Below are 57671 nucleotides of genomic sequence, written 5' to 3'. Positions count from 1 at the left end.
CAGCAGTTATGATTAATTTTTCCATTAGAAGCGTTGTTTATCCTTCGGAACTATGCATGTACCTGATGCTTTTGCAACCAAAATTCTTTCCTCTAATACTTCAGCAGCACTATCACTTAAATCCGGTAATGCCTTTATTACTTTATATGCTTCAAACTCCATCTTTCTTGATGTATTGCCTTTTTTAGTAATCCAACCATATGCTTCTATGTAGTCCCCTGCATATAAAGGTGCAAGAAACTCTACATTATCATATGCTCTGAATAAACCTTCATCACCATCTGATCTAATTAGTAATTCTGTAGCTACATCTCCAAAGAGTTGTAGTGAGTAAGCGCCATCAACTAGCCCTCCACCATAATGTGCATTATGTGCACTAAGTCTTATTCTTATCATTACTTTTTCCATTTATATCACTCCAATACCATTTTCTTAGGATTATTGATAATCAATGTCGCTTCAGTAGCTTCAATGATTTCATTTATTGTGAATTCTGGGTTAAATTCAATTAAGTGTAACCCATCATCTTTAACATCGATAACTCCCATCTCTGTAACTATGAGATTAACTTGATTTCTAGCTGTTAAAGGCAATGTACACTCTTTTAGAATCTTAGGTTTTCCTCTATTAGTATGTGTCATTGCAAGAATTACTTTTCTTGCTCCTGTTACTAAGTCCATTGCACCACCCATGCCAGGGACCATCTTACCAGGGATAATCCAGTTAGCTAGACTACCTGCTTCATCAACTTGTAAACTTCCTAATACAGTAACATCAACATGTCCACCACGAATAATTCCAAATGAAGTGCAACTATCAAAGTACATACCACCAGGAAGCAACGTAACAGGCTGACCACCAGCATTAGTTATATCAGGATCTATGTTATCTTCAGTAGGAGCTGGACCAAGTCCAATTAAACCATTTTCTGACTGTAGAAATATGTGGATATCATTGGGTACAAAGTTACCGACAAGGGTAGGTAATCCAATACCTAAATTAATGACATCTCCATCATGAAATTCTCTTGCAACACGTTTAGCAATAAAGTTTTTTATCTCTTTTCTATCCATCATTGCACCTCCTCGATAATATTATCAATAAAAATATGAGGGGTCAGTACATGATCAGGGTTAATCTCATTAACCAGTTTGCGCGCTAGAACGATAACATGTTTTGTTGCAGTTGCCATAACTGGGTTAAAATTTCTTGTAGTTTTTGAATATACTGTATTTCCAAGATTATCCACTTCAGCTCCGTAAAGCAAAGCAAGGTCAGCCTTTAGCGCTGGTTCCAAAATATATCTTTTGCCCTCTAGAGAGATAATCTTTTTATCTTTTTCTACTATAGTACCGAGTCCAGTTGGAGTTAAAATTCCACCAAGTCCAGCACCACCCGCTCTTATCTGTTCTGCCATAGTTCCTTGGGGTCTAAGATCTACATCTAATTTACCTTCACTCATAAGTTGTCCAGCCATAGGGTTTAGACCTATATGAGAAGCGATTAATTTACTTACTTGACCATTAGAGATTAATTTACCTACTCCTTTGTCAACAAAACCAGCATCATTGCAGATAATTGTTAGGTCTTTCACGTTAATTTTCACTAGTTCATCCATTAAATTCTCAGGAGTACCTACAGCCATGAATCCACCAACCATTATACTCATTCCATCAAAGACAAAATCTTTCAATTGTTCTCTTTTAATAAGTTTACTCATAATTACACCTTTCTTGGAGGCATTATCTCAGCTTCACCAGTTATAACTATTTCATTATCTTGATTATAAGCAACACAATCAAAGTAAACTCTGTTACGGTCTATATTCAGTTCTTTAACTATAACTTCTGCTTTGATAACATCACCGAAATATACTGGTCTTTTAAATCTAAAGTTTTGTCCAATATAAATGGCACCTTCACCAGGCAGATCTTTAGCAAAGACCTTACTAAATAAAGATCCAACATACATACCATGACTTATTCGCTTTTTGAATATTGTCTTTGCAGCATAATCACTATCAAAGTGAATCGGATTAAAATCGTTAGTAATCTTTCCGAACGTTTCTACGTTTTCTTCTTTAATTTCTACCACTTGTGAGGCTTTATCGCCTACATTAATCTCATTAATTGTTTTCCCAATCATTGGAAACCTCCTTTATAAAAAATAAAAAGAGCTATTTATGAAAAAATTCATAAACAGCTCATCATTTTAAATGACAATGAATAAAGTGTGTCCTTATTCATCAAATAACACTATATGAACATAATGTCATTTTCGGCGATAGGTACATTCCTTAAAGGCTTCTGGGGTTCATCCCATTATCATACTTTAAGTACCAAACATATCGCTCCTCTGTATTTTCTAAAGTCCCTTAACGTAGTTATTATACTAGAATATGTAAGCGTTTGTCAATGCTTATTTATAGGTATTTACAAAAATAAAAAGAGTGTAAATCTACTCTCTTTATTTTACTTCAATTTCGATTATTTTGTCTTCAAAATTATTTGATGAGATAGTTACTTTTGCAGTACCTTTCTTACCAATAGTTTTTACATACAAACCAATACTACCACCCACTAAAGCTAAATTTGAAGGTCCGATTACCTTCAATGGTCCTTCAATACTAATATTAATTGCTTCATTAGAATATAATAGTGGTCGTAAATTTTGATCTAGATGTTTAATGATAATTCTTGTTGTTTCATAAGTTGAAGTCTCTTTAATAGTAAAGTGATCAGATTCAATATAAAGGTCATTTGAATGCGATGTACCAACTGTTTTGGTAATAACAACCAATTGGTCCTTTATTCCTTCAAACTTGTACTCAAGTGATTCTAAGCCCCATTTGCCGACATATTTGTCATACATCTTCAATACTTGATCATTTGATTGTTTATATTTGAATTGGATTATTCTCATTTTGATTTTTTTGAGTAATGGTAGTTTGGATCCAGTTCTCATAATGGTTAAAAGTATATCTTTAACAATATCAGCATCTTTATCTGTGAATTCTTCATTCTCATGAATCATGCTTCCGATAAAGTCATCAATTAGTATTGGTGGGTGAGGTAGATGTTTATACTCTTCACTAGGAAAGAACTCACCAACATATTCTTCATTGATATAAAATTTTATGCTATCTACATTAGTTAAGATAATTGCTTCTTTAGTTTCTGACGCTTCTCTGTCACCTATTTGAAGACTATTTACTACTTCTAAGAATATATATTCATCATCTTGAGACTTGTATACACCAGCAGCGGCTTTTGGAATTCTAAACATATCCATAACTCCGTGATAGGAAATTCTATCACCACTACCAAAATCCTTATGAGTATTATAATCAAACATACACCAACCAATTGCACCGCAGTTTTCTTCATACTTGAATGAGTCGTTTTGCACTTTTAAGTGACGCTTAACTTGATACTCACGGTGATATTCATCATCGAACTTCTTCGTTGGATACATATGTCCATTATATTCAGTAACAAGGTATGGTACTTTTTTCTTTGAGATACTCCTTGGTTTGGAAATACCGGCATTGTCTCCTCTATGAAGGAAATCATTATAGGTATAGACATCTTCTACAAGATGACTACCAGCAAAGTTTCTTACTCCTCCTGTGGGACGGGTCGTATCATAGAGTTTAGCTACTCTATTTGTTTCTTGGTAAAATTCGTCATTATCTTGTGATTCATTTATTCTAGTTCCCCATATAAAAACGCTAGGATGATTATAGTCTCTATAAATCATTTCTTTAATATTTTCAATAGCTACTTGTTGCCATTCTTTATCACCAATATGTTGCCATCCTGGAATCTCATTAAAAACAAGTAATCCAATCTCATCACATCGGTCTAAGAAGTATCTACTTGGTGGGTAATGACTACTTCTAACAGTATTGACCCCTAATTCGTACTTTAAGATGTCAGCATCTAATTTTTGTGCTGAGCTTGGCATTGCGTAACCAACATAAGGGTATGACTGATGTCTATTAAGTCCTATAAGTTTAAGATGTTTACCATTAAGGAAGAATCCTTTGGTTGTCATCTCAATTTTACGGTTCGCAAACTTAGATTTAAATGCTTTTTCATCACTCATTATGATCTCTAGTTCATAAAGATTTGGTTCATCTAATTCCCATAAATCTAGAAATACTTTTTCAACTACTAATACATTATTCTTTTTAAGATCATATTCTCTTTCAAAGAAATACACTAATTGATTCTCTTTATAGATATTAAATTTAAAGATTGTGTCTTTAATAGTATTTACATCTAAAAACATACGAATGTTTAATTCGTCGTTTTCTACATGAATAAAGGCATTGTCAACATAGTTCATTTCTTTTTCTTCTATATATACTTCTCTATAAATACCACCATAGGTCAGATAATCAACGACAAAACCATAAGGAGGAATATCTTTTCTCTCTGTACTATCCACCATAACAAACAAGGTGTTTTCTCCTTTGTTTAGCCTTCTAGTTATTTCCACTTTGAAAGGAGTATACCCACCTTTATGAGTAACTATTTGTTTACCATTTAAGTAAACCTCAGCATATTCCATCACTCCGTCAAAGTGAAGAATATACCTTTTCCTTGCCGTTTTTTCAAAAGTAAACGTCTTTTTATAACTAGAAACAAATTGATAATCTTTCTCACTAAAATTATTGTAAGGTAATTCAATGTTTGTATGTGGTAATTGTATTTTAGTGCTTTCTGGGAATTCGCTGATATAACTCTCGTTATAGTCAGGAATGTATTCCCAATCATGATTTAAATAAGTTGTATTAATCTGCAGTTTCCCCACTTAACCTCACCTCTTTTATAAAAGATTACTTTTGTTTAATCAAATATTTACTTGCCACTCAGGTATTTAGAAAGTGATTTACTTTTAGTTTAATAGGTATTGTGTGACTTATCAAGGTCCAAAAAGTTCTTAGATTGATATATTGCCTTATTTTTACTTCTTCATTCCATTTACTTATGGATTACTTCTCGACATTAAATTTATAAAGGGTTTTATGATAATAGTCTTCACCTTCGCGGAGAATACTACTAGCTAAACCTTCTATATTAACTCCGTTAGGAGGATTTTGTGTTTCAAAACATATTCCTAAATGTTTATCGTGTTTTCGGTTGAATAGTAAATCTAGCCCATCAGGAAAATTGTGAGTATAACATACTACACATGGATATGTTGTATAGACTTCCAATTTCCTTTTGCTGATTGGATCTTTAAGGGTTATTTGCGCTTTATTATAGTCAACGTTGTTCAAAAGATATGGATTGTCGATCCCTTTTTCAGGTCGTTTGTAGACATCTTCAGTAAAAACATCCTTTATCACTTTAGATTTATTAAAATCTAAATGAGTATTAAGTAATGACACAACTTTAACAGGCACGAATTTGCTGTCTAAAGATATTGTTTTATCAGCATTTATTGATAATTCATTATCTAGGACCTGTCTTTTTAAGTTACCAGAAAGATTGAAGTATAAATGACTTGATAAATTGAGTATTGTTGGTTCAGTTGTATCTCCCATAAACTCAATTTTAAGTTCAGTCTTTCTAACTGTGTAAGCAATCTGAATTAATTGGTTACCAGGGAAATTAGAACCTGATTCTAGATTATGATATTTAAAGATTACTTGTGTTTGCTCTTCTTCATCGATAATCTCAAAATCAAAGAACTTGTATCCAAGGCAATCATTACCTCCATGAAGATTTTCTGTTTCCATAAAGTTTTTTTCAATATGATATGGTGAATCATCGATATTGAATGTAGCATCTTTAATACGCCCACTTGTTGGTCCAATGATACAGTTTAGAAACATTTCCCCATCTATATATGAAGATAACTTGTCATAACCAAGTAATACTGTTTCTTTTTTACCGTCTTTATCTGGTACTAATATACTCATTACTGTCGCACCAAAGTCCATAAACGTTACTTCAATATCTTTTTGCTTTACTTCGATAAATGTGAATTCTTCGTCTCCTAGTTTATGCTTGTCAATTTTATACATAGCTTAACTCCTTCACAAACCTATTGAATTGCTTAATTCCTTCATCTGTTTGTTTAAAGACACCTGAATCTTCAATGCATTTCATAAACTTGATAGTAATTTGATCATTTATGAATATATCGATGTCTTCATTCTTATAGATTGATTTTAAGTACTTCAACCATTCTTGATGATGAGTATATTTTGTTAACTCTTTATTATTTAGTAAAGCTTCTTTTAGGGCTGGTATTTCATCGTTTAATCTAGCAGGTAATACAGCTAGACCCATTACTTCAATTAAGCCAATATTCTCTTTTTTAATATGATGATGCCCCGGATGTGGATGGAAGATTCCTAAAGGTAATTCTTCACTAGTTAAATTGTTTCTCAAAGTCATATCAACAATGTATAAATCATCCTCTTTACGGGCGATTGGCGTTATTGCATTATGGGGTACATCTTCAGTATAAGCATAAATCCCTGCTTCTTTGTCTGAGTAGTTTTCCCAGAACTTAAATAATTTATCAGCATGGTCTATTATTTGGTTTTTATCTTTTGATGAAAGTCTAATTACACTAAGAGGCCAGTAAAGTTGTTCATAAGTGACATTTTCTCTTATAAATGAATTCAGTACCTTAGCTCTTTCAATTGGGAAGGAATGTCTTCCACCTTGGTAATGTTCATGAGAAAGAATACTCCCCCCAACTATTGGTAATCCAGCGTTACTACCTAAGAAGTAATGTGGAAATTGATCTACAAAATCAAATAGTCTTTTAAAAGTATTGATTGTCACATTCATTGGTTCATGTTCTTTCTTTAAAACAATGCAATGTTCGTTGTAATAAACGTATGGACTATATTGTAAATAGAATTCTTCATTATTGATATTCAATGGAATAATTCTATGACTTGTTCTTCCAACGTTTGTTGACGCTCCGTTGTATCCAACGTTCTCTTTACAAAGCAAACATTGAGGGTGACTACTTTTTGTTTTATTGCCAGCAGCTATTATGTCGCGTGGATCCTTCTCAGGCTTGCTTAAATTAATCGTCATATCAAGGTTTCCATATTTTGTTTTTGATTTCCAAATAACGTTCTTTGAGGTCCTTGATGTTTTTATATAATTACTTTTAATTGATAGGTTATAATACCAATCTGTAGCCACTACAGTATCTTTGAATGAATTAAATTTATGATTTAATTCACTTGGTCTTGGTAATAGACAATCCATGATTTTTGCCTCAAATATATCTCTTCTTGTAATTGTATCTGGATTGATCAGATTTTTAGTATTAGCGCTATTTAAAAGAGGATCTAGTAAGGCACTTGGCTCACCGACCATTTTGAAATCACTAATATCGATTAGTTTAAAATTCTTCTCGTCTAATAAATCACAAATCTTATTGATTGCATAGATTTTATCTTCTTCTTTTAGTAGTCCATTATGTTGAGCATACTCAATTAATTTTAAAATATCCTCTGAAAGATTAATCATTAGAGAATCCCTCCTTATATTTTTGATGGAAGTACCCTATTGAAGATATAATATCTACGATGTTGTCGCATTTCGGGTTACATCCTTACTCTTATTCACTTTTAATATTGAATCTATTAGATGTACAAGATCGTCAATCCTTTTCATTATTATGTAGCACTAATAATTAAAGCACCTTTAATTACACTTTATGAAGTATTTAGGATCATTAAGACAATAATCTTCCTACCTTATTTTTAAAGAATATAACTCAAGAAGTTAGATTTAATATTGTACCGTTATTTTTAAGTATATTTATGTACTCAAATCGATTGCAGTTCGAAAGAAATATCCATCCAAATAATCAAAATTTATACGAGGCCAATTCAATTAGACTGCAAAAAGTAAATTTGAGGATTTTTTTTCTAGAATTTCAGGTTATAATGGTTAATTTCGACCAAAATCGACCTAATTCGTTTTACCCTAAGTAAATATTTACTAAAATGTACTTCTTTTTACTAACTTTGTTGGGATAATCTTTTTAATTGGAATTGATCTTCCCTCTATCTTTTCGTTTAAACTAAAGAGAGCCTGCTCACCCATAAACTCAGTATAAACTTTTACTGTTGATAAAGGTGGGTATGTAAACTCACTATTCGGGTTATCATTGAACCCTACTATAGCAATATCCTCTGGAATCTTTAATCTCTTCTCATGAATTGCTCTCATTGCTCCTAAAGCTATAGAATCATTAGCACAGAAATACGCTCTAGCGTATTCACTCTTCGATAATGCTTCTTTCATCATTAAATACCCCGATTCAGTAGAAAATGCTCCTATATGAATAAACCTAGTATCAAGCTTATTGCGCTCAAAAAGGAAATTTCTAAAGACTAATTCCTGTCTTTCACCTAGTTTAATGGACTTGCTAACATATTCCGTTCCACCTAAGTAGCCAATCGCGTTGTAGCCTTCCATAAGCAACTCTTGTAATAGTTCTTCAACCGCTTTAGTAAAATCAATAACTACACTATCATATACATTAATATCAGGTGAACTATCCACAAATACTATTGAAGTGGTCACTCGTCTGAACTGGTTAATTTGAGCCCTTGAGAACTTACCAATACAAATAAGCCCATCAAAATGTCCACTGTCTTTGAAATTGAAGGTATCACTTTTCTTATATATTAGAGTTGTTTCGATATTAGATTTGCTTGCAAGCTTCTCTATACCTCTTCTAATTTGAATATAATAAGGATCATCAATTTCTTCGTGGATATTATACCAATGAACTATTCCTACTCGTATTTTTTTACTAGTTTTAATTTTCGTTCTGTTTCTCGGTGTACGATAGTTCATACCAGAAGCAGTATCAATTATCTTCTTACGCATTTCTTCACTAACAGACAACGTTTTATCGTAGTTAAGAACACGAGAAACAGTCGTGATAGAAGTATTTGACTTTAGAGCTATTTCTTTCAGTGTTGCCATACAATCACCCCATAAAAAAATCTTCAGTAAAATTATACTACATTTTTACTAAAGATTAAAGTTTTTTTTACTTATAACTTGAGATATCCACATTCAACTTATTGTTTACCACCTGTTTAAATCCATAAAATATTTTCCTAGTTACTTCGGCATCTTCATATGCATTATGAGCTTGAATTTCATCAAAACTTTCATAAAGCTTAAGAGCGTTAAATAACCCTAGATCATTCTTTAGATTAAAGAAATTCTTATGTATTTTCAGTAGGTTAATATACCTTGTTTTTGAAGCCAACGAAGGCACATGATTGATATTATATGCTTGGTTTAGTGCTAGGAAATCATTTCTTCCCCACACTACGATACCTGGATTGTACTTATGTATAACATCTTTGAACTTGTCATAGAAAACGTCAAAAACGACTCCACTGTCCACTTCCTCTTGTGTCATACCCAAGAATTTAATGGTTCTTTTTGTTATTTTTTTGTGGATAGTTGGTCGTATATTCTGATTATAAGTTTCAATAACCTTATCGTTGTTATCCACAAGAATATATCCCACTTGAATTACTTCTTGAACAAAGTTTTTATCCACTTTATAAGGATGCATTGACATTTCTAGATCTAGAAACATTTTATATTCAAGGTCGTTAATTAGCGCTTTAGTGCCAACTTTGATGTTCTTTACATCATAATAAACTATATTTCTTCTGTATCTTATTTGCATTATCTTAATGATGTAGTCTACTGTAGATACTTTGTGTCTACGATAGAGTCTTTCTTCATCTGTAATAGCAAATTGAATGAATCTATTAATTTCAATATATTTTGCTATTCTATTTAGTAATGACCGTTGTATATAAAAGTATCTTATTTTATCTGATACATGTAGTGAAATCATACGATTTTCTTCATCGTATGATAGAATTCTTCCCGAAATTGTCTCTTTCATAATATCACCTGGCTATTCTTGCTTCAATTTATCGATCAAATTGATTGCTTGTTTATGATTTAAACCTAATTCTTTTAACTCTTCTAGTGTTGCTAGCTTAATAATGTTTACTGATTTATAGTGCTTTAGAAGTAAGTCCTTCGTTTTCTCTCCTATACCCTCTATGTTATCTAGTTGACTGTTGAAGAGCCCTTTAGAGCGAACTTTCTTGTGATAGTTAATTGCGAACCTATGTGCTTCATCTTGAATTCTAGTCAATAAGTGAAATACGTTTGATGTTCTATCTAATTCTACCTTCTCTAAAGATGAGGTCAATAGGTGTGAGGTGTTATGTTTTTCGTTTTTAACTAGTCCAGCTATAGGTATATCAACATTTAGACTTTGAAGTGTTTCTTTTGCTGCATTAATCTGTTGAAGTCCTCCATCAACTAGGAGTAATCCTGGTTGATCTAAATCATCCATTAGCACTTTATAGTACCTTCTATACAATACTTCTTTCATTGTATGATAATCCGATGCTTTATTGTCCATTGTTTTAACTTTATACTTACGATATTCTCTTCTTGCTGGTTTACCATTAATAAATACAACCATACTACTGACCGCATCTTCTCCAAATAGATTTGAATTATCGAAGCATTCAATTCGATAAGGTGCTGGTATCTGTAATATCTCACCGATTTGCTCTACAGAATTGATTGTTCTATCCAATTCTCTTCTTACTATTTCTGTTTTTTCTTTTAGACCTTGTTCAGCATTTAATATTGCTAAATTCAACAATTTGAATTTATCGCCTTTTAAAGGTTTAACAATTTTAGTATTCAAATAACTTACTAAAATTTCTGTTGATAAATCCTTTTGAACAAAGATTTCTTTAGGAATTGCTTCTTTTTGGTAGAACTGTGCGATGTAGTTTTCTACTGTTAAGACAGGATCATCATAATACTCAAATAATTTTTGATGTCTTGCACTGATTTTACCATTTCTAACAAAGAATATTTCAATTGATAATAGATACTCATTGAAATAGTAACCAATAATATCTCTGTCTTTCATATCATTTAGATTTATTTTTTGGTTGTTTGTGGTTGTTTTGATGCTTTCTATTGTTTTTTTATATTCATGAGCTCTTTCGAACTCAAGTTTTTCACTAGCATCATGCATATACGATTCTAGTTTTTTAACTGTTTGGGAAATATCTCCTTTTAAGAATTGCTTAATTGAATTCTTTATTTCTTTGTACTCTTCTTCTTTTACTTCTTTTATACAAGGGGCAAGACATTGTCCCATGTGATAATACAAGCACTCTTGTTTAGGAAGTTTTTCACATTTTCTTAAAGGGTATATTTTATTTAACAGTTTAACCGTATTCCTCGCTGCTTGAACATTTGGATAAGGTCCAAACAGTAGTCTTGATTTCTTTTTTATATTCCTAGTTACTATAAGTTTCGGATGTTTCTCGTTAGTGATTTCGATATATGGATAAGTCTTATCGTCTGTTAGCATTATGTTATATCGTGGATTATATTTTTTTATTAAGTTCAATTCCAATAATAATGCATCTAGCTCACTATTAGTAACAATATATTCAATATCAGTAATATTCATAACCAAACGTGATGTCTTAGTATCATGAGAACCCGTAAAATAAGATGAAATACGTTTTTTTAGGTCTTTTGCTTTCCCCACATAAATAACGATTCCATCTTTGTTTTTATATTGATATGATCCCGGTAAATTGGGAATACTTTTTATTTTTTCTTTTAAATCCATAATAACACCTATAAGTTTCTATCTTCAAATAATGCGATATATACGCTTCTAAATGCTCCTAAGTATATTTTCGCTAATCTTGTAGGAGTCTCTTCTTTACCTGTTTTGTGCCATCTAGATAAAAGTGTCCAACAACTCGAAGATACAATATCCATTGTGTATTCTTCAGTTTTCTTATTTGTTTTAACTAATTCATAAAAACGATCATTGTAATAAGAAATAATATTTTGGATACCTTCAATCATTAAATATTCTAGATTACTTTTAACCACTGTGTCAACTAATTTCTCTTCCTCGTCAATACGCTTAAAAAACTCCCCGATCAAATGTGTCTCATCGTGGGGTTGATTTATCGCATAAAACTGTAGCATAGTTTTATGAAAATCATTAAACATTCCTTTTACTTTTATGATTACGATATCTTCTTTAGAACTGAAGTTACGATAAAAAGTAGCACGTGAAATACCCGCTTTATCAATGATTTCCGATATTTTGATTTCGTTGAATGGTTTGATTAACAACAATTTATGTAATGCTTCAAAAGTCCACTCTCTCGTATACTTAATACGCATATCTACTTTCTCATTTTCAAACATAATGCCCCCTCTTGTCTCATAGAATATTAAACATTTGTTTCAATACAATATTTAGTATACCATATAACTAGATACGAAACAAATGTTGCTTATTTGAATGTTTGTTTTGAAGGGAGACACCATGAAAAGACTAATAGATTTAATATTCTCAAGACGAAATTTAGTAATAATGTTGTTTATAATTATTTTAGGATTCGGGGTATATAGTTACTTTGTTATCCCCAAACAAGAAATGCCTGAGATAGATACACCTTATATGACTTTAAGTATCACTGCTCCTGGAGTAAGCGCTACTTATATTGAAGCTGAAATCATTGAGGACATCGAGAAAGTCGTCTTAACTTTTAGTGATGTAACTGAAGTAAGAAGTTATGTTTTTGATAATTATGCAATATCATATATCTTGTACAACTATTCAGCTGACGACCCAGATCAGACGACACTTGATATTTTCAGTAAAGTTAACGAATTAGAGTTAGATGATAGTATCTCTAATCTTGAATTTGACAGTGGTTTCGATGATCCACATATCATTTTCAGTATTCATAGCGAAAACCTCTCACAAACCGAATTAGAGGCTTATGCTTTAGAATATAAGAATGATTTGATTACAATCGATGAGATAAGTACTGTTAGTATAGATAACGCCTTCTTAGAAGAAGTCGTTATTGAGTTAGATCTAACTACTTTGGCTCTTTATCAATTAACTATCACAGATATTTATCAAATACTATACGCAAACTCACTTAATATTCCTTTAGGAGGAATTAGTACTGCGTATGGAACAATTAGTATTAGTGGTAATATTACCTTTGATGAATTAAGTGATTTAGAGAACTTAATTATTATTCCAGAAATACCAACAGTCACCACTGAAGTGACTTTAGGTGATTTATCAATAATTACTTTGGAAGACACTTCTTTAAAAGAATACACATTCAATGATGAAAAGACCATTTTCCTAAGTGTGTTTTTTGAAGAAGACATTGATTTCACAAAAATGGGTGATGAAGTACTAGAACTTAAACAAGCCTTTTTAACTGAACAAGACGATAGTGAACTCGCTATCAGTGAAATGTTATTCTTACCTGATTACGTTAACGATCAGATAAACAATGTATTCTATAGTTTATTAAGCGCTATTGGAGTAGTTATGCTAGTTGTTTTAATTGGGATCGGCTTTAGAAATAGCTTACTTATAATTTCTACTATTCCGGTTATTATCTTTGGTACTATTGGAATTTTATATCTCGCAGATTATGAACTACATAAATTAACTATTGTAGGTTTAATCATTGCGATTGGTATATTAGTAGATAATAGTATCGTTATCACAGAAGGAATTAAAAGGAACATTGATAAAGGTATGGACAAAGTTGAAGGAGCTAAAAAGGCAATATATGACAACTTCGCACCAATCCTTAGTTCAACACTAACTACAATCGCTGCATTTATCGTATTAGTTCTCCTACCTGGATTCCTCGGGGAAGTAGTTAACAGTATGCCTTTAACAGTTATTATAACAATCACTTTAAGTTATATTGTTAGTATGGTATTAAGTCCTGTCATCGCAGTATTATTCTTAAAACCACGCAAAGTAAAAGATAGACCAAAAAGTGGTATTCATGAAAGACGTATTAAAAAAATGATTTCTACGACAATCCGTTTTCCAGCTTTGTGGATAGTAATAAGTATAGCAGGATTAATCGCTAGTGCTTATTTTACTTTCCAAAATCAACCATTGGATTTATATCCTAATGACGAACGTAGTATCATCTATATTGATTACGAAAATAATGTGCTAGGAGACTTCGAGTCAACTAAGTTACTTAGTACTGAAATCATTAAAACATTCAAAGACAACCCAGATGTTATAAGTTACGCTTCCAGTGTAGGAGGCGACTTACCTAACTTCCACTTTAGCGCTGAATTGATAAGTAATCTCAGTCATTTCGGTAGAATTTATTTGAACTGCGATCTAAATGAAGAAGAGTTGTTAGACTATGTTATTGAACTTGAAAATGAATTTCAAGATTTTACTGATGGTAAAATAACGGTCAACATATTGGAACTCAGTCCACCAATCGCCCCAGTTCGAGTAACTGTCAGTGGTGATAACATTACAAAAGTAGATGAGATTTCCGCAACACTCTTTACCGAAATCAGTGAACTTGATAACGTTAAAAGTTATAGTTCAACAGTTAACCAACAAGCTCCTAAGTTCAATATTGCATACGATCAAACAATTATGAGCAATATGTTTATAACTAAGGTCCAAATCGATCAAGTTATCGCTCTCAATTTAAATGGTTTTGACTTAAATGTATTTGAATACAATGAGGATACTATCAATATTAGTATTAATAGTGATATTGATCAAGTAACTGATTTATTAGCATTAACAGTCTATAGTGAGACACTAAATCAACATATACCTTTAAGTACTTTTATCACTATAACCGAGGTAGTAGATTATAGTGTTATCTATAGGTACAACAACGAAAATGTATCTTTTATCGATTTATATTTCACAAACGATTCAAGTATTCCTGAACTAGAAAAAGATGTTAAAGCTATTGTTGATAACACTAATACTACAGGAGTAACTATTACTTATGGTGGAGAAAACGAATTATTCACAGAGATAAGCGGTGATTTAATTAGAGCTAGTATCATAGCTATTGTCTTAATTTATATAATAATGTATATCCAATTCAACAACTTTATAAAACCATTGATTGTCTTTGTTACAATCCCATTAAGTTTTACTGGTAGTTTCTTGTTCATGTTGATATTTGATACTCCAATAACAGCAACTGGTTTAGTGGGGATGGTTAGTTTACTAGGGGTGACAGTTAATACAGGTATTCTCCTAGTTGAGTACATAACAAGGCATCACAAAAATGGTGAGGATGTTAAGGATGCTTGTGTTGAAGCAGTATTTCTAAGATTTAGACCAATCATGTTAACTAGTTTTACAACTATACTTGGTTTAATTCCTTTATTCTTAACTGGTGGTAATTTCTTTAGACCATTAGCTATTACGTTTATGGGAGGAATGGTAACATCAACACTTATTACTATCTTCTTAGTTCCTAGTATTTACTCATTAATCTATAGTAAAAAAAGAAAAAGCGCATAATTGCGCTTTTTTTAAAAACTCTATAAGTAAATACTCCTGGTTTATAATCACTCAGAAATATAATTATACTATTGATACAGTAATATATATTCTAATTTCAAATATTGTTTACATTCAAACCATTAATGATATAATTGTTTTGAAGTAGGTGTAATCATATGAATAATGACGACAAAAGAAGGTATTTAATTTTGAAAGATCCCAATATAGCCAAGGGATTATTCATCTTGTCTTTACCAATAATGTTAAACAACTTTATTAGAACTTTTCATGATTTAATTGATATGTTCTTTGTTGGAAAAATTGCTGGATATGGTGAGCAATCAATTGCGGCAATCCAGATAACATTCCCGATTACATTTATGTATATAGCTCTTGCAATGGGATTAAGTATTGCAGGTACTGCTTTAATATCCCAGTTATACGGAAATGGACAAACCGAACAAGCTAAAAGATATGCTGGGCAATTAGTGTTTATTAGTCTAGCAGTTGGTATTATCTTAAATATATTTGCTTACTTTGCCGCTGAACCCATTATGGGTTTAATGGGTGCTGAAGGTTATACTTTAGCTGAAAGTGCTAAATACCTACGAATAAGATCATTTGAATTACCTTTTTTATTCCTCTTCTTTGCTTTTACATCTATTAGACAAGCTAGTGGCGACACAGTTACTCCTGTTATCTTGGGAGTTGTTGCTACAGTTTTAAATATTGCTTTAACCCCTGTATTAGTACTGATTGCTGGATGGGGTGTTGGTGGTGCAGCTTACGCTACACTATTTGCTAATGTTGCAATCATGCCATTTGGAATTAGATTACTATTTACCGCAAAAACAGGGATTACAATATCATTAAAATATATCAGTTATAATGCTAAAATATTGAAAGACTTAGTTAAAACAGCAATTCCTGCATCTATGGGACAAGCAATCACTGCAATTGGATTTGCTGTATTAAATGCATTCATCTTATCATATGGTGATTCTACTGTTGCTGCATTCGGTGTTGGTAATAGGATATCAAGTATCTTCCTACACCCTGTTATGGCAATTGGTGGAGTTATGGCTGCTTATATCGGCCAAAACATTGGTAACTTGAATCCCGAACGAGCTAAGAAAACATTTAAAGTTGGATTACTATTATCAATGGGAATAATGACTTTGGGTAGCATTGTTGGTTTATTAGTAAGACAACCTGTCGCAGCACTATTCTTAAATCCAAATGATGTAACAGAAGTTGTGGCTTATAACTTGAGTGTCACATACATGTTCTATCTATTTATTGGGTTACCTTTGATGGCTATCTTCCAAGCTTATATAGGAGTATTTAACGGTACCGGTAAAACAATATTTACTTTCTTATTGGGGGTAACAAGGTTATGGCTCATAAGAATACCACTAATTATTATTATGAGAGAATTTACTGATTTAGGAAGTAGTGGTATTTGGTACGCTATGCTAGCTAGTAACTTCATCATTGCCCTTGTTGGAATAGTCTTCTTGACTCGAATAGAGTATAAACCTAAAATTGAAATAGAACCAATCCTATCATAAAATAAAAGCGCTCAATTGAGCGCTTTTTCATTTATTCCACGTAGTCATCATAGAATCCTTTTTCAATTCGAGATTGTTCAAGGAATAGATTAATTAATTCAAAGATTTCTAAATCATCGTTACCTATAAATAATCTTAAATCAATATAATTGTCTCCTTTTATATAGGTTAAACTATCAGAACCATTATTTACAACCAAAGTGTCATATGCAATATCTATAGAACCATCAAAGTCTTTATAAAACCAATTGTAATTATATTTGTTAACTGATTCAAAAGTAAATCCTATTTCATTAAGTCCTAAAAGCATATACTGAATCGGATCATAATATTCAGCATTTGGAAGTTCTACAATAGTATTATTGTGTCCATTGAAGGAATATTCAACTTCAATTACTTCTTCCCCGTCTTCTATACTAGTTACTTTTATGTAATCAATATAGTTCCTAGAGTTAACTCTAACTTTCATTTCATATTCAATAAATGTAGATGTGAAGACATAAAAGTTATCCTCGATTGAATAATCTGTTAGATTTCTTGTGTGTCCTTGAATAAGTCTATATGCATTTTTATCAGGACTAACATTTAAAGCATAGATTGAGTTTATAGTTGGGTATTTAATGAACTCTCCATTAATCATCTCATAAGCTAAATAGGATACATTATGATAATCATTTGTATATGAATATACATTCTCATATGAGTTAAAATTCTTCAATCCATCGATTTTTATGTTCGATTTTCTTTTTAGATCTTCATCGTAATCAATTATCGTACACTCAATCGAAGTTATTGTTAGTTCATTTTCTAGTGCTATCTCAATACTAGTATCTTCAATATTGTATGCAAGCCCGTACTCATCTATATCATTAATACAAGATGCTAATGAAAATGTTGAAATTGCTGTAATTGTTATAAGTAAAAATTTTCTCATAATTATCCCCTTATTTATATTATATTACCTTTTATATCCTTCTCTAGCAAATCCCTTGCAGATTCCAAAGTATTAACTCTGTCTCTACTCAATTCTAGTTTCTTTAGTCTACCATAATATGTATCAGGCTCCATAAGCATTCTTTTAGAGTTCTCAGTTTGCTTTGTTAATTCATTCCGCTGATATAAGCAAAAAGAAACCAATGATTCAAGACCTTGTTTCTTATCTTTTTGTATTTCTTGAATAATTTTACTAATCCTATTATTGTATTCATTATCTCTTTTACCTAATATGAAGTGATAAACAGAAAACGCTATAGAAGCAAATAAAGCTAAAACTCCATAAATATTAAGTGAGGAAGGGATATTAATAAAGAAAATAGCAAATACTGTAATTATGCAAAATACAGAAAGAAAATAATTGTAACTCTTAATTTTTGTACTTAATATCATAGTAATTGCTTTACTCATAGAAAAACCCCCTCTTTTCATATGAATATTATATCATATTCTAAGTAGTTATTTAAATCGCTATTAAGTAAAAAAAAAACACTCATTGAGTGTTTTTTTATTCATCTTCTGTTAATACTTTTTTTAATCCTTCAGTAATCAAATTACCATGATCTAATGATTCATCATATTTGAATAGTAAATTAGGTACTTTACGCATTTTAACAGTTTGTGCTAATCTTGAACGGACGAATCTACTTGAACGTTCTAATGCTTTACCTGCTGCTGCACGTTTGTTGTCTGCACCTAATATTGTGTAGTAAATAGTTAAATAACTATAATCATTTGTTAATCTTACTTCTGTGATTGTCATAAAACCAATCGCATCATCTTTAACGTCACGACGATAAATATTAGTTAGAGCTCTTAAGATACTTGTTTGTAAGTGATCTATTCTACTCAAGTTCTTTTAATTTCCTTTTCAATTGAAGCTTCGATGATATCTCCTTCTTTGATATCATTGAATCTTTCAATCATAATACCACATTCAAATCCTTCTCTAACTTCTTTAACATCGTCTTTGAAACGTTTTAATGTTGCCATTTTTCCTTCAAATGCTACTACACCATCACGTAAAACACGTACTAGTGAATTTCTTTCGATAGTACCATCTGTAACATAACATCCACCGATAGTACCAACTTTAGAAATTTTAAATGTTTGACGAACTGTTGCTTGTCCTGTTACTACTTCTTCAAATACTGGGTCTAACATACCAGTTAATGCTGCTTCTATTTCTTCAAGTGCTTTATAGATAATGTTATATAATCTAATATCTACACCTTTTTCTTTTGCAGTTTCCCTTACTTTAGATGTTGGACGAACATTGAATCCCAAAACAATTGCGTTAGAAGCAAGTGCTAAAGTAACATCTGTTTCTGTGATTGTTCCTACACTTGAACGGATAATATCAATTTTAGTTCCTTCAACATCAATTTTTTCTAATGATGCTTTTAAAGCTTCTATCGAACCATGAGTGTCACCTTTTACGATGATTCTTAATTCTTTTAGAGTTCCTTCAGTAACTTGTGCAAATAAATCCTCTAGCGAAACAGCTTTACCAACACCGCGTTCTTCACGCCATACTCTGTGAGCTCTTTCTTCACTGATTATTCGAGCTTTTCTTTCATCGTCAAATACCATGAATGAATCTCCAGCTTGTGGTACATCGTTTAATCCAGTTACTTCAACAGCTTTTGATGGTAATGCATTTTGTAATCTTATGTTAGTATCATCAACCATTGCTCTTACTCTACCAAATGTTGTTCCAGCTACTAATACATCACCAATTTTTAAAGTACCGTTAGCTACTAATAAAGTAGCAATTGGTCCTCTTCCTTTATCTAGTTTCGATTCAATAACATTTCCACTAGCTAAACGGTTTGGATTAGCTTTATATTCATTGATTTCAGCAGTTAACTGAATCATTTCTAGTAAGTTGTCTACACCTTCACCAGTTAATGCACTTAAATTACAGAAGATAGTTTCTCCACCCCAAGCTTCAGGTAGTAATTCTAATTCTGATAATTCTTGCATAACACGGTCGGGATTTGCACCAACTTTATCAATTTTGTTTACAGCAACAATAATTGGTACACCTGCTGCTTTAGCATGATCAATTGCTTCTTTAGTTTGAGGCATAACCCCATCATCAGCAGCAACTACTAAGATTGTAATATCGGTAACTTGTGCCCCTCTAGCGCGCATTTCTGTAAATGCAGCATGTCCAGGAGTATCAATGAATGTGATTAAACTACCGTTTTTACGAACTTGATAAGCTCCGATATGTTGAGTAATTCCTCCAGCTTCACCTTCTGTTACACGACTATTTCTAATAGTATCTAATAATGTAGTTTTCCCATGATCTACGTGTCCCATTATTGTAACTACAGGAGGACGTTCGATTAGGTCTTCTTCATTGTCGACTATTTCCATGTCTTCAAATCTTGATAAATCAGTTACTTGAGCATCTTGTAATTCATATCCAAAATCTAGGGCAACTAATTCTATAGTTTCACGATCAACACTTTGCGTTTGTGAAGCCATAATTCCAATCATCATAAGTTTCTTAATAACTTGTGAAGCTGATTGGTTTAATCCTTCTGCTACATCTCCTACAGTCATATTAGGAGTGTAGTATAAGATACCTTCACTTTTTTCTTGAGTTTTAACAGGCACATTGGAAATACGTGTGTCTATTTGTTTTTTTGATTTTTTAGCCATAAAAAATCACCTCTTTCTTAGGAATTTAAGTATTCTCTAAACTTCTTGTTAAATCCCTTATCATTAACTAAAACTAATCTTCTATTTTCTTTACCCATTGCTTTTGATATTTCTTCAGCAGTAAACTGAGTAATTAAAGTAAAATCATATATCTTAGTTTTGTCATTTATTTTCTTCTTGATATTATCACCTGAATCTGAAGCTAGAAACACTACTGTATTAGGCGTTCTTGCAAGTTCTTTTAGAACGAATTCTTGACCTAGTACAACTTTTCTTGCGCGATAAGCCAAACCTAATAAGTTAAGTATCTTTTTATTCAACAGTCTTTAACAACTCTTCATAAATAGTTTCAGGGATAGTTGTTTCAAGGTGTCTATCAAGTTTTCTTGTTTTAATTGCTTTTTTTATTACATTTAAATCTTTCTTTAGGTAAGCACCACGTCCATTTAACTTTCCAGTTAAATCAACATTAACATTACCTTCTTTATCTTTAACAACACGAATCAATTCTTGTTTGGGAAATCGTTCATTTGTTATTATGCATTTACGCATTGGTACTTTTTTTGGGTTCATTAGTCTTTTTCGATTCTTCGGTATCTTATTCCTTGTTCTTTAGCTACTGAAACTGACATAATTTCGATTTTCCAACCAATTGCTTGTGATGCTAATTTAGCATTTTGTCCTTTAACCCCAATTGCGCTTGTTAAATCTTTATCATTTACAATACATAAAGCTTCGTGTTTCTTTTTATTTGGATTAACCGCTACTACTTTAGCTGGCGCTAAAGCATTAAGTACTAAGTTAGTAGGATTTGTATCAAATTCGAAGACATCAATTTTTTCACCTTGTAAGGCTTCTAATACTTCTTTAATACGAGTTCCCTTATACCCAACAACTGCTCCAATTGGATCTACATTTTCATCATGTGATAAAACAGAGATTTTACAGCGATCTCCAGGATCTCTACTGATACCCATAATTTCTACTGTACCATCTTGAATCTCTGGACATACTTGTTCTATCAAACGTTTTACTAAGTTTCTATCTGTACGAGAAACAAATACTTTAGGTCCTTTTGTAGTCATATCTACTTTAGTTATATAAACTCTTAAACGAGAACCTTCATATATCTCATCACTTTTTAATAACTCTTTACGAGGTAGCGATGTTTCCATATTATGTCCTAAGTCTAAAGTTACAAAATCACGGTTAAACGATACAATCTCAGTTGTGATCATTTCATTTTCACGTTCTTTAAAATCATCATAAGCTTTTTCACGTTCTAATTGTTTTAACCCTTGAGTTAAGATTTGCTTAGCACTAGATACAGCGATACGTCCAAATTCCTTTGGTGATTCTTTGATAATAATTGTATCACCAATTTTAATCGTTTTACGACGTTTTCTAGCTACTTCTAAAGCAACTTCTCCGGGATTTTCTACAGTTTCTACTACAACATACTCTGCAAACAGAATAATTTCATTTTTAACTGTATTAAACTCGATTCTTGCATTATCACTAATCGCATGATCTTTTTTATAGGCGTTTAAGATTCCACGTCCCATAACGTCTAAGATTTTTTCTTTGGAAATTCCTTTATCTTCAGCTAATAATTCTAAAGCTCTAAAAAAGTCCTTACTGATCATTTGTTTATCCTCCTAGAATTTGATTGCTAATCTAATAAGATTAACATCAATTTCGTTTATTTTACTTGTTCTTTTATTGGAATGTTTTAGTTCTAAGAAACCTTCTTTATAACTTAGCAGATCACCGGATACTTTTTGTTCCATTGTTTCAATGTAAACATATTTTCCAACAGCACGCTTTATTTGTTTTTCTGTTTTAAGTTCGCGTTCTGCTCCAGCGCTTGTTACTTCAAGATTATAAGGTTCAGTAAATGGATCATCTTGATCTAAATGTGCACTAATCTTTTTACTTGCTTTAATGCAATCATCAATATTAATCACTGTTTCATTTTCAATCATAACTCGTAAAATATATTCATTATGTTCTTGAACATATTCAATATCATAGACGTCATAATTCAGTTCATTTACTAGCTTAGTTATTACATTTTTTAATTTTTCCATACTACCACTCCTTTATATCAAACAAAAGAGCGGGTTTTGACCCACTCTCTAACTCATATGCATTAGTATTTTATCATATTATATTTGTAAAATCAAGCACTAAACTTAACCTTATCTTATATGGACTTCATACTTAAAATGATGTTCCTCTAGAAGTTTTAAGATTCTTTAATCACGATTGATTCCAGCACCCATACTAAAGCGAAATATGCCGTTTCTAGATCCTCCTTGTATATAATGTATGATTCGGTGTTCTACACATTCTTAACAAGGACTGAAATTGTCATATAATGATTACCTCAAATCGAGTAATCGTCAAATACAACGAACACTGATTCATCCTTCAAAGTGGTTTTGTTGATGAACTTAAAACTTATTTCTACTAAAAAAACAAGCAGATACTATTTTTCTCATTGCTTTTTTTTGGAATACACAATGATATTTATTACTATAAAAAATGCAAACAGTATTATTCCAATTATTAAGTTTCCTAAATCATTCTCTACAACAAAATCCAATCCTTTAAGTATATAGTTTCTATAAACTTCCGCTAACAAAACAAATCCAATCATTCCAGATAAAAATGAGGATATAGCATAAAATATTATTTTCAACAAAAATATCAACGCTCCTTTTTTAGTTAGTAATGTAATGCATTATTATACTTCCAGCTACACCTACATTTAAACTTTCAGTTTCTGCCATTTCGATAGTAAAATTAGCAGTTGTGTGGCTTAAGACCATTTCACTAACACCACTACCTTCATTACCTAATATAATTGCTATTTTACCCTCTTTATTAATATTACTTATTGGTTGACCATAAAGTTTAGTACCATAGAATTTGTAATCTTTATTTCGCTTAATAAATTCAAGGGTGTTTTCATGAATTATATTCAATTTAAAGATAGCTCCTTGTGTACTTCTTAGAACTTTATCATTATAAATATCAACGGTGTTGTCTAATACTATTGTTTTAAATCCAAATGCCAAAGCACTTCTCATTAGAGTACCCAGATTACCGGGGTCTTGGATTTGCTCTAAGATAAGAATTTTGTCGCTTAATTCTTCATTTGCTATTTTAGTACAAACAGCTAAAACTGGTTGCGGGGTTTTGGTTTGTGCAAGTTTTTCTAATACTTGATCAGAAACATAAATAACCTTGTCCCCTTTTATTGCTTCATCTGTTGTGAAAATGGTAATTATATTACCTACTTTACTCGCTTCTTCAAACAAGTGATATCCTTCTACTAAAAACTGATTAGAAATATCACGGTATTTTTTTTGATGAAGTTTTGCGGTATCTTTAATTATTTTGTTGTTTATACTAGTTATTTTCATACTAACACCTCTATATTATTATACACTAAATAAATAAAAAACGGAGTAATAATTACTCCGTTTCACCTGTCCAACCTTGAATACCATCTGTTAAGTTATAGACTTCTGTGAATCCTTCTTCAAAGAAGATATTAGAAGCATCAACACTTCTATTTCCACTGTTACACATGATTACTACTGGTTTATCTTTGTCTAAATCATAAACATCTAAAATAGAGTAATCATCTTCGAGGATATAGAAATCGATATACGTAGAGAAACCACGAATATGTTCCTCAAAGTATTCATCTTTAGTTCTTACATCAATAAATTGATAATCATCTTTATTATCTAACATCACTTGCAGCTCTTCATTACTGATATTTGTGAAGTTTTGTTCCTTGCAAGCTGATAGGGTAAATATACTGGCTAATAACATAATTATAAGTACTACTTTCTTCATTTAATATCACCTCTATAAGTATTATATCAAATAATAGTTCGTTTACATACAAATTGTTCTATTTTGTTAATTTAAGGAATAAATCGATATCCTCTTTAATAACTTCTAAAGAAGTTTTCCAAAATTCTTTTTTAGTTACATCAATACCCGCCATTAAAGCAACATCTTCAACATCCATGTTGACAGTAGCTTTTAATAACTCATCATATTTTTCAGTGAATTCAGGTCCTTCTTGTTGATATACTCCATATAATCCTTTAGCAAATAAAAGACCAAAAGCGTAAGGGAAGTTATAGAAAGATAATCCTGTTGAATAGTAATGAGGTTTCCATAACCACATGTATGGGTGTAAGTAATCAGGATCTAAACCATCACCATATGTTTGTTTTTGTGCATCTAACATTAATTCTTTTAGTTTATTTTCATCTAAGAAGTTTGTTTTCTGTTCATCAAAAACATTTGATTCAAAGATATATCTGCTCATGATATCTACGATTACTGCAGTAGTACCTTGTAAATCAGATTCTAAGATTGATAATTTTTCATCACCTTTTGCATCTTTTAAAGCTGCTTTTTTAACGATTGTTTCGCAGAAAGTTGAAGCAGTTTCTGCTAAAGGCATTGTATAACTACCTAGTGGGTTTTCGGTAAAGATATTATCACCATGATATGCATGTCCTAGTTCGTGAGCTAATGTAATTACATCACCAAACCCACCTGTAAAGTTTGATAGGATTCTTGATTCATTGATTGGTCTTAAGTTAGCACAAAATGCGCCACCACGTTTACCTTTATAAGGTTTATAATCTATCCAATTACCGGTAAATGCACGTTCAGCAACACTTCTTAAGTGTTCACTAAATGTAGAGAAATTCTTTAAGATATAATCTTGTGCTTCAGGAATTGTAAATTCTTTACTTGATTCTCCTATTGGAGCATAAAGATCATACCAAGGTAAACCATTTTTATGACCTAGATATTCTCCTTTACGTTTTAAGTATTTTCTGAATTCAGGTAAGTAATCTTTCATAGCGCTAATCATTGCGTTTAAAGTTTCTTCTTTCATTCTTGAATTAATCAATGTTCTTTCAAGGGCTCCAGAATAACCTCTTTTTTCACTTAAAGTATTTACTTGTCCTTTGATCCCGTTCATTGCAAAAGCAACAGCCTTGTCAATTTTCTTATATGCTGCTAATTCTGCCTCGTAAGCAGCTTTTCTTACTTTGGGGTCCGATGTTTCCTGTTTGTTGATTATCTCTGGTAAAGTTAAAATTTCACCATTAAATTCAACTTCAAGTGTCGAAGTTAAAACACCTTGCATTTTAGACCATAGGCTACCACTTGATTGTCCTAATTTGGAAAGTAAAGTTTCCATTTCTTTATCAAGATTAAATTTATTAGATTTTACAGTATTCTTTAGATTATAAGCGTGTTCTTTTAAGAAATCGCTTGAATCTAATACATTATCTAATTCAGGTACACTTGATATATAATCACTCCACATTGTGTATACTTCTGTAAGTTCAGTTTGTTTTCTCATTAGTCCCATCATGTATTTACTACTTACTGGGTCTGTTGTATTTGTTGCTTGTGATAAAGAGATAAATGAAGCTAATCTTCTTACTAACATTGATAATTCTACTTGATTTAATAAGAAGTTAGTGATTACTAATTGATAATCATCACTTTTAAAACGTTCTTTAAAGGCATTTGTTTTATCTACTGCTTGATCAAACTTTTTTAAATCGTTTTGAAATTCATCTGATTCATAAGATGGATAAAGTTTCGTTAAATCCCAATTTTCCATTTATTTTTCTCCTTCTTTTATTATTTCATCTATTACTTCACTAACGGTGAAACCTAAACTAGGTAAATGAGGAGTTTTTCCTACTTCAACGTTAATAAATCTTGTGTTTTCGATAGTTCTTTCAACAAGTTCAGTGAAATCAAAATGTCTTTCATACTGTTCACATTTATCCAAACGAGGAGATGTTGTTGGTTTTTTTGGTACATAAACTGTACAACAATCTTCAAAAGGCATAATTGAAATATTGAAACAATCGATTTTTTTACTAATGTCAATTATATCTAATTTATCATATGTCGATAATGGTCTAATAATAGGTATTTTAACAACATCATTTATTACAACCATACTCTGTAATGTTTGCGAAGCAACTTGGCCAATGCTGTCACCACAAAGTAATACTTTACATTGGTATTTCTTTCCAACACCCTCAGCAATACGGTACATCATTCTTCTCATGATAGTAATATTGTAGCTTTCAGGGATATTGTCTAATAATGCTTCATGTATTTCTTTAAATGGTACCATATGCAATCTTATTTTATTACGAGGGGCATATTTAGCCATTTTCTCTGTTAAATCCACAACTTTTTGAGCTGACTCAATACTAGTTAACGGTGTTGATTCGAAATGGATACAATCAATTTCAACACCTTGTTTCATAGCTAAGAAACCAGCAACTGGAGAATCGATTCCTCCACTTAACATAAGCATTCCTCTACCGGCAACACCGACAGGAAATCCACCCATACCTTTTATTTTCTTACAATATACAAAAGCGGCATCCGGTCTAATTTCAACATGTAGTGTTAATTCTGGATTATGGACATCTACTTTTAACATATCAGTATTTTTCAATACATATCCTGCTACTTGTTGAGTAATCTCAGGACTTTTTATCGGATAATTCTTATCACTTCGTTTTGATTCTACTTTAAATGTAACTACTTTATCTTTTAATTCGCCCTTTACCACTTCAATAGATTTAGCTAATATACTATCCATATCTCGCTCTGTTTTAGAAACTAGACTGTAGCTTCTTAACCCTGAGACTAAGTTTAAACCGTTTATTACTTCTTCGTGATTCTCTCCGTTTAAAAGAATGTATAAACGATCATGGTTCTTCTCGTATTTTACATTAGGATTATTAACTTTTTGAACTATTAAATCATTTACTCTTTTGATAAATACTTTTTTGTTTTTTCCTTTAAGGGTTAAATCCCCATATCTTACTAAAATTCTTTCATACATATAACTCACTCCTAATCAAAAATATAATAACATAATTGTTTGCATTTAACTATGATTTTGTATAATATTTTAGTAGGTGATATTATGTTTATTCAAGTCAAAAAAAGTAATGATAAAACGAAAAACTATCTGATAATGTTAGATAGTTTAGAGCACTTTCTTTATGAGAAGGATACTGAAGTTACAGCCCTTAGTAATCTAAGTGCATTTTTAAACTATTTCCTGGATGATATCAACTGGGTTGGGTTCTATTTATACAACAATGATAAACTTGTACTAGGTCCTTTTCAAGGCTTACCTGCTTGTACTGAAATCAAGTTAGGAAATGGTGTTTGTGGAAACAGTGCAAAAGAGAGAATTACATATATTGTAAATGATGTAAATACATTCCCCGGACACATCGCATGCGACTCTAACAGTAGTAGTGAAATCGTTATACCTATTGTTGTAAATAATCAGTTGTACGGGGTATTAGATATTGATTCACCTATAAAAAACAGATTTGATCAAATTGATAAGGAATATCTAGAGAAAGTAATCGACAAATTAGTTGACATCGTTCTCTAAAGTATATATAATATACATTGCGCAAGTGTAATAATGGCAGCTAAATAATGACTTTCATTAACTGCTGAATGTAGCTTATAAGTGTTGTAAGTAATCTTTGCTGACAAGGTGAAAACATTAATACATTCTGATTAATAAATCATTGTTACTCTCGTAAAAAAAATAATAGGAGGAACACACAATGGCAAGATACACAGGACCAAGTTGGAAAAAAGCTCGTCGTTTAAAATACTCAATCAGTGAAACTGGTAAAGAGTTAGGTAAAAGACCTTATCCACCTGGACAACATGGACAAAGACGTACTAAGATTTCTGAGTACGGATTACAATTACAAGAAAAACAAAAAGTAAGATTTACTTACGGTGTAAATGAAAAACAATTCAAGAAAACTTTTAACGAAGCTAAAAAAATGCAAGGTAGACAAGGGGAAAACTTCTTATTCTTATTAGAATCAAGATTAGATAACTTAGTTTACAGAGTTGGTTTAGCTAAAACTAGACGTCAAGCACGTCAATTAGTAAATCATGGACATATTTATGTTGATGGACGTCGTACTGACATCCCATCTTACAGAGTAATTCCTGGACAAGTTGTCGCAGTTAGCGATAAAGCTCAAAAATTCCAAATTGTTAAAGATAGTTTAGAATCAAAAGTTATGCGTCCAGAATTTGTAAGTTTCGATGATAACAAATTTGAAGCTACATACATCAGATTACCTGAAAGACAAGAAATCTTATCAGAGATTAAAGAAAACTTAATCGTAGAATTCTACAACAGATAATTAAAAAGCATCCGATGGATGCTTTTTTTATTTCTTCATATGAGTTTATTATCTTTCAATTTTAGTATTACAAAGTGAATAGAGAAGTAAAAAACAAAAGGTGAGATTATATTCTCACCTTTTGTTTTTTGTTAACATTGCAATCAACTGAGAAATATACATTAATAATACAATTCCTGATATTACTGTAGTATACCTAAGCATAAACTCTCCTTCATAAACTGGTCTATAATAATTCATTAAGCTCATCATTGAGTTCAAAAGAACGTAATTATGCATAAACAGAACACCTACCACCATTAGACAGATAGTAACTTTCATTACAGCGCTTGTATACTTAGTTACTATAACAAATACTGCATATAGAATTAATGATAATCCTAAATACTTTATAAGAACTTCAATGATTTGAGTGTATCTATAAAAGAGTAAATACTGTGTTTGGAGATACCCAACAAAAACAGTATCAACTACTGATAAAATTAATAAACTATAAATTCCTCCAATGAGGAATTTGTGTAGAGGTATTTTCTTTATTATCTCTTTCATATTGAAAAAGAAATATGAGAATAAAGCCACTTTAATAATACTGACAATAACCTTATTTAATTCAAGACTAACGATTGTTACTAATCTAAATCCATAACGATGAGGAAAACTCAAACCATCATAGGAAATCAAAAATGTAATAGTTAAAGCAAATACAAAATATATTATTGGATAAACCTTTTTCATTATCTTATCCCCCTTTACTTTGATACTCTAATTGTAAATCTACAATTATTAAAAATCTAGTATTAATTATTTTGTATTATTTTTTAGTTTACATTAATTGTTCTTTGAACAGTTGAGATATTACCACTATCATCTGTGGCGGTGTATGTTATTAGATATACCCCAATAGTATTTAAATCAGGTGTTATATCTTGAGTTACTATAATTGTTTGTAAATCTGATGTTGTTACGTGAGGATCTGTCCATGAATCACCAACAGTTAAATTAATAACGGCATCTCCGTTCAAAGTGATAACTGGGTCTGTTGTATCTACAACGTTTACTGTTCGTTGTACTGTTGCAGTGTTATCACTAGCATCAGTTGCTGTATAAGTTATAAGATAAATCCCAACTAAATTAGAATCTGGTGTTATGTCTTCAGTCACGATAACTGTTTGTAAGTCTGAAGTAGTAGTTCCTGGTTCTGTCCAAGTTGAACCTAACTCGATATCAATGATTGCATCACCAACAAGATTAATTACTGGTGCTGTTGTATCTACAACATTTACTATTCTATTGACTGTTGCAACATTTCCACTTGGATCTGTTGCTGAATATATGACAATATATTCTCCTACAGTATTTAAGTCAGGAGAAATGTTTTGGTCAATAGTTACATTCTCTTGTACATCAGTTGCATTAACACTTGGATCTACCCAAATTCCAGCTATTTCTATGTTAATAACTGCATCCCCAACAAGTTCTATATAAGGAGCTGTTGTATCAACTACTTCAATAGTTATTTCAACAGATTTGCTGTTTTCTAATCCATCTGTTCCTGATATAGTATAAGTTAATTCACTATCTAATTGGTCAGTAGGAACCAACTCCGGTAAAGTCACTGTGCAGGTCTCTGATATAGACGACATACAAGTAACTACTGGTAATAAATAAGGCATTCCTAGTTCCGTTGTAGTTAAGTAAGTTCCAATCTCTAGAGTAATATATGTGCTTCTATCGATTGCTGTTATTGTTACTGTTTCAGTTGCAATATTTCCTGCTTTGTCAGTCGCTGTAAAAGTTACAGTGTGTGTCCCATGAACTGTTAAGTCTGGATAATTAGGAGTACGCACTAAACAAGTTTCGTCTTCGTCATCAGTACATGTTGCACTAATGATTGGTGTTGTCCCTCCTAAATAGAACTCTTCTTCATAAGGGTTAATAGTTATAACTGGCGCTTCTTTATCAATTCTTGTGTATTGCGATGTACACGATGATAGTAATAATATAAGAACTATTACTATACTTACTATTGTTTTTTTCATAATGATTACTCCTTTAATCAGTAAAAATCTTTTTTAGATTGAATCTTTCTATGATTATATCTGCGGTTATCTTCGCATCAATATTTGTATTCTCGATTCTAATGTAATTCGAGAAAGGCACTTCTTCGTCAAATGACTGGGTACGGTGGTTTTTGTATGTCTCCAGCATTCTTAATTCACTTGCTTCAATATCCAGTTTAGTCCATTTCTTTTCTAAACGGTTATGTGTTTGATTGCGATCTAATCTTGTCTCTATTCCACTATTTAACTCAATGTAACAAACGTTATGATCTCTAAAGATATTAGAGATATGATCAATATAGTCCCAATCAGTTAACATATCAAATGCCCAAACATAGGTGAAGATTAATCCAGGTTGGTTTGATTTAGCCATTTTCTTGAGGATTTTTTGACGGAAATCATAAATTAGATCTTTTCCTTCTTCCCATGTGAAAAACTGTAAGACAAGATCAATTGTCATATGATTGTGAAAAAGCTTATAACCAGTTTTTTTGGCTAACTCTTCTCCCACTGTCATTTTCCCAACAGCTTGTGGTCCAAAGATAATAATGAAATCCATAAATCCACCTCCTTAAGATAAATATTAACTATCTCTTACTTAGATTATAACAAAAAAAGAGGATTTCTCCTCTTTTATTTTTTTACTGCAGCGTTAACTAATGCTAAGAAGCTTTCAGCGTCTAAACTAGCTCCACCAACTAAAGCTCCATCAATGTCACTCATTGATAATAATTCATCAATATTAGCAGGTTTTACACTTCCACCATATTGAATTCTCATTGCTTCAGCAGTTTCATCGTTGTATAAACCTTTTACAACGCCTCTTATTGCTCTAATAGTATCGTTTGCCATTTCTGAAGTAGCTGTTTTACCAGTACCGATTGCCCAGATTGGTTCATAAGCGATTACTAATGCTTTGATTTGTTCTGTTCCCAAACCTTTTAAAGCAGCTACTACTTGATCTTTAATGTAAGGATCAGTAGTTCCAGCTTCTCTAATTTCTAGAGATTCTCCAACACAAAGGATAGGTGTTAATCCATAGCGGAATGCTTGATGGATTTTCTTGTTTACATCAGTATCTGTTTCATTGTAGTAAGCTCTTCTTTCACTATGTCCTAATACAACATATGTAACACCGATTGATTCAAGTAATGGTGCACTTATTTCTCCAGTAAAAGCTCCATTGTCTAAGTAATGCATAGTTTGTGCTCCCACTCTTAAGCTGTCCCCTTGTCTTTTAACAAGATCTCTTAAGATAGGTGATTGAGCACATACAACACTGTCCACAAATTCACTTGATGGTACTTTCATGTTTACGTTATAGATGAATTGTAAAGCTTCATCTCTACTTTTATTCATTTTCCAGTTACCAGCAATTATTGGTTTTCTCATTTTTTTCTCTTCCTTAACTTAATATTTTTTTTATATCCTTTAGGGCTTTTTCAGCATCTTTACCTGAGCAAACAACTTTAACGTCGCGTCCTTGTGGTACAGCTAAGCTGATTAATCCTAATATGTTTTTAGCATTTACTATGTCATTTTCGTATTGCACAAATACATCTGCTTCATACTTCCCTGAAACTTGTACAATCTTAGAAGCAAGAGCAGCGTGCAGACCAGCAGTGCTATTGATAGTTATTTCTGATTTCATTAAAAATACTCCTTTAACAGTTTGAAACTGTTATCTCTTTTTTAGGTTTGCTTATATTATTATAATTCGTCTACTGCAGCTACACCAGGTAATGTTTTACCTTCTAAGTATTCTAATGAAGCTCCTCCACCAGTAGAAATGTGAGTAAATTTAGGAGCAAATCCTAAACCAATTGCAGCAGCTGCACTGTCTCCACCACCGATAATAGTAGTAGCGTCTAAATCTGCTAAGATTTTACAGATTCCAACAGTTCCGTGTTCGTAATTTGAGAATTCAAATACTCCCGCAGGACCATTCCATACAACTGTTTTTGCATCTTTTAATATTTTACTGTATTTTTCTAATGTTTTAGGACCAATGTCTAATCCCATTTCATTAGCTTTAATATCATCAAATGAAGCGATTCTAGCAGGTGAATCATTGCTAAATTCTGTTGTTACTTTGATATCTAATGGTAATTCAATTTTACCATCAGCTTGCGCTAATATTTCTCTAGCTAAATCTAATTTATCGTTTTCACAGATTGAAGTTCCGATTTCATAACCTTGAACTTTAAGGAAGTTATAACTCATTCCTCCGACAATTAAAATTTTATCTGCTTTTTTAAGTAAGTTAGTAATAACACCAATTTTATCTCCGACTTTAGCTCCACCTAAGATAGCAACCATTGGTCTTTGAGGATCATCTACAGCTCCACCGATAAATTTGATTTCTTTTTCTAGTAAATATCCAGCAGCTACTTCTTCAATATTTGCAGCTATACCAACATTTGAAGCATGACTTCTATGCGCAGTACCAAATGCATCATTAACAAATACATCTCCTAAACTTGCCCAATATTTCCCAAGTTCTGGATCATTTTTAGATTCTTTTTTACCATCAATATCTTCAAAACGTGTGTTTTCAAACATTAGGATTTCACCTTCGTTTAAATTAGCGATAGCTTTTTCTAATTCAGGTCCTCTAGTAAATGGAACAAATATAACTTCTTGTCCTAATTTTTCTGCTAATATAGCAGCAACAGGAGCTAAACTTTTTCCAGCTTTGTCTTCTTCTGTTTTTACACGTCCTAAGTGAGAAAATAAAACTACTTTAGCTTTTCTAGCTACAACATCTTTAATTGTAGGTAAAGCTTGAACGATACGGTTATCATCAGTGATAACTCCATCTTTCATTGGTACGTTGAAGTCTACTCTCATTAAGACAGTTTTACCTTCAACTTTTAAATCTCTAACAATTTTTTTAGCCATTATTTTTACTCCTTTAATTTGATTTCATACATATTATACTAGAAATAGTAAATAATATCCATTAATAACCATGTAATGAAAACATTTTCTTTCACGTTTTCAATAAGCATTTTTCAACTCAAAAATTGTTTGTGCTCTAAGTAATTGCCTTTTAATTTTAACTAGTGAGGCATCTACCTCAATCTCTGTTAAATCACTAAATATTATTTTAGTGAAGCCGTTTAAAGATTCTCTAAATGACAGCACTTTATGATAATTGACGTAAATACAGTCATAATTTCTCATGGATTTTGTGGGAAACAAGATGATTTCGTCATTAACATAGATGGGTAAATTGCTTTTCAAGTTAAGAATAATTCTTGCAGCTTGCTCTCTTCCTTCAAAAGTAGAGAGGTTTTTTATACATTGATCGTTGATGTATTGCTTCAAACCTTTTGTTAAATACTTTGCTTTTTTATCTAAAACTAAGATTCCTTCTGTTGCTCTTTTTACGTATTTCATGTTTTATCACCCAATAAGTAAGTACCGATAGAATTGTAATTTTACTTATGAAAAAAGCAAAAAAAAGTGTACCTAAGTACACTAATCTAATTTCTTGTATAATAGATATCCAACTTCATATCCACTTGCAGTTGGCATTTCTTCATGCATATATAAGTCTTTCTTTGTATGACGTAACTTCCACATATAATAGAAATCACCAGTACTACCACTTAGGTACATAATAGACGCTATTCCAAGTGCAACATCTTTTAAAACAAAAGCAATTATAAGCATTGGGATGCAAACAATATAAACTGGCATCATTAAAGATACTCTCCCAGCATTAACTTTCACAGGTACTTTTGAGATACAATATGCCATACCACTCTTTAGGACTAAGCCAAATTTTATTTGATTCCAACTTGTTTTATTCCAAATCATAAAAGCCATGCCATGGAGTAATTCATGAACGATAACGTATATTAAAAAACTAAATAGTAATATTGATAATTCAATTAAATTAACCGTAAAATCCTTAGGCATAAAGACTATGACTATGATTATCCCAACAACTGTCATCAATAATGTGTACAAGTTTAATTTCATTATAAACTTCATTTTTTCCTTTTCCGGTATTATATTATTTTCAACTACTTCAAAGTTTCCTGTCTCAAAAGCTCTTACCGTTCCTATCTCTCTCATGTCATTGCTCCTCATCTTTTTTTACGTTTGGAGTAAACTGCTTTACTCCACTTCTAAGTATAATTATAACAAAAAAATATCCTCTTTCGAGGATATTTTATTAGTTATTTGATTTTAATCTTAATTCTGATTCTGGATTGAAGAAATGAACACTATGCATATCGAATGCTAACATAATTTCATCACCAATATGAATATCAGTACGAGCGCTAACTTTAGCGGTTAATGTATGATTTCCTACTCGTGCATGAATGTTTGTTTCAGCACCTAATAGTTCAGCTACGTCTACTGTTAGTTTTACCATAGAATCTTTAAACCCAGATAAATCTTTACCATCATCATGGATATGTTCAGGACGAATTCCTAAAACGATATCTTCATTTAATAATTTGTTTTCTTTGATTAATGCAATTTTTTCTTCTGGCACAGCAACTTTAACACCTTCACCAATAAAGAATCCTTTTATTACTTTACCATGAATAAAGTTCATTGGTGGAGTTCCGATAAATCCTCCAACAAACATGTTTGCTGGGTTATCATAAATATCTTTAGGTGCTCCAACTTGTTGGATATATCCATCTTTCATAACAACAATTCTAGAAGCCATAGTCATCGCTTCTATTTGATCATGTGTTACATAGATAGTTGTTGTTCCAATTCTTTCATGTAATTTAATAATCTCAGCACGCATTTGAACACGTAATTTAGCATCTAAGTTAGACAGTGGCTCATCCATTAAGAATACTTTTGCATCACGGACAATTGCACGTCCTAAAGCAACACGTTGTCTTTGTCCACCTGATAATGCTTTAGGTTTTCTATCTAAATAGGCAGTTAATCCTAAAGTGTCAGCAGCATTTTTAACGCGACGTTCAATTTCGTCTTTTGCCATTTTTCTCAGTTTTAACCCAAATGCCATATTATCATATACACTCATATGAGGATATAATGCATAACTTTGGAATACCATTGCGATGTTTCTATCTTTTGGTGCAACATCATTTACTAATACGTCATCTATAAAAAGATCTCCAGCAGTAATTTCTTCTAATCCGGCTACCATTCTAAGTGTAGTTGATTTACCACAACCAGAAGGTCCTACAAATACGATAAATTCTTTATCTCTTACTTTTAATGAAAAGTCGAATACAGCTTGTACACCGTTATCATAAACTTTATCCAAATTGTTAAATCTTAGTTCAGCCATAATGTTCTCCTTTAGCTAATTATATTTTTTTCTCACTGTAATCATTATATAAAAAAGAGAGTGTTTTAGAAATGTGCAAAATGCACAAAACACTCTCTTATACTCTAATAAACTGTAAATAGATCAATAAAACTAGAATAACTACTCCAATAATTCTTATTGTTGTCCTTCTCATCCCGTTATACTCTATTCTAATTCTAAAAATATTTAGAAACATTCTTGGAGAAACCACCATGATAGTAGCTAATAGAATAAATAGATAAACTAAGATATCATACAAGATATCCATTAGTATTTATATAACATATATACTGCGTTGGCACCTTTAAAGGTTTTAACGTTTATATGTGTACTTTCAATAAAGTTATCAACACGGTAATTCAAGGTATTTCTATGCATAAATAGTTTCTTTGCGCTAACACTAGAATTCATACTGTTTTCGATAAACTCTCTTACGGTATAAAGGACATCGTTATTTACTTTAGAAGTAATAAACTCTCTTAATTTTGTTTTTAGTTCTTGATTATCTTTTAATACAATATAGGTAATTATATCTTCAAAGTAGTAAACATTATGAGGTAATTCTTTGATGAAACTTTTAATTGAAGTTCCTAATTTGAACAGTGTATCTACATATGGTTCAATAAATATCGTAACTTCACTATCAAAATCTTCAACTAAAAGCATATGATAACTTTCAAGATCAATTGGTTCTTCGTTATAATAATCAGAATCTATTAGAGTTATAATATCATCTTTTATTGATTCAATGATTATATTGTTATTTAGTTCTTTGAAGAATAAAATTAGTTCCTCATTTAAGTTCTTTTGAAAAATGTAGATTTTTCTTCTCATAATATCACCTAGAATTATTATATCACAAAGAGATATAGGATTGTGAAGAGAATATGAAAAAAGAGCCATACAGGCTCTTTTTATTATTCTACCAAATCTACAATTTCTTGGAGATTTTCTTCATAGGTATTTGTGAATCCGATTGAACTCATTATTCCCAAGTATTGTTCTATCATATATACTTCTTTTTCACTGAAGTATGATTGATTGTATTTTGCTTCTAAATTAAAGATACTTAATGATAGTACCTCATTAGGTGCTCTTTCGGTTAAATCTTCATATTCGAAGTAAACGAACTCTCCATTATTGAATTCGACATTTGCTCTCAATCCAGGTAGTAAATCATCCCCATAAAACACATCGTAAAAACTACTAATTGTATCTTTAACAAGGCGATCCCAGCCTTCAATTTCCGACAGATTTACCCAGTAGTATTTTCCAAAATCAGAGTATTGTACTAATTTCTTATCGTTGGAATATTCAATATAAGTAAAATTTGTAAACATGTCTACCACTGAATCAGTTTGTTGTGTAAGTCTATAGTACTCTTTCGCTTCACCACTAAAATAACTATATACATTACTCGATGAGCTTTGTTTTAGCTGATAAAAATCATTTGTTGCAATATTGTAATAAGAACTTGCTATATGGATTTCGTTCTCGGCATCTACTGCCACTAACTCGTATGAATGTGACTCTTCGTATTCACCTTCAAGATACTTGGTATTAGATATTTTACTATATTCATTTGTGTCAGTATTCAGTTCCTTGTACGTCAGTTCTAATCCAAGTCTGTTACCTACCTTATAAAAGTAAAACTCCACATTAATCTCAATTCCACTTCTCTTATGTGAGAACACAAATAAAATATCAGACCCTTCTTTTTGAAACTCCAACTTATAATCCTCAACATAAAGACTTGTGCAAGTCTCACCCTCAGTTAAATCATAACAATCTCTTAGTCCAAAACTATAAGCTTGCTCTAGTTCTGTTGTAACATACCATAAATCAGAGAATCTTAAGTAATCCCTTTGCTCTGTCAAATTATAGTTTATTAGTTCATGTCTAAGATACTCACGTTTGTATTTGTTAACTACATAGTAATTTTCATCATCAATAATATCGTAATCACTATTGAAGCTAGGATAAGTTTCATCAAGATATTCTGCAATTTCTTTTCCATAACTTTTAAATAGATCTAATGCGTCATCATGTGGATCTATTGTTGTATTCTCAAAATAATCGTTCTTAGGTAATTTAGTACAACCTGTTAAAGGTATGATCATAATTAATAGTAATGAAATTAGTAATTTCTTCATCGCATCCTCCAAATAAAACAGCCCTAGTAGGGGCTAGTATTTTCTCCCTTACTTACATGAATATTATATCACGATTACACTGTAAGATAAATTTTAAAAAAAAGAGCCTAAAAATAGGCTCTTATAGCGATTTGTATAAGTTTGCAACTGTGTCAACATCGAATCCAAAGAATTTAATAGCTTCGTTACCAGGTGCACTTACACCGAATGTTTCAATACCTTTAACGTTTGAAGCAAATTGGTACCACATATCAGGAGCACCCATTTCTAAAGCTAAACGTTTAGTACAAGAAGCTGGTAATATAGTTTCTTTGTATTCTTTTGATTGTGCTTTGAATAATTCCATAGAAGGCATCGATACAACACGTACATTGATTCCTTCTTTAGCAAGTTTTGTTTGTGTATCGATTGCTAGCCCTACTTCAGAACCAGTAGCGATTAAGATACCTTCAAAATCTTGTGCGTCACTAATTACATAAGCACCTTTTTTAAAGTCTTCGTAAGTAGTTTCTTTTTTAACTTCTAAGTTTTGTCTTGAAAGAACGATAACACTTGGGTTCTTTTTACTTTCTAGAGCGCTTCTGAATGCATAGTTAGTTTCATTAGCATCTCCAGGACGGTAAACATTTAAGTTAGGAGTAGTTCTTAACATACTTAATTGTTCGATTGGTTCATGTGTTGGACCATCTTCTCCTACAGCTACACTATCATGAGTGAAGATATAGATTGAAGGGATATTCATGATAGCTGCCATTCTCATTGCAGGTTTCATGTAATCACTAAAGACGAAGAACCCACCACTAAATGCTTTTAAACCGTGTAATGTTAAACCATTAACGATTGCCGCCATAGCGTGTTCACGAACACCAAAACTAATATTTCTACCTAAAGGATTTTTACTTGAGAAATCTCCGTTAACTCCTTTAGCTTTTGTTGATTTTGTTAAGTCAGCAGACCCACCAATTAAGTTAATTAATGCTTCACTTAATGTACCAATTGCTTTTCCTCCACTAACACGTGATGCTTCATTAGTTCCTAATTCAGCTTTAGCTAGTACACCTTCTAAATCAACAGGTAATTCACCATTGATGATTTTTTCTAATTGTGCTGCTTCTGCTTTATAAGATTTTTTATATTCTTTGAATAATTTATTCCAAGCTTCTAATGCTTTATTTCCTCTTTCAACCGTGTTAACTTTGAAATCTTCATAAGCACTTTCAGGAGCTTCAAATTCTGCGTAATCGTAGTTCATTCTTTTTCTCATTGCATCTGTTTCTTCTTTACCAAGAGGTGCACCGTGTGTAGCACTTTCTCCGGCTAAGCTTGAACCAAATCCAATAATAGATTTAACTTCGATAATTGATGGTTGATCTTTAACCCCTTTAGCAACATTAATTGCTTCATTTAATTCATCAAGATCATTAGCATCTCTTACTTTCATATAATGCCAATTCATCGCTTTATATTTATCTTCTACATTTTCAGTATTAGCCCATTTTAATGGTCCATCTAATTGGATATCATTTGAATCGTATAAAACGATTAATTTTCCTAATCCTAAATGTCCAGCTAAACTGATTGCTTCTTGTGTTACACCTTCTTGTAAATCTCCGTCCCCACAAAGAGCGTAAGTGTAATGATCAACAACATTTAATCCTTCTTTATTAAAAGTAGCTGCTAAATAACTTTCCCCGATTGCCATACCTGCTGCCATTGCAATACCTTGTCCTAAAGGACCACTTGTTGCGTCAATTCCTTCTGTATGTAAATACTCTGGATGTCCTGGAGTTAAACTGTTTAATTGTCTAAATTGTTTTAAGTCTTCCATAGTTACTTTATATCCAGCTAAATGTAATGTAGGATATAACATTCCTGTTGCATGTCCTGCTGCTAAAACAAAACGGTCTCTATTAAACCAAAGAGGACTCTTTGGTGTAAGGTTCATTTGTTTTGTATATAGCGAATAAATCATTGGTGCCGCCCCTAATACGATACCAGGGTGTCCACTATTTGCCTTGTTAATTGCATCCATTCCTAAGAAACGAATGGCATTAATACTTTTATCCATTTATATATTCTCCTTTTATCTAATTCTTTTACTTGTACATTATATATGATTACTGAAATAAAATAAACAATTGTACTAACTTTTGAACTTTTGCTCACTATGAAAGGGTTTTTACTGTATTATCATGATTATTACAATTTATTTTTCTAAAGTGTTATAATATCTATTGAAGGTGGTGCTTTTTATGAGAAGAGGTACAAGTAGTTTAGATTTATTATTTGGAGTAATTGGGTTGATTGCAGAAGTTGTTGAATCAAGTTCTCGTAGTTCTAACAGACGAGGAATTAGTTCTTATACACAGAGTGCAAACAAAGGTCCAGCTAATGCCTTATCTAGATTACAGCAAATGGAGCAAGACCATAAAACTGGTGGAGGTCCTGTTTATGATCCAATGAAAAACAAACCTGTTAAAACTGTAAGTAAAGAAGATAGAATGGCAGCATTTGCTGCTCTAAAAAGTGGCAATACATCTCGTGAAATCAAAAAATCTGAGGAGCAAATATCTACAGAAACTTCTACTCCTTACATTGTAAACTCGATAGCAAGACAGGTAAAACTAGAAGTTTTACTACTTAGTTATATGTTTGAAGAGGATGATGGGAGAATCTCTAGGAAAGAGAAAAAAGCTATCCAAAAACACTATAAAACATATGCTAGTAGTTTAGATAAAGACGATTTTGAATATATTAAAGATATTAAGGAATCAGACAATTCTTTAATTAACATAAGAGCTTATATCTCACAACAAAATGTCACGGATTCAGAGATTACTGGTTCTATAAGAACATTAAAAGAGTGTAGTAAAAGTGGAAAACAATATTATCCTATAATCGAGAGAATTGAAAAAACTCTTTTAGAAAGTATGGGGTATTGATGGAAAAAGGTAAAAATCCAAATCAAAAACCAACAAACTACATTGATAGACAAACTGGTGGTATGTCAGCAGGACTTTTTGGTGTAATGAAATCTATATCAAGTGAGATAAAAGCGGAAAGAGAAGCTGTTAGACATCAAAAAATGATGGAGTTAGAAGAAAAAAGAATCGCCTTTGAAAATCCAGGAGCTCATAAAGAGACTCCTAGAAGCTTTTTAGAAGAGACGAAAAAACGAATGGACTATAGAGCAAAACTAGGTAGACTAGAAACACTACTACTTGCTTACGTATTTAATGCAGATGATGGCAAAATATCATTTAAAGAAAAACGTTCTCTTAAGAAGTTTTTTCTTACACTCAATAAAAGAATAACGATTAGTGCTATGGATGAGATAATCGAACTATCCAAAACAACAAGCACTCTAAGTGATATTTCATTGTTCATAAACCAACAACAGTACTCTATTGAGGAACTTGATCATGTGATCAATTCACTTCGAAAAATTTGTATTAAAAATAAAGAATACAATCAAATAATAGATCGTTTAGAAAGATCATTATCTGATAGAATGGGGTATTAAAAATGGCTGAAGGTCCAAGAATATCTGAAATACTATCCTATGCTCAAGGAAAAACAAATCGTGGAAAAGATACCGATATTTCTATGAGAAAAATTGATTCACAGTATATGGGAAACTTAAGAATAAGTAAGGAAGATACCTCAAGAGTATCTAATACTAGTACGAGAATCTCTGAATACAATAATAATGAACCCAAAAGAAACTATCTCGATGAAGCAAGAGAAAGAATGCGCAATAGAGCAAAATTAGCTAGACTAGAAGTTCAACTATTAGTTTATGTTTTTAACACAGATGATGGTAAGATTTCATTCAAAGAAAGACAATCAATAAAGAAATACTCTGTGTCTCTTAATAAACTAATTACTTCAAAAGATATGAATGATATTATTAGAATGTCTAAAACACCTAAATCACTTAATGAAATTCTTAATTTTATTACTACACAAGATGTAAGCAATGAACAGATTAGTAAGGCCCTTCACCTTTTGGAAAAAATTTGCAAACGAAATTCAAGATACAATAAGATAATACTAAATCTTAGAAGCAACCTAGAAAATCTTAAAATGGAGGGTAAAAATGGGGAAATTTAGTGCAAAGCATTTGGCTGCTTCGGCTGCTTATTCAAAAGCATTACGAAGAGCATCAAGCCGTGAAGATGCAAAGTATGTTCGTGAAAAAAATAAGCGAGTATCGGAACAACTTGGTGTTTTTGATAGACGTGGTGTAAAAGAAGAGGATTTAGACCAGGGTCCAGATAGAGATTATTTAAATGATGCTAAAAAAAGAATGATTCAAACTGGAAAGTTAGCAAAGTTAGAAGTATTATTACTAAACTATATATTTCATGAAGATGATGGTAGAATTTCCTTTAGAGAAAAACGAGCAATTGGTAAACACTTTTCAGGATACTATAAAAGAATAACTCTTGCAGACTCAGATTACATCAAAAATCTCTCAAGAACAGATAATTCTTTTTCAGATATTAAATCCTTCATTTTTCATGATGGTGTTGATGATGACACAATAAAAAAAGCAATTCATACTTTAGAAAAAACGTGTAGAAAGACAAAAAACTACAACTCTCTAATTCAATATATCAAGACAAATTTATTAGAGTATAAGATGTATTAATAAAAAAAAGGACCCAATGAAATGGTCCTTTTTTATAGAATTCATCTTCTTATTGCAGTTGTTTCTCCATCTAGTGAAAATACATCCACAGTAATTGTTTCTTTTAGTTGACGATGTTCTTTATCATTTATCATTTGGATTATTTGATTTGCAGCTATTTGACCAATTTTATATGTATCTTGTTTAATAGTTGAAAGTCGTGGTGAGATTAATTGAGCTAAGTCTATACCATCAAAACCAACTATACTAAAGTCTTTAGGTACACTTAACCCTTCATCATTAATAGCTTGAATCGCTCCAATAGCTAACATATCTGAAGCACAGAATATAGCCGTTGGTTTGTCATCTAACTCTAATAGATGATTCATTGCATTATATCCTTCTTCTATACTAAAATGATCTCCTGAGATTAAATAATCGGCTTTCACTACAAGATTGGACTTAATCATCGCTTTTTCAAAATACTCTTTCCTTTTTCTACCTATTTCTTGATTTAAATCGCCATAAATATGAGCGATTTTCTTATGGCCTAGATTTGTTAGTTTCTTGATTACTAGATTTACTCCTTTTTTATTATTAGAAGTCACTGATGAAATCATCGAAGACTCATGATCTATAACACAAACAGGTATCTCCGATTCTAACAGTTTCTTTAAATCATTACTTTCAAAATCAGCACATAAAACAAATACAGCTTCAACCTGTTTCTTTTGTGAATGTTGCAAGTAAGAACCTTGTTTAGATATAAACATAACATCGTAACCTTGAGATTCAACCCTTAGCTTAAAGCTTTCAAGTATTTTCGAGTAAAGAGGATGTTGTAACCCAACACCTGTTACTTCATCAAAGATTACACCAATGGTATATGATTTCTTACTAATTAGACTTCTTGCTGAAGAATTTGGAACATAACCCAATTCTTTACAAAGTTTTAAAATGTGTTTCTTTGTTTTGTCACTAATATCCGAATAATCATTTAAAGCTTTTGAAACTGTTGTGATACTATAACCACTTTTCTTAGCCACATCTTTAATAGTTACCATTACTTCACCTCAATCATTTAGATTTTTGAACAGCCTTAGAAGTAATTGTCACGATTTACGAAACATTTCGAAATCGTTTTCGTATTAATTATAACTCTATATTTTTCTCGAGACAAGAAGTTTCAATATAAAAAAAAGAGAAATCAATTTGATTTCTCTTTAGATGTTATCCGATTGAACCTTCCATTTCGAGTTTAATTAATTGGTTTAATTCAACTGCGTATTCCATAGGTAATTCTTTAGCGAATGGTTCAATGAAGCCCATTATAATCATTTCTGTTGCTTGTTCTTCTGTTAACCCTCTACTCATTAAGTAGAATAATTGTTCTTCAGAAACTTTAGAAACGGTAGCTTCATGTTGAACTTGAGCTTGATTATTAGAAACGATGTTATAAGGTAGTGTATCTGAAACACTTATATCATCAAGGATGATTGTGTCACATTCTACATTACTTTTTGCACCGATTGCATTTTTACCATGTTTGATCATTCCGCGGTAATTAACTCTACCACCTTTTGCTGCCATTGATTTTGAGATGATTTTTGAAGTTGTGTCTTTTCCAATATGGATCATTTTAGCTCCAGTATCTTGGTTCATTCCCTCACCTGCAAAAGCAATAGAGATTGTTGTACCTTTAGCTCTGTCTCCTTTTAGGATGCAAGTTGGATACTTCATATTAATTTTAGATCCGATGTTACCATCGATCCATTCCATATGTCCATCTTCTTCTACTAAAGTACGTTTAGTAACAAGGTTAATTATATTATTGGCCCAGTTTTGAACTGTTGAATAACGACAATATCCACCTTTTTTAACAAATATTTCAACGATTGCAGCATGCAAACTGTATTTAGTATATACAGGAGCTGTACAACCTTCTACATAGTTAATACTTGCCCCTTCATCTACAATTATTAATGTTCTTTCGAATTGTCCCATTTGTTCTGAGTTAATTCTAAAATATGATTGTAATGGTTTATCTACATGAACACCAGGTGGTACGTATATGAAACTTCCACCACTCCATACGGCACTATTTAAAGCAGCGTATTTATTGTCTGTTGAGGGTACTACTTTACTGAAATATTCTTTAAACAGTTCAGGATGTTCTCTTAGCGCTGTATCGGTATCAGTGAAGATTACACCTTGATCTTCTAACTCTTTGATTGTTGAATGATATACTACTTCACTCTCAAACTGAGTTGAAACACCAGCTAAGAACTTCTGTTCTGCTTCAGGGATTCCTAGTTTTTCAAATGTATCTTTAATTTCTTCAGGTACATCGTCCCATGAATCTTCTGATTTATCTGATGGTTTGATATAATATGTTATTTCATCAAAATCAATCACACTCAAATCAGGACCCCAAGTTGGTTGTGGTTTAGCTAAAAACTGTTTATAGCTTTTTAGTCTAAAGTCTAACATCCATTTCGGTTCACCTTTTACTCTTGATATTTCTCTGATGACTTCTTCATTTAAACCCTTACCGGTGTTTAATACACTTGTAGTTTCAGTTTTAAAACCGAACTTATAATCACCAATTATATCCTTTATTTCGTTTTTCGTTTTCTCACTCACAAGTAATCACTCGCTTTCTTCTACTGTTCCTTCAAAGGCTTTCCAAGCGATTGAGGCACATTTAATTCTTGCTGGAAACTTTCTTACTCCACTGTAAACAACAGCGTCTTCTAACTCAACAGTTTCATCATAATTTTGATTAGCTAACATGTTAAGATAGTTTTCAGCAATAACCATTGCCTCGTCTTTTGTTTTACCAATTAGAACTTCAGTCATAACACTAGCACTACTGCAACAAATACTACAACCAGTACCGTCATGTCTAACGTCCTTTACTATTCCATTTTCAACTTTTGATTGAATAGTTATATCATCACCACATGTTGGGTTCTTAATATGAACTGTTTTGTATTCTGGGTCTTGTTTTAATCCTTTATTACGAGGATTTTTATAATGATCCATAATTACTTGGCGGTATAAATTTTCCATGTTATTCATAAATATTCACCTCTTAGAATCCCATTTTCTTAAAGAAGTCTCGTGCGTTTTTAAGAGATTCTACAAACTTATCACAATCTTCTTTTGTATTATATAAATATATTGAAACACGCAAAGTAGCAACTACTTCTAGCCATTTAATGACTAATTGTGCGCAATGATGTCCTGCTCTCATACAAATATTATCTCCATCAAAGAAGGTAATAGCATCATGAGGATGAACACCTTTTATATTGAAACTAATAATTCCGGTTTCACTTGTTGGATTATAGATTTCAATATCTCCGATTTGTTTCATTTTTTCTACAGTGTAATCTTTTAATTCTTTTTCATGTTTTGCTATTTCGTTAAGCCCGATATTTGTTATGTAATCAATCGCAGCTCCAAGTCCAATTGCCTCTGCGATTGGTGGAGTACCTGTTTCAAACTTATATGGTGTGTCTTTCCACGATGCAGCAAATTTTTCCACATTGTCATTCATGTCCCCACCGAATTCAATTGGTGGCATACCTTGTAGTAAATCTTTCTTACCATATAAAACGCCAATACCGGTTGGACCTAACATTTTATGTCCACTAAAGGCTAAGAAGTCACAATCTAAATCTTTAACGTCTATTTTGGTATGTGGAGCTGATTGTGCAGCGTCAATGCTCACCTTTGCCCCTTTTTCGTGGGCTAGAGCGATTATTTCCTTAATCGGAGCAATATATCCCATTACGTTAGAAACGTGATTTAAGGCTACAAATTTTGTTTTATTTGATAATACTTTTTTGAAGTTTTCAATGGTGATGCGGCCTTCTTTATTTAAAGGTACATAAATAAGTTTAGCACCAGTTATATTACTCACGTTTTGCCAAGGCAATACGTGAGAATGGTGTTCTAACTCTGAGACGATGATCTCATCATCTTTGGTTAGATTGTTTAATCCATAACTTGAAGCAACTAAGTTAAGGGCACTTGAAGCACCTCTTGTGAAAACAACTTCATCAAATCGTGAATTGATGAATGTTGCTACTTTATTTCTTGATGCCTCGTATTTCTCAGTAGCAATAAAAGATATATTATATACCCCTCTATGAACGTTAACACCATACTTTTTATAGTATTCGTCCATTGTGTCTAAAACGATGTTTGGTTTTAAACTTGAAGCGGCAGTATCTAAATATGTTAAAGTTATATCTTCTAATACTGGGAAATCTTTTTTGATTTCATATGGATTCATATTATTCACCTAGTTTGTTTTATTTTCGACACTTAAGATAAATTCTTGTTTTAGTTTATCGGTTGTTAAAACTTTTAGTACTGGACTTAAGAATCCACTGATGATTAATCTTTCAGCAACTGGCAAACTTAGTCCTCGACTCATTAAGTAATATAATTGCTCATCATCAATTTTTCCAATTGCAGCACCATGTGATGCTACGACATCGAACTCATCAATTAAAAGTAAAGGGTTAGCGTCTAATCGTGAATTAACACCTAAAACGATACCATTATTTGATTGTCTAGCAATACTTCTTTTCATACCTTTATTGATTTTACCAATACCTTCAAATACAAGGGCTGATTCATTGTTAGCTACTCCGTAGTTTTCAATGTATCCTTCAGTTTCTTTAGCTAGATGTTCTACAAGTTGTGTAAAACTAGCTTCTTGGTTATTTGAAGTAATAGCAACTGTTTTAGTTGTTCCACTTGCGTAATCTTCTTGTAAAAATATATTTGTGTTAGAAACAGTAGCACCATCGTTTACTTCAGCTACTGAGTAATTAGCTCGGGCATATCTTTTTAGAAAAGCATTTCTGGTAATACTAGCAACTGATTTTTTTGTGTATTTACTGATTGCTGTGTATTCTAGTGATGCATTTTCTTTTACGATTGCATTTGAAACGAAGTTAATTGCTGTGTCTGTTTGGTTTGATAAGTATTCAAAATATTTTAATCCTGAATTGTCTTCTAGGACGATTCGGGTATTTTGGACTAATTCTATGTTTTCTTGAACATAAAAAACGTGTAAAACATCTTCAATATATGTGTTTCTTGGTACGTGGATTAGTAATCCACTATTAACATTTTCGACATTGTAGTTATAAGCTTCACCTTCAGTATCATTAACGTATTCAGTGTCTAGAAAGATATTGATTTTCTCAGGTAAAGCATCTTCATATGTCTCTACTGTGATACCGGAAAATGATTCATCTAGTTTTCTTTTTATAATATGTCCATCTTTTAAAACAATATAGTTTTTAAGATCTTCAGTTAATAGTGCTTTAATACTATTTGGTATTTCCTTATTCTTAAGAGGGATTAGTTCGTATGATTTCATTTATAGGTCTAGAGCTTCTTTGGTTGCGCAAACACCAAGCATAACTCTTCTTTCCTCTTCTTCTTTAATTACACGTACATCTTCAATACCAAGTTCTTCTTTAATCCAGTCGTAACCTTCTGTATCAATTCTTGTAATGATTTCCATTCCACCTGATTTAACTACTCTACCTTGCATCATTACATGAACTTTATCTGCTTTGATATAGTCTAATAATCTTTGATAGTGAGTAATTAGTAATAAACCTAGTGAATCGTTTTTCATTGCGGTAACATTTTCACCAACGATTTTTAATGCATCAACGTCAAGTCCACTATCGATTTCATCGAGGATAGCGATTTTTGGGTTTAACATTTTCATTTGAAGAATTTCATTACGTTTTTTTTCTCCACCACTAAATCCTTCATTTAAGTATCTATGTGGTAAGTCTTCATTCATTTTTAAATCAGTAACAGCATGATCTAATTCGCGAATGAACTTGAATAAGCTTACGCTTTTTCCCTCTGCCATTCTTGCGTTTACTGCTGTTTTAATGAAATCACTATTCGTAACTCCTGGTACTTCTGCTGGATGTTGCATACCTAAAAATAAACCAGCACGACTTCTTTCGTCGACTGACATTTTTAGAACATTTTTACCATCTAGTAATACTTCACCTTTTGTTACTTTATATTTAGGGTGTCCCATCACTACAGAAGCTAATGTACTTTTTCCAGTTCCATTAGGTCCCATAATTGCATGTGTTTCCCCACCGTTAATCTCTAAATTAACACCTTTAAGTATTTCTTTGCCATCTACTTCAGCATGTAGATTTTTAATTGATAATGTAGCCATAATTTTCTACCTCCTTGAGTCCAATTTATATTATATATTTTTATAAATAATATTCCAAACAAAATGATATTTTTTTTAATTAATTATTTGTAAAATAAAAAGAAGGATAAAATCCTTCTTATACGTACTGTTTAACTAGGTCTGTGATTACTTGGTATCCCATCTCATTTAGATGGAACCCATCGATTGAATAATCAAGGTTTAATTGGTCGAAATTATTCTTTAAATGTTTATTAATATCTACAAACTTTATTCTATTTCTAACTGCATAATTTTTAAGGTAGTAGTTTAACATTGAGATTTCTGAATTATCTCTTGAATCCACAAACTCACGGTTGATGTAATCATCGTTTGCCGGGTTTACTGGAACAACAGTGAGTAAGTATATTTCTGTTTTCTTACTACGCTTTTTAATTTCCTTAATTATTTCGATAATATTATTATAAACATCTTTTACAGTTCTATTATCAAAACCAAAATCGTTTGAACCAATTGAGATAAACAGTTTACTTGGTTTATATTTAATTGCTCTCTTATAAAGAGTCTCTATTAATGAAACAGTAGTATCACCACTAATTCCATTATTGTAAATTGCATATCCCTTAAAATATTTTTCAATATCTAAGTTTTCGATTACACAATCTCCAAGTAAGACAATTTGTTCTTTATCATAATCGCGATGAGCAATTTCTGATAATTTTAGATTATAATGCTTTTTTATGTTAGTCATATTCATTGTAATATACCTCTATTGTTGTGAGTCGAATTGCTGCTTGAAAACACGTTTAACTATAATAAGGGTCACTAGTGTTAACATAGAAACAATGATTCCTAAAGTTGTGTATCCAAGACCAAATATTATTCCAATAATCGAACTGATCCACAACGTCGATGCAGTTGTTAAACCAGTAATATATCCGTTTGTTTTTATAATAGCACCAGTTCCTAAGAACCCCACTCCTGCAATGATTTGTGCAACTATTCTTTGTCTTTGCACTACTACTGCTTGCATGTATTCAGGGTTTTCACCTAAGAAGGCTAAACTATCAATTACCATGTACTCTTGAACAATAGCCAATGCTGCCGCACCAAAAGCAACAAGTAAGTGAGTGGTCATACCTGCTATTTTATGTTTTTTCTGTCTTTCATATCCAATTAACCCAACAAATAATAAAGTTAATCCTAAACTTTGTAAAATGTATAATATATCGATTGTTTTATCCAAATTAGTCACCTACTTTCATTTGAACATATCATTATAAACGCTTACAATGTAAAAAGCAAGTGGGTTGGGTAAGTTTTTAGTAATTTTTACAAATAAAAAAGGTGGAAAATTCTCCACCTTTTTATTTAAATTGCTTTTTCTTATTCTACTGAGTAATCCATTGCTGCATAACGTTTATACATACTCCAACGACGTTTAGCTTCTGCTAAGTTTCCGTCTAATAAATCATCCGCTTTATCTGGGTTAATGTCATATAGTTGTGCATATCTTGCTTCATTCATTAAGAACTCTTTGTAACGATCCCAACTTGGATCTTTACAATCGATTTGGAATGGATTTTTACCTGTAGTTTCTAAACGAGGATCGAATCTGAATGTTGGCCAGTAACCACATACAGTTGCAAGTTTAGATTGGTTTTGTGAATTAGTTAAACCACCTTTTAATTTGTGTGCGATACATGGTGAGTACGCTAAAATTAATGATGGACCATTATATTCTTCTGCTTCTTTGAATGCTTTAAGAACTTGTTGTTGAGAAGCACCGTGTGATACTTGAGCAACATATACATGTCCATAACTCATTGCGATTGCAGCTAAATCTTTTTTCTTACCGTCTTTACCTGATGCAGTAAATTTAGCAATTGAACCTGTAGGTGCTGATTTAGAAGATTGTCCACCAGTATTAGAATACACTTCTGTATCTACTACTAAGATGTTGATGTCTTCTTTATTAGCGATTACGTGGTCTAATCCACCATATCCAATATCGTAAGCCCAACCGTCTCCACCGATGATCCAGTTAGATTGTTTAACGATATAGTGTGATAATTCTTTAATTTCTTCAGCGTAAGCATCTGTAGAACCTTCAACAAGAGGCATTAATTTATTAAATACATCTAAAGTAATATCTCCATCAGCTCTGTTTTCAATCCATGTAGTAAATAATTCTGCTTCTTCTTTAGAAACGTTATCTTTATTGTTAACGAAAACATTTTGTAATCTATCACGTAATGTTTCGTTAGCATGTCTCATACCGTAACCGAATTCTGCATTATCTTCAAATAAGCTGTTTGCCCATGCAGGTCCACGTCCGTTATCAAGAACAGTGTATGGAGTTGCTGGGAAAGACCCACCATAAATTGAAGAACAACCAGTTGCGTTAGCAATTTGCATTCTTTCACCGAATAATTGTGTAACTAGTTTAACGTAAGGAGTTTCCCCACATCCAGCACAAGCTCCACTGAATTCGAATAATGGTTTAGCAAATTGTGAATTTTTAGCGTTAGCTTTTTTATCCATTAAAGTATCTTTGTAAGAAACTTTGTTGAATAAGTATTCAGTATTTTGGATTTCACCTTTTTCCATTTCTTCATGGATTGGGCTCATCGCTAATGCTTTAGTTTTAGCAGGACATACTTCAACACATACACTACAACCTGTACAATCTAATGTACTGATTTGGATTTTGTATTGTAATCCAACTAAAGCTTTACCAACAGCTTTTTTAGTTTTCATACCTTCAGGAGCATTTGCCATTTCTTCTTCTGTTAATAAGAATGGTCTAATAACACCATGAGGACAAGCGAATGCACATTGATTACATTGGATACAGTTATCTTCAATCCATTCAGGTACATAGTTAGCTACTCCACGTTTTTCATATGCAGTTCCACCGTTATCCATTGTTCCGTCTTCATATCCTGTGAATGCACTTACTGGTAAATCATAACCTTTAATTGCATTTACTTTATCAGCGATATTTCTTACGAATTCAGGACGAGTCATATCTACTTCTTCTTCTTTAGCTACTAAGTTAGTCCATTCAGGTTTAACTTGAACTTCGATTAATCCGGCTTTACCAGCATCGATAGCTTTGTAGTTTTTCTCAACAACTGCGTCACCTTTACGACCATAAGCTTTTTTAGCATATTTTTTCATTAACTTAACAGCTTTGTCATAAGGTAAGATTTGTTCGTTTAACGCAAAGAATGCACTTTGCATTATTGTATTAATCATAACACCTAAACCAGCCTCTTCAGCTAATTTAACGGCATTGATTATGTATAGTGTAGCATTAGCATCAGCTAATTGCTTTTTAACTTTGTTAGGTAATAAAGCTTCTACTTCTTCAGGAGGGTTAACTGTGTTTAATAAGAATGTTCCACCTTGACGAAGTCCAGATACCATATCGTATTTTTCTAAGTATGAATCTTTAGAACAAGATACGAAATGAGGTTGGTTAACTAAGTAAGTACTACGGATTGGATCTTTACCAAAACGTAAATGCATACGAGTTACACCACCTGATTTTTTAGAATCATAACTTGAGTAAGCTTGTCCGTATAAATCAGTGTTTTCCCCGATGATTTTAATAGTGTTTTTAGAAGCACCAACAGTACCATCACTACCAAATCCGAAGAATAATAATTCTGTAGTACCTTCTTGAACAACGTCAATCTCTTCATGTGGTAATGAGTTTCCGTTTACGTCATCAACGATACCAATTGTAAATCCATCTCTTTGTTCACCAGCTAAGTTTTTGTAAACTGCTACGATTTGTCCTGGAGTTGTATCTTTAGAACTTAATCCGTAACGTCCACCAACTATAACTGGAGCATTTTCTTTACCATAGAATACAGATTTAACATCTAAGTATAATGGTTCACCAACTGAACCACTTTCTTTAGTTCTGTCTAATACTGAAATTCTTTTAACAGTTTTAGGTAATTTATCTAAGAAGTATTCAGTGCTCCAAGGACGATATAAATGTACAGTTAATAACCCTACTTTTTGTCCTTTAGCTGCTAAGTAATCTATTGTTTCTTCGATTGCTTCAGTAACTGATCCCATTGCGATAATAACATCAGTTGCATCTTCTGCACCATAATAAACGAATGGAGCATAATCTCTACCAGTAATTTTACTGATTTCAGCTAAGTATTTAGCAACGATGTCAGGTACATTTGCATAGTATTTATCTTGAATTTCACGAGCTTGCATATATACGTCATCATTTTGAGCTGAACCACGTGTAACAGGGTTCTGTGAATTTAATGCTCTTTTTCTGAAACGTTTAACAGCATCTCTATCAATTAATCTATCTAATTCTGCATAATCCATTACTTCAACTTTATTAACTTCATGAGAAGTTCTAAATCCATCAAAGAAATGTAAGAATGGAATACTTGATTCAATTGCTGCTAAATGAGCAACAGAAGCCAAGTCCATAGATTCTTGTACAGATCCACTTGATAAAATAGCGAAACCTGTAGGTCTTGCAGCCATTACATCTTGGTGATCTCCAAAGATTGATAAAGCTTGTACTGCGATACTTCTTGCAGCAACATGGATAACACCTGGTAATAATTCACCAGCAATTTTATACATGTTTGGTAATTTTAATAATAATCCTTGTGATGCAGTGAAAGTCGTTGTTAATGCTCCAGCCTGTAAACTACCGTGTACAGTTCCAGCAGCTCCTGCTTCTGATTGCATTTCAATTACTTTAACCGGCATATCAAATAAGTTTTTCTTACCTTGTGATGCCCATAAATCAATGTACTCAGCCATCGGTGAAGATGGTGTGATAGGATAGATTCCTGCAACTTCAGTAAATGCATATGCATTATGAGCAGCAGCTTGGTTCCCGTCCATCGATTGGAATACTTTTTTTGCCATTTAGCAATACCTCCAATAATATATTATTTATTTAATTTTATAGTGCTTACATACAGTTTAGATTATAAATCATTTTATTATTTTTTACAACATTATAAAATGCAATTTATTACAAATAAAAACACTTACATTTTACTATTTGTAACAATTCTTAAAAACAGTATATATTATTTGGAAATACTATGAAAATCAACAAAAAAAAGACACTATTTTAAGTGTCCTTAGTTTTTGATAATTAATCATTTATTTTATTGAATCTAGGAACTTTTCTGTTTTATCTAAATATAAGTTAGCAATAAAGTTAAAGTCTACTCCTAAATCAATACTTAAACCGATAAATTCTTTATATAAAGCAACATTATGCCATTGAAGACATTGGAATGCTCTAAAGAAATATAGTCTATTATATTCTTTTGTTGATGGTTGGTGTCCTAAATAAACTGGTAGTAATGAAACAGCGTGGTTAAAGTCGTTATTTCCGAAACATGCAATATCATAAAATGGATCGTTATTTCCGGTGAATTCCCAGTCCATTAAACGCAACCCATTATCAGTAACGACAAAGTTAGATATTTGTGAATCACCATGAGTTAAAGTTAGGCGTTTATTATCCATATATTCTTTAGATAATTTTTCCCATCTTTTCTTAAGTTTTAAATATCTATCTGTATGTTTATAATCATACTCTTCTAAATGTGACTCATAGAACGCTAAACGTCCTTTAGGATCATAATCATTTTCTGCTTTTAAACTACTATTATGAATTTTATGTAATACTTCAGCTGCTTTATTTAGGTAATCTAAAGGATTTAGTTCGCTTAGTGGTTTACCTTCAATATATTCAGCAATTTTATATCCTGATTCAACGTCTAAGAATAAGGTATGATTGTTTAACCCTAATTCATTAACTGTATTGATATTTTTTTGTTCAATAATTCTATCAACAAATTTTTCAGCATTTTTACCGGGGATACGAAATGTGTATTTCTTATCATTTATCTTAAAAACATAAGTATAGTTACTCATTCCTCCCATTAATCTTTCTACTACTTCTACTTGATTAGAATTTATCCCAAATACTTCTGAAGTAACTTCTTTAATAACTTGTTCGTTTGTCATCATTTGTATCCTCCTAAATTTCATATGTTTCTGATGGTATATCTTGATGCGCCACTTCTATATTGTAGTCTTTAATATTTAACCCATATTCTTTAAATACTTCATTATATGTTTCTAAAGCTTGTTCGTTGGTATTACATTCTTTACTTCTATGAGCTAAGACGATTTGCTTTGTTTTATCGCCAACTAATTGTGCTAAGTTATAAGCTGAATCATTGTTTGACATATGACCCTTAACACTATCAATTCTTTGTTTTAAATAGAATGGTCGATTGGAAGTGAATAATAAAGTGATATCATAATTAGATTCAAAGACATACATGTTAGCATTTTTAAGTAGTTCATGATCCCGGTTTGGCAAGTATCCGATATCAGTTATATATACTAGTTTCTCTTCTTTATATTTTATAATATATCCTACCGCATCACTAGAATCATGGGAGATGCTGATTGGAAGTATTTCTACTTCATTAATCATAAACGATTCATATGGAGTAATATACTTTAATTTAGAAGGGTGAAGGTTGTCTTTAACCTTATAATACATTCCTTCAAATGTATCTTTAGTTAGGTAACAAACGGTGTCTAATTTCCTTAAAGAAACATCTAATCCTTTTATGTGATCTCCGTGTTCATGAGTTATAAGAATTCCATCTAAATTTTCAATAGTTAAATCTCTTTGACTTAACCGTTGATTAATCTGTCTAAATGAGATTCCACAATCAATTAAAATTTTGGTGTTATTTACTTCAAGAAAAGTAGCGTTCCCACCCGAACCACTAGCTAAAACTGTAATTTTCATTTTACCACTCCAATACAATAGAAATTATACTATATTTTCCATTTTTTACAATAAATTCATTGTATTATATGTTTATATATATGTAAGATACTTTATATCCTATAATAATGGCTAAAATATATTGTTTTTATAGTAGTAAAATGATATTATAGATATTGCGTAAATAATAAGGAGTGATTTAACAATGAACAAAGGAACTGTAATAAGAGCAGGAATTATTTTCGGACTATTTGTTATTATCTTAGGGGCTGCCTGGATAGTAAGTTCAGTGAAAGACAAAAACGATTCTGCAGCTATTTCTGACCCAAGTGAAGCGTATCTTACTGTAGGAGATTATACGGTAACGAACCAAGAATTATGGGAAAGAATGTTATTAAATGATGGTATATCATATTTAACACAATACATTGAAAAAGAATTCTTCTTCGCTAGTGAAATTGCAGAAGTAACTGTCGATGAAGTTAATGAAAAAATTGAATTTTATAAATACGGTACTAACGATGAAACTGAATTAGCAGATATCTTTGCTGATGAAGATGTAAGAGCTAAATTGGAGAAACAATTTGAAGATAGCATGAAAGCTATTGATTATGATCCTTCTTCTATAGCTGATTTAACTAGATTCGTCGAATTAGAAATTGCTAAGGAAAACTATGTTAGAGCTTATGTAACTAACGCTAGTGATGATGATGATTTAGCTATTACTAACGATGATTTAGAAACATATTATGAAGAAAACTATTTTGGTGATGTTTGTGCTATTAACTTAAAGTTCAATAGTGAAACAGAAGCTAAAAATGTATTTAATGAATTCTTACTTGTACCTAACTACAACTCAGGTTGGGGTTTATATGATGGTACTGATGGAGATATCGCTGATTTAGGTACTGGAGATTTTGATGAAGATAATACAGTTCAATTAACTGAAGAAGAAGTTTTAACTCAGTTCATTAAAATGTATAACTACATGAATCCTAGTAAACCTGAAGTATTAGAAACAGAAACTGAAGCTACAATCTGTTTAAGCCATACTGAAGAATTCACATATAATTATAATGATATGTATGAAGGGCAAACACTTGGTTCTCCATATTCATTATTAGCTAATTATATGTTTGATACTTTAAACTTTGATGATGATGGAGCTAGATTCTCATTTACTTTACAAGGTTTAGGAGAATTTGAAATCTTAACTTATAAAGTAAGCCAAGAAGAAGTTCCAGTATTTGCTGATTTAACACAAACTGAATTAGATGATTTAAAATTAGAAATCGTTGATAGTTATATGACTACAACAATTATTACTAATATTACATCTGCTGTTTGGGATGATGCTGAATTTGAAATTTTTGAACCTATCTTAAAAATTAAACATGTTGCAAACGGTGGAGACGAGTACAATAACTCAGGTAGTACTGAAAAAATAGCTACAATTAATGGTACTGATATTACTGCTGATATGTTATTTGCTTATATGGAAGATAAAATTGGTACTTACTATACAATCG

General features: G+C 31.7%; 55 protein-coding genes and 1 pseudogene (2 of these 56 running past the window's edge). 9 read left to right on the top strand and 47 right to left on the bottom strand.

The genetic code is table 11. From position 1 onward, the window contains the following. The 12 genes from KQ51_RS04315 to KQ51_RS04260 form a co-directional block, all read right to left on the bottom strand. Window positions 1-25 carry the 5' end (the start) of a 3-keto-5-aminohexanoate cleavage protein gene (locus KQ51_RS04315; protein WP_038469338.1) on the bottom strand. 800 nt of this gene lie to the left of the window's left edge, so the window shows 25 of its 825 coding nt (coding positions 1-25); its start codon is at window positions 23-25; its stop codon lies off the left edge, out of view. After that, window positions 25-408 carry a hotdog domain-containing protein gene (locus KQ51_RS04310; RefSeq protein WP_038469335.1) on the bottom strand — a complete coding sequence of 128 codons (384 nt, stop codon included), beginning with the start codon at window positions 406-408 and terminating at the stop codon, window positions 25-27. Before KQ51_RS04310 ends, KQ51_RS04315 begins: the two co-directional genes overlap by 1 nt. 5 nt (window positions 409-413) lie before the next feature. Continuing rightward, entirely contained in the window at window positions 414-1073 is a 660-nt protein-coding gene (locus KQ51_RS04305; RefSeq protein WP_038471722.1) for a 3-oxoacid CoA-transferase subunit B, read from the bottom strand. After that, complete coding sequence (locus tag KQ51_RS04300; protein ID WP_038469330.1) at window positions 1073-1720, bottom strand: CoA transferase subunit A; 648 nt, start codon at window positions 1718-1720, stop codon at window positions 1073-1075. The genes KQ51_RS04305 and KQ51_RS04300 overlap by 1 nt, the downstream gene beginning before the upstream one ends. 2 nt (window positions 1721-1722) lie before the next feature. Next, complete coding sequence (locus tag KQ51_RS04295; protein WP_038469327.1) at window positions 1723-2145, bottom strand: MaoC family dehydratase; 423 nt, start codon at window positions 2143-2145, stop codon at window positions 1723-1725. 321 nt (window positions 2146-2466) lie between these two features. Continuing rightward, window positions 2467-4818: a glycoside hydrolase family 2 protein gene (locus KQ51_RS04290; RefSeq protein WP_052609181.1), complete on the bottom strand. Its 2352-nt coding sequence runs from the start codon at window positions 4816-4818 to the stop codon at window positions 2467-2469. Between the two features lie 181 nt (window positions 4819-4999). Then, entirely contained in the window at window positions 5000-6037 is a 1038-nt protein-coding gene (locus KQ51_RS04285) for an aldose epimerase family protein (RefSeq protein ID WP_038469325.1), read from the bottom strand. Then, window positions 6030-7511, bottom strand: coding sequence for a UDP-glucose--hexose-1-phosphate uridylyltransferase (locus tag KQ51_RS04280; RefSeq protein WP_038469322.1), 1482 nt, complete (start codon window positions 7509-7511; stop codon window positions 6030-6032). The genes KQ51_RS04285 and KQ51_RS04280 overlap by 8 nt, the downstream gene beginning before the upstream one ends. A 477-nt stretch (window positions 7512-7988) precedes the next feature. Further along, window positions 7989-8984 (bottom strand): LacI family DNA-binding transcriptional regulator, encoded by a 996-nt coding sequence (locus KQ51_RS04275; protein ID WP_038469319.1) that lies wholly within the window; start codon window positions 8982-8984, stop codon window positions 7989-7991. A 67-nt stretch (window positions 8985-9051) separates the two neighbouring features. Continuing rightward, window positions 9052-9933, bottom strand: coding sequence for an exonuclease domain-containing protein (locus KQ51_RS04270; RefSeq protein WP_038469316.1), 882 nt, complete (start codon window positions 9931-9933; stop codon window positions 9052-9054). Between the two features lie 12 nt (window positions 9934-9945). Continuing rightward, window positions 9946-11706, bottom strand: a complete 1761-nt coding sequence (uvrC, locus tag KQ51_RS04265) for an excinuclease ABC subunit UvrC (RefSeq protein WP_038469313.1) — start codon at window positions 11704-11706, stop codon at window positions 9946-9948. 8 nt (window positions 11707-11714) lie between these two features. Then, window positions 11715-12302 (bottom strand): TetR/AcrR family transcriptional regulator, encoded by a 588-nt coding sequence (locus KQ51_RS04260; protein WP_038469310.1) that lies wholly within the window; start codon window positions 12300-12302, stop codon window positions 11715-11717. 121 nt (window positions 12303-12423) lie between these two features. Between KQ51_RS04260 and KQ51_RS04255 the strand changes: the two genes are divergently transcribed. Both KQ51_RS04255 and KQ51_RS04250 read left to right on the top strand, forming a co-directional pair. Continuing rightward, window positions 12424-15444 carry an efflux RND transporter permease subunit gene (locus KQ51_RS04255; RefSeq protein WP_038469306.1) on the top strand — a complete coding sequence of 1007 codons (3021 nt, stop codon included), beginning with the start codon at window positions 12424-12426 and terminating at the stop codon, window positions 15442-15444. Window positions 15445-15602: 158 nt separating this feature from the next. Then, window positions 15603-16997 (top strand): MATE family efflux transporter, encoded by a 1395-nt coding sequence (locus tag KQ51_RS04250; protein ID WP_038471717.1) that lies wholly within the window; start codon window positions 15603-15605, stop codon window positions 16995-16997. Between the two features lie 31 nt (window positions 16998-17028). On the opposite strand, the gene KQ51_RS04245 is transcribed toward KQ51_RS04250, so the two are convergent. The 12 genes and pseudogenes from KQ51_RS04245 to thiI all read right to left on the bottom strand — a co-directional run bounded on the left by KQ51_RS04245 (window position 17029) and on the right by thiI (window position 27594). Then, on the bottom strand, window positions 17029-17931 hold the full coding sequence (locus tag KQ51_RS04245) for a hypothetical protein (RefSeq protein ID WP_038469303.1): 903 nt from the start codon (window positions 17929-17931) through the stop codon (window positions 17029-17031). A gap of 14 nt (window positions 17932-17945) precedes the next feature. Next, complete coding sequence (locus KQ51_RS04240) at window positions 17946-18401, bottom strand: hypothetical protein (protein WP_038469300.1); 456 nt, start codon at window positions 18399-18401, stop codon at window positions 17946-17948. A 97-nt stretch (window positions 18402-18498) separates the two neighbouring features. Further along, a complete protein-coding gene (rbfA, locus tag KQ51_RS04235) occupies window positions 18499-18843 on the bottom strand; it encodes a 30S ribosome-binding factor RbfA (protein WP_038469297.1) in 345 nt (114 codons plus the stop codon). Further along, window positions 18840-20657: pseudogene (gene infB / locus KQ51_RS04230) on the bottom strand (translation initiation factor IF-2); the annotation flags it as partial. The gene rbfA and the pseudogene infB, both read right to left, overlap by 4 nt. Window positions 20658-20680: 23 nt before the next feature. After that, window positions 20681-20983: a L7Ae/L30e/S12e/Gadd45 family ribosomal protein gene (locus KQ51_RS04225; RefSeq protein WP_052609177.1), complete on the bottom strand. Its 303-nt coding sequence runs from the start codon at window positions 20981-20983 to the stop codon at window positions 20681-20683. Next, window positions 20976-21236 carry an RNase P modulator RnpM gene (gene rnpM / locus KQ51_RS04220; RefSeq protein ID WP_038469292.1) on the bottom strand — a complete coding sequence of 87 codons (261 nt, stop codon included), beginning with the start codon at window positions 21234-21236 and terminating at the stop codon, window positions 20976-20978. Before rnpM ends, KQ51_RS04225 begins: the two co-directional genes overlap by 8 nt. Further along, window positions 21236-22309, bottom strand: coding sequence for a transcription termination factor NusA (nusA, locus tag KQ51_RS04215; protein ID WP_052609175.1), 1074 nt, complete (start codon window positions 22307-22309; stop codon window positions 21236-21238). The genes rnpM and nusA overlap by 1 nt, the downstream gene beginning before the upstream one ends. 12 nt (window positions 22310-22321) lie before the next feature. Then, window positions 22322-22753 (bottom strand): ribosome maturation factor RimP, encoded by a 432-nt coding sequence (rimP, locus tag KQ51_RS04210; protein WP_038469289.1) that lies wholly within the window; start codon window positions 22751-22753, stop codon window positions 22322-22324. 636 nt (window positions 22754-23389) lie between these two features. Beyond that, complete coding sequence (locus KQ51_RS04200; RefSeq protein WP_038469282.1) at window positions 23390-24094, bottom strand: TrmH family RNA methyltransferase; 705 nt, start codon at window positions 24092-24094, stop codon at window positions 23390-23392. A 52-nt stretch (window positions 24095-24146) separates the two neighbouring features. Then, entirely contained in the window at window positions 24147-24536 is a 390-nt protein-coding gene (locus tag KQ51_RS04195) for a rhodanese-like domain-containing protein (protein WP_052609173.1), read from the bottom strand. A gap of 58 nt (window positions 24537-24594) precedes the next feature. Further along, complete coding sequence (locus KQ51_RS04190) at window positions 24595-26343, bottom strand: M3 family oligoendopeptidase (protein WP_038469279.1); 1749 nt, start codon at window positions 26341-26343, stop codon at window positions 24595-24597. After that, window positions 26344-27594: a tRNA uracil 4-sulfurtransferase ThiI gene (thiI, locus tag KQ51_RS04185; RefSeq protein ID WP_071162084.1), complete on the bottom strand. Its 1251-nt coding sequence runs from the start codon at window positions 27592-27594 to the stop codon at window positions 26344-26346. Window positions 27595-27678: 84 nt separating this feature from the next. On the opposite strand from thiI, the gene KQ51_RS04180 reads away from it, so the two are divergent. Further along, on the top strand, window positions 27679-28161 hold the full coding sequence (locus KQ51_RS04180; protein WP_038469276.1) for a GAF domain-containing protein: 483 nt from the start codon (window positions 27679-27681) through the stop codon (window positions 28159-28161). A gap of 181 nt (window positions 28162-28342) precedes the next feature. Next, window positions 28343-28942 carry a 30S ribosomal protein S4 gene (gene rpsD / locus KQ51_RS04175; RefSeq protein ID WP_038469273.1) on the top strand — a complete coding sequence of 200 codons (600 nt, stop codon included), beginning with the start codon at window positions 28343-28345 and terminating at the stop codon, window positions 28940-28942. 114 nt (window positions 28943-29056) lie between these two features. Here rpsD and KQ51_RS04170 read toward each other — a convergent pair whose 3' ends face one another. The 12 genes from KQ51_RS04170 to tkt form a co-directional block, all read right to left on the bottom strand. Then, complete coding sequence (locus tag KQ51_RS04170; protein ID WP_038469270.1) at window positions 29057-29677, bottom strand: hypothetical protein; 621 nt, start codon at window positions 29675-29677, stop codon at window positions 29057-29059. 83 nt (window positions 29678-29760) lie between these two features. Further along, on the bottom strand, window positions 29761-30981 hold the full coding sequence (locus tag KQ51_RS09400; protein WP_052609171.1) for an immunoglobulin-like domain-containing protein: 1221 nt from the start codon (window positions 30979-30981) through the stop codon (window positions 29761-29763). Between the two features lie 13 nt (window positions 30982-30994). Further along, the gene (locus tag KQ51_RS04160; protein WP_038469267.1) at window positions 30995-31561 is read right to left on the bottom strand and encodes an AAA family ATPase; all 567 of its coding nucleotides are present in this window, start codon (window positions 31559-31561) and stop codon (window positions 30995-30997) included. A gap of 74 nt (window positions 31562-31635) precedes the next feature. Beyond that, window positions 31636-32394: a triose-phosphate isomerase gene (tpiA, locus tag KQ51_RS04155; RefSeq protein WP_038469264.1), complete on the bottom strand. Its 759-nt coding sequence runs from the start codon at window positions 32392-32394 to the stop codon at window positions 31636-31638. Between the two features lie 13 nt (window positions 32395-32407). Further along, on the bottom strand, window positions 32408-32653 hold the full coding sequence (locus KQ51_RS04150) for an HPr family phosphocarrier protein (RefSeq protein WP_038469261.1): 246 nt from the start codon (window positions 32651-32653) through the stop codon (window positions 32408-32410). Window positions 32654-32712: 59 nt separating this feature from the next. Next, entirely contained in the window at window positions 32713-33903 is a 1191-nt protein-coding gene (locus tag KQ51_RS04145) for a phosphoglycerate kinase (protein WP_038469258.1), read from the bottom strand. Window positions 33904-34002: 99 nt separating this feature from the next. After that, window positions 34003-34404 (bottom strand): competence protein ComK, encoded by a 402-nt coding sequence (locus KQ51_RS04140; protein WP_038469256.1) that lies wholly within the window; start codon window positions 34402-34404, stop codon window positions 34003-34005. 81 nt (window positions 34405-34485) lie between these two features. Then, window positions 34486-35088: a DUF3267 domain-containing protein gene (locus KQ51_RS04135; RefSeq protein ID WP_038469253.1), complete on the bottom strand. Its 603-nt coding sequence runs from the start codon at window positions 35086-35088 to the stop codon at window positions 34486-34488. A gap of 100 nt (window positions 35089-35188) precedes the next feature. Next, on the bottom strand, window positions 35189-36295 hold the full coding sequence (locus tag KQ51_RS04130) for an ABC transporter ATP-binding protein (protein ID WP_038469250.1): 1107 nt from the start codon (window positions 36293-36295) through the stop codon (window positions 35189-35191). Between the two features lie 288 nt (window positions 36296-36583). Further along, window positions 36584-36982: a helix-turn-helix domain-containing protein gene (locus KQ51_RS04120; RefSeq protein ID WP_437178354.1), complete on the bottom strand. Its 399-nt coding sequence runs from the start codon at window positions 36980-36982 to the stop codon at window positions 36584-36586. Window positions 36983-37233: 251 nt separating this feature from the next. Next, on the bottom strand, window positions 37234-38469 hold the full coding sequence (locus tag KQ51_RS04115) for a hypothetical protein (RefSeq protein ID WP_038469239.1): 1236 nt from the start codon (window positions 38467-38469) through the stop codon (window positions 37234-37236). Window positions 38470-38590: 121 nt separating this feature from the next. Further along, window positions 38591-40537: a transketolase gene (gene tkt / locus KQ51_RS04110; RefSeq protein ID WP_038469236.1), complete on the bottom strand. Its 1947-nt coding sequence runs from the start codon at window positions 40535-40537 to the stop codon at window positions 38591-38593. Between the two features lie 184 nt (window positions 40538-40721). Between tkt and KQ51_RS04105 the strand changes: the two genes are divergently transcribed. The 4 genes from KQ51_RS04105 to KQ51_RS04090 are packed head-to-tail and all read left to right on the top strand — an operon-like array spanning window position 40722 to window position 43123. Next, window positions 40722-41411 (top strand): hypothetical protein, encoded by a 690-nt coding sequence (locus KQ51_RS04105; RefSeq protein WP_038469233.1) that lies wholly within the window; start codon window positions 40722-40724, stop codon window positions 41409-41411. Beyond that, window positions 41411-41992, top strand: coding sequence for a hypothetical protein (locus KQ51_RS04100; protein WP_038469231.1), 582 nt, complete (start codon window positions 41411-41413; stop codon window positions 41990-41992). The genes KQ51_RS04105 and KQ51_RS04100 overlap by 1 nt, the downstream gene beginning before the upstream one ends. A 2-nt stretch (window positions 41993-41994) precedes the next feature. Further along, window positions 41995-42582: a hypothetical protein gene (locus KQ51_RS04095; protein ID WP_038469230.1), complete on the top strand. Its 588-nt coding sequence runs from the start codon at window positions 41995-41997 to the stop codon at window positions 42580-42582. Further along, the gene (locus KQ51_RS04090; RefSeq protein ID WP_038469227.1) at window positions 42569-43123 is read left to right on the top strand and encodes a hypothetical protein; all 555 of its coding nucleotides are present in this window, start codon (window positions 42569-42571) and stop codon (window positions 43121-43123) included. The genes KQ51_RS04095 and KQ51_RS04090 overlap by 14 nt, the downstream gene beginning before the upstream one ends. Window positions 43124-43164: 41 nt before the next feature. Here KQ51_RS04090 and KQ51_RS04085 read toward each other — a convergent pair whose 3' ends face one another. The 11 genes from KQ51_RS04085 to KQ51_RS04035 all read right to left on the bottom strand — a co-directional run bounded on the left by KQ51_RS04085 (window position 43165) and on the right by KQ51_RS04035 (window position 56163). Next, window positions 43165-44166, bottom strand: coding sequence for a LacI family DNA-binding transcriptional regulator (locus KQ51_RS04085; protein ID WP_038469224.1), 1002 nt, complete (start codon window positions 44164-44166; stop codon window positions 43165-43167). Window positions 44167-44332: 166 nt separating this feature from the next. Continuing rightward, the gene (gene sufB, locus KQ51_RS04080; RefSeq protein ID WP_437178353.1) at window positions 44333-45721 is read right to left on the bottom strand and encodes a Fe-S cluster assembly protein SufB; all 1389 of its coding nucleotides are present in this window, start codon (window positions 45719-45721) and stop codon (window positions 44333-44335) included. A gap of 30 nt (window positions 45722-45751) precedes the next feature. Then, complete coding sequence (gene sufU, locus KQ51_RS04075) at window positions 45752-46183, bottom strand: Fe-S cluster assembly sulfur transfer protein SufU (protein ID WP_038469219.1); 432 nt, start codon at window positions 46181-46183, stop codon at window positions 45752-45754. 13 nt (window positions 46184-46196) lie between these two features. Next, window positions 46197-47405, bottom strand: a complete 1209-nt coding sequence (locus tag KQ51_RS04070; protein WP_038469215.1) for an aminotransferase class V-fold PLP-dependent enzyme — start codon at window positions 47403-47405, stop codon at window positions 46197-46199. Window positions 47406-47414: 9 nt separating this feature from the next. Then, window positions 47415-48506, bottom strand: coding sequence for a SufD family Fe-S cluster assembly protein (locus KQ51_RS04065; RefSeq protein WP_052609169.1), 1092 nt, complete (start codon window positions 48504-48506; stop codon window positions 47415-47417). After that, window positions 48507-49340 carry a Fe-S cluster assembly ATPase SufC gene (gene sufC / locus KQ51_RS04060; RefSeq protein WP_038469213.1) on the bottom strand — a complete coding sequence of 278 codons (834 nt, stop codon included), beginning with the start codon at window positions 49338-49340 and terminating at the stop codon, window positions 48507-48509. A gap of 118 nt (window positions 49341-49458) precedes the next feature. After that, a complete protein-coding gene (locus KQ51_RS04055; protein WP_038469210.1) occupies window positions 49459-50076 on the bottom strand; it encodes a GDSL-type esterase/lipase family protein in 618 nt (205 codons plus the stop codon). A gap of 12 nt (window positions 50077-50088) precedes the next feature. Further along, complete coding sequence (locus tag KQ51_RS04050; protein WP_052609166.1) at window positions 50089-50565, bottom strand: MgtC/SapB family protein; 477 nt, start codon at window positions 50563-50565, stop codon at window positions 50089-50091. A gap of 140 nt (window positions 50566-50705) precedes the next feature. Next, on the bottom strand, window positions 50706-54242 hold the full coding sequence (gene nifJ, locus KQ51_RS04045; RefSeq protein WP_038469208.1) for a pyruvate:ferredoxin (flavodoxin) oxidoreductase: 3537 nt from the start codon (window positions 54240-54242) through the stop codon (window positions 50706-50708). A 243-nt stretch (window positions 54243-54485) separates the two neighbouring features. Continuing rightward, window positions 54486-55364: a choline/ethanolamine kinase family protein gene (locus KQ51_RS04040; protein WP_232958016.1), complete on the bottom strand. Its 879-nt coding sequence runs from the start codon at window positions 55362-55364 to the stop codon at window positions 54486-54488. 10 nt (window positions 55365-55374) lie between these two features. After that, the gene (locus tag KQ51_RS04035) at window positions 55375-56163 is read right to left on the bottom strand and encodes an MBL fold metallo-hydrolase (protein WP_038469206.1); all 789 of its coding nucleotides are present in this window, start codon (window positions 56161-56163) and stop codon (window positions 55375-55377) included. Between the two features lie 184 nt (window positions 56164-56347). On the opposite strand from KQ51_RS04035, the gene KQ51_RS04030 reads away from it, so the two are divergent. Then, window positions 56348-57671: the 5' portion of a hypothetical protein gene (locus tag KQ51_RS04030; RefSeq protein WP_038469204.1), read on the top strand. 1190 nt of this gene lie beyond the right edge of the window; only the first 1324 of its 2514 coding nucleotides appear in the window; it begins with the start codon at window positions 56348-56350; its stop codon lies off the right edge, out of view.

It is taken from the genome of Candidatus Izimaplasma bacterium HR1, assembly GCA_000755705.1.
Lineage (GTDB): Bacteria > Bacillota_I > Bacilli_A > Izemoplasmatales > Izemoplasmataceae > Xianfuyuplasma.
The sequence above is the reverse complement of the archived record's forward strand: the minus strand, read 5'-3'. Positions and strand labels throughout refer to the sequence as shown.

Bases quoted from the DNA above. Each gene is read 5' to 3' on its own strand.
- KQ51_RS04310 (WP_038469335.1), bottom strand. From the start codon at position 408: ATGGAAAAAGTAATGATAAGAATAAGACTTAGTGCACATAATGCACAT.
- KQ51_RS04305 (WP_038471722.1), bottom strand. From the start codon at position 1,073: ATGGATAGAAAAGAGATAAAAAACTTTATTGCTAAACGTGTTGCAAGA.
- KQ51_RS04300 (WP_038469330.1), bottom strand. From the start codon at position 1,720: ATGAGTAAACTTATTAAAAGAGAACAATTGAAAGATTTTGTCTTTGAT.
- KQ51_RS04295 (WP_038469327.1), bottom strand. From the start codon at position 2,145: ATGATTGGGAAAACAATTAATGAGATTAATGTAGGCGATAAAGCCTCA.
- KQ51_RS04285 (WP_038469325.1), bottom strand. From the start codon at position 6,037: ATGTATAAAATTGACAAGCATAAACTAGGAGACGAAGAATTCACATTT.
- KQ51_RS04280 (WP_038469322.1), bottom strand. From the start codon at position 7,511: ATGATTAATCTTTCAGAGGATATTTTAAAATTAATTGAGTATGCTCAA.
- KQ51_RS04275 (WP_038469319.1), bottom strand. From the start codon at position 8,984: ATGGCAACACTGAAAGAAATAGCTCTAAAGTCAAATACTTCTATCACG.
- KQ51_RS04270 (WP_038469316.1), bottom strand. From the start codon at position 9,933: ATGAAAGAGACAATTTCGGGAAGAATTCTATCATACGATGAAGAAAAT.
- uvrC (WP_038469313.1), bottom strand. From the start codon at position 11,706: ATGGATTTAAAAGAAAAAATAAAAAGTATTCCCAATTTACCGGGATCA.
- KQ51_RS04260 (WP_038469310.1), bottom strand. From the start codon at position 12,302: ATGTTTGAAAATGAGAAAGTAGATATGCGTATTAAGTATACGAGAGAG.
- KQ51_RS04255 (WP_038469306.1), top strand. From the start codon at position 12,424: ATGAAAAGACTAATAGATTTAATATTCTCAAGACGAAATTTAGTAATA.
- KQ51_RS04250 (WP_038471717.1), top strand. From the start codon at position 15,603: ATGAATAATGACGACAAAAGAAGGTATTTAATTTTGAAAGATCCCAAT.
- KQ51_RS04245 (WP_038469303.1), bottom strand. From the start codon at position 17,931: ATGAGAAAATTTTTACTTATAACAATTACAGCAATTTCAACATTTTCA.
- KQ51_RS04240 (WP_038469300.1), bottom strand. From the start codon at position 18,401: ATGAGTAAAGCAATTACTATGATATTAAGTACAAAAATTAAGAGTTAC.
- rnpM (WP_038469292.1), bottom strand. From the start codon at position 21,236: ATGAACCCAAAAAAAGTACCAATGCGTAAATGCATAATAACAAATGAA.
- nusA (WP_052609175.1), bottom strand. From the start codon at position 22,309: ATGATCAGTAAGGACTTTTTTAGAGCTTTAGAATTATTAGCTGAAGAT.
- rimP (WP_038469289.1), bottom strand. From the start codon at position 22,753: ATGGAAAAATTAAAAAATGTAATAACTAAGCTAGTAAATGAACTGAAT.
- KQ51_RS04200 (WP_038469282.1), bottom strand. From the start codon at position 24,094: ATGAAAATAACTAGTATAAACAACAAAATAATTAAAGATACCGCAAAA.
- KQ51_RS04195 (WP_052609173.1), bottom strand. From the start codon at position 24,536: ATGAAGAAAGTAGTACTTATAATTATGTTATTAGCCAGTATATTTACC.
- KQ51_RS04190 (WP_038469279.1), bottom strand. From the start codon at position 26,343: ATGGAAAATTGGGATTTAACGAAACTTTATCCATCTTATGAATCAGAT.
- thiI (WP_071162084.1), bottom strand. From the start codon at position 27,594: ATGTATGAAAGAATTTTAGTAAGATATGGGGATTTAACCCTTAAAGGA.
- KQ51_RS04180 (WP_038469276.1), top strand. From the start codon at position 27,679: ATGTTTATTCAAGTCAAAAAAAGTAATGATAAAACGAAAAACTATCTG.
- rpsD (WP_038469273.1), top strand. From the start codon at position 28,343: ATGGCAAGATACACAGGACCAAGTTGGAAAAAAGCTCGTCGTTTAAAA.
- KQ51_RS04170 (WP_038469270.1), bottom strand. From the start codon at position 29,677: ATGAAAAAGGTTTATCCAATAATATATTTTGTATTTGCTTTAACTATT.
- KQ51_RS09400 (WP_052609171.1), bottom strand. From the start codon at position 30,981: ATGAAAAAAACAATAGTAAGTATAGTAATAGTTCTTATATTATTACTA.
- KQ51_RS04160 (WP_038469267.1), bottom strand. From the start codon at position 31,561: ATGGATTTCATTATTATCTTTGGACCACAAGCTGTTGGGAAAATGACA.
- tpiA (WP_038469264.1), bottom strand. From the start codon at position 32,394: ATGAGAAAACCAATAATTGCTGGTAACTGGAAAATGAATAAAAGTAGA.
- KQ51_RS04150 (WP_038469261.1), bottom strand. From the start codon at position 32,653: ATGAAATCAGAAATAACTATCAATAGCACTGCTGGTCTGCACGCTGCT.
- KQ51_RS04145 (WP_038469258.1), bottom strand. From the start codon at position 33,903: ATGGCTAAAAAAATTGTTAGAGATTTAAAAGTTGAAGGTAAAACTGTC.
- KQ51_RS04140 (WP_038469256.1), bottom strand. From the start codon at position 34,404: ATGAAATACGTAAAAAGAGCAACAGAAGGAATCTTAGTTTTAGATAAA.
- KQ51_RS04135 (WP_038469253.1), bottom strand. From the start codon at position 35,088: ATGAGAGAGATAGGAACGGTAAGAGCTTTTGAGACAGGAAACTTTGAA.
- KQ51_RS04130 (WP_038469250.1), bottom strand. From the start codon at position 36,295: ATGGCTGAACTAAGATTTAACAATTTGGATAAAGTTTATGATAACGGT.
- KQ51_RS04120 (WP_437178354.1), bottom strand. From the start codon at position 36,982: ATGCTTTTAGTTGAAGATTTTGATAGTGAAGTTACGATATTTATTGAA.
- KQ51_RS04115 (WP_038469239.1), bottom strand. From the start codon at position 38,469: ATGAAGAAATTACTAATTTCATTACTATTAATTATGATCATACCTTTA.
- tkt (WP_038469236.1), bottom strand. From the start codon at position 40,537: ATGGATAAAAGTATTAATGCCATTCGTTTCTTAGGAATGGATGCAATT.
- KQ51_RS04105 (WP_038469233.1), top strand. From the start codon at position 40,722: ATGAGAAGAGGTACAAGTAGTTTAGATTTATTATTTGGAGTAATTGGG.
- KQ51_RS04100 (WP_038469231.1), top strand. From the start codon at position 41,411: ATGGAAAAAGGTAAAAATCCAAATCAAAAACCAACAAACTACATTGAT.
- KQ51_RS04095 (WP_038469230.1), top strand. From the start codon at position 41,995: ATGGCTGAAGGTCCAAGAATATCTGAAATACTATCCTATGCTCAAGGA.
- KQ51_RS04090 (WP_038469227.1), top strand. From the start codon at position 42,569: ATGGGGAAATTTAGTGCAAAGCATTTGGCTGCTTCGGCTGCTTATTCA.
- KQ51_RS04085 (WP_038469224.1), bottom strand. From the start codon at position 44,166: ATGGTAACTATTAAAGATGTGGCTAAGAAAAGTGGTTATAGTATCACA.
- sufU (WP_038469219.1), bottom strand. From the start codon at position 46,183: ATGAATAACATGGAAAATTTATACCGCCAAGTAATTATGGATCATTAT.
- KQ51_RS04070 (WP_038469215.1), bottom strand. From the start codon at position 47,405: ATGAATCCATATGAAATCAAAAAAGATTTCCCAGTATTAGAAGATATA.
- KQ51_RS04065 (WP_052609169.1), bottom strand. From the start codon at position 48,506: ATGAAATCATACGAACTAATCCCTCTTAAGAATAAGGAAATACCAAAT.
- sufC (WP_038469213.1), bottom strand. From the start codon at position 49,340: ATGGCTACATTATCAATTAAAAATCTACATGCTGAAGTAGATGGCAAA.
- KQ51_RS04055 (WP_038469210.1), bottom strand. From the start codon at position 50,076: ATGAATATGACTAACATAAAAAAGCATTATAATCTAAAATTATCAGAA.
- nifJ (WP_038469208.1), bottom strand. From the start codon at position 54,242: ATGGCAAAAAAAGTATTCCAATCGATGGACGGGAACCAAGCTGCTGCT.
- KQ51_RS04040 (WP_232958016.1), bottom strand. From the start codon at position 55,364: ATGATGACAAACGAACAAGTTATTAAAGAAGTTACTTCAGAAGTATTT.
- KQ51_RS04035 (WP_038469206.1), bottom strand. From the start codon at position 56,163: ATGAAAATTACAGTTTTAGCTAGTGGTTCGGGTGGGAACGCTACTTTT.